The following is a 57,245-nucleotide window of genomic DNA, read 5'->3' as shown; positions in this document are numbered from 1 at the left end:
GCTGGTGGATGAATGTCAGTTTTTAACCCGGCAGCAGGTTTATGAATTATCGGAAGTTGTTGATCAACTGGATATTCCGGTGTTGTGCTACGGATTACGCACTGATTTTCGCGGTGAACTGTTTGTGGGTAGCCAATACCTGTTGGCGTGGTCAGATAAGCTGGTGGAATTAAAAACGATCTGCTTCTGCGGGCGTAAAGCAAGTATGGTGTTGCGTCTTGATCAGGCGGGCAGACCCTACAATGAAGGCGAGCAGGTAGTTATTGGCGGCAACGAGCGGTATGTCTCGGTCTGTCGTAAGCATTATAAGGAAGCGCTGGAGGAGGGCTCTCTGACGGCGATACAGGAACGCCATAGCCACGACTAATTTTACCTACTGATAAACGCTTAGCGACGTGCTGAACCGTTTACAGACCCGACCGTGGGGCGACAACAGAGACGGATTTCGGAGATAAAAAAGCGGCCTCATCAGAGGCCGCTTTTACGTTGTAACAGTTCAGCGAGAATTACGCAGATTTCTTTGCTTTTTTCTCTGCTTTCGGAGCAGCGGCTACTTCTTTCGCCGCTGGGGTGCCTTCAGAGAACTCACGACCGTAGAAGGTATCCAGCAGGATCTGTTTCAGTTCGGAGATCAGCGGGTAGCGCGGGTTAGCGCCGGTGCACTGGTCATCGAATGCATCTTCAGACAGCTTGTCAACGTGAGCCAGGAAGTCAGCTTCCTGAACGCCTGCTTCACGGATTGACTTCGGAATACCCAGTTCAGCTTTCAGGCTTTCCAGCCATGCCAGCAGTTTCTCAATCTTCGCAGCAGTACGGTCGCCCGGTGCGCTCAGACCCAGATGGTCTGCGATCTCAGCATAACGACGGCGTGCCTGCGGACGGTCATACTGGCTGAAGGCAGTCTGTTTAGTCGGGTTGTCGTTCGCGTTGTAGCGAATAACGTTGCTGATCAACAGGGCGTTCGCCAGACCATGCGGAATGTGGAACTGTGAGCCCAGTTTGTGCGCCATGGAGTGACACACGCCGAGGAAGGCGTTCGCAAACGCGATACCGGCGATAGTGGCTGCACTGTGAACACGTTCACGGGCGACCGGGTTTTTAGACCCTTCGTTGTAAGACGCCGGCAGGTTTTCTTTCAGCAGTTTTAGCGCTTGCAGTGCCTGACCATCAGAGAACTCAGAAGCCAGTACGGAAACGTAAGCTTCCAGGGCGTGAGTGACGGCATCCAGACCACCGAAGGCACACAGGGACTTCGGCATGTCCATGACCAGGTTAGCATCGACAATTGCCATATCCGGGGTCAGGGCGTAGTCAGCCAGCGGGTATTTCTGACCGGTCGCATCGTCAGTAACAACCGCAAACGGAGTTACTTCAGAACCGGTACCAGAAGTGGTGGTGACCGCAATCATTTTCGCTTTGACACCCATTTTCGGGAACTTGTAGATACGTTTACGGATGTCCATAAAGCGCAACGCCAGTTCTTCGAAGTGAGTTTCCGGATGTTCGTACATCACCCACATGATTTTCGCGGCGTCCATCGGGGAACCGCCACCCAGCGCAATGATCACGTCAGGTTTGAAGGAGTTTGCCAGCTCTGCACCTTTACGGACAACAGAGAGCGTCGGGTCCGCTTCCACTTCAAAGAACACTTCAGTTTCAACGCCAGCCGCTTTCAGCACAGAGGTGATCTGGTCTGCATAACCGTTGTTGAACAGGAAGCGGTCAGTCACGATGAGCGCACGTTTGTGGCCATCAGTAATCACTTCATCCAGCGCGATTGGCAGTGAGCCACGGCGGAAGTAGATAGATTTCGGAAGTTTGTGCCACAACATGTTTTCAGCTCGCTTAGCAACGGTTTTCTTGTTGATCAGGTGTTTCGGACCAACGTTTTCAGAGATGGAGTTACCACCCCAGGAACCACAACCCAGAGTCAGGGAAGGTGCGAGTTTGAAGTTATACAGGTCACCGATACCACCCTGAGATGCCGGGGTGTTGATCAGGATACGTGCGGTTTTCATCATCTGACCGAAGTAAGCCACGCGCTCCGGCTGGTTGTCCTGGTCGGTGTACAGGCAAGAGGTATGACCGATACCGCCCATCGCCACCAGTTTCTCCGCTTTAATGACCGCGTCTTCAAAATCTTTCGCACGGTACATCGCCAGCGTCGGGGACAGTTTTTCGTGAGCGAACGGTTCGCTCTCATCAACCACTTTCACTTCACCGATCAGGATTTTAGTGGTTTCTGGCACAGTGAAACCTGCCAGTTCAGCGATTTTGTACGCAGGCTGACCTACGATAGCGGCGTTCAGCGCGCCATTTTTCAGGATCACGTCCTGAACCGCTTTCAGTTCTTTGCCTTGCAGCATGTAGCCGCCATGGCTGGCGAAACGTTCGCGAACGGCATCGTAAACGGAATCAACCACAACAACAGACTGTTCAGAAGCACAGATAACACCGTTGTCGAAGGTTTTGGACATCAGTACAGAGGCGACTGCACGTTTGATATCAGCGGTTTCATCAATTACCACTGGCGTGTTACCTGCGCCCACACCGATAGCGGGTTTACCGGAGCTGTATGCGGCTTTAACCATGCCCGGACCACCGGTCGCCAGAATCAGGTTGATATCCGGGTGGTGCATCAGTGCGTTAGACAGTTCAACGGAAGGTTGATCGATCCAGCCAATCAGATCTTTCGGCGCACCGGCAGCGATAGCAGCCTGCAGTACGATATCGGCCGCTTTGTTGGTAGCATCTTTTGCACGCGGATGCGGAGAAAAGATGATCGCGTTACGGGTTTTCAGGCTAATCAGAGACTTAAAGATTGCCGTAGAGGTTGGGTTAGTGGTTGGTACGATACCGCAGATGATACCAATTGGTTCAGCAATGGTGATGGTCCCGAAGGTGTCGTCTTCAGACAGCACGCCGCAGGTTTTTTCATCTTTGTAAGCGTTATAGATGTATTCAGAAGCAAAGTGGTTTTTAATCACTTTATCTTCGACGATACCCATACCGGATTCGGCAACGGCCATCTTCGCGAGAGGAATTCGAGCATCTGCAGCAGCCAGAGCGGCGGCGCGGAAGATTTTATCAACTTGTTCTTGAGTGAAACTGGCATATTCACGCTGGGCTTTTTTGACGCGCTCGACGAGTGCGTTAAGTTCAGCGACATTAGTAACAGCCATAATGCTCTCCTGATAATGTTAAACTTTTTTAGTAAATCATCTGCTCGATACGTGAGTATAGACAGCGGGCGTTAGTTTGTATAACAGCCAGAAAATCAATTGGTTACTTAACGTTCAGTTTGCTCTGATTTACTAAAAGAGCTTATGCGTCAGCGTCATCTAACTCTAACGCGTTACTTCCAGGTGGCGTAAGCAAGGTTACTCACTTCTGAGTAGCGATTACGTGATCTGGATCAAGATTTAGCAAAGCTGACACCTTTCAGCAGGCTGTTTTAGCCCTAAACATTAAGTGTTGTGTAATTGTAGTGGTGAATAGGTTTCAAATTATCATAATTAAAACATATTAGTAACACTCAGGAATGGTAGCAATTTTACGTTTGCCCTGGTGAAATGTGCTGTGAAAAGGCGTATCTTCAGCACGGTTTTTACCCGGTTATTTTAACTTACTTTATACGGCTAACGCTTCGGAGCTAACCGTGATCCAAACGCTGTTTGATTTTCCTGTTTATTTTAAATTTTTCATCGGGTTGTTCGCGTTAGTGAACCCGGTTGGGATTATTCCTGTCTTCATCAGTATGACCAGCTACCAGACAGCGGCGGCGCGCAACAAAACGAACCTCACTGCTAACCTGTCCGTTGCGATCATTCTGTGGACCTCGCTATTCCTCGGCGACGGCATTCTGCAACTGTTCGGTATCTCAATTGATTCGTTTCGTATCGCCGGCGGGATCCTTGTGGTCACCATTGCGATGTCGATGATTAGCGGCAAACTGGGTGAGGATAAGCAGAACAAGCAGGAAAAATCAGAAACGGCGATCCGTGAAAGTGTAGGTGTGGTTCCCCTGGCGCTGCCGCTGATGGCAGGCCCCGGCGCGATCAGTTCAACCATTGTGTGGGGAACGCGTTATCACAGTGTGATGTACCTGCTTGGCTTCTTTGTGGCGATTGCGCTTTTTGCCCTGTGCTGTTGGGGACTCTTCCGCATGGCACCGTGGTTGGTGCGTGTTCTGGGCCAAACGGGTATTAACGTGATTACCCGAATTATGGGGCTACTCTTAATGGCGCTGGGCATCGAGTTTATTGTCACCGGTATTAAGGCCATATTTCCAGGACTTTTAAGCTAATTCGCTTTCAGATGAAATATCCCACGGAGCTGTTCACGGCTCCGTCTTTTTTATCATCCCGTCTCGTCACCTTTCTTACTTTCAGTCCCGCCTACCGGGAATCACTGATGCCTCTGTCGGTATTAAGTCCCTTGATTTAACAGTCTTTTTAATCCCTTTGCGAGGCTCTGCATTGTTATTTTGCTCACATCACAATCCGGGGCTTGCTGAAGGATAATTGAGATGATATTAGTTAATTCAATGAACTCGCAGATGAATGTGCTAAAAAATAACCAATTGTTAAATTTTTGTATATTTATACGCCTTTTGCAGAGATCAAGGGTCTCAGACGAATGGGGTATCAATAATTGATTGATTGCTAAGCGATTGTTGTTATTTTGCTTGTTTCGGAACGTTCCGCCGGAACGCAATTTTTTCTCTAAAAGAGAATTGCTTAACAAATCTGTAAATTGTATTGGCGGTTAATAAATGCTTTTGTTACTTTCCGACAGTTCATATTGCAGCGGATTGCTTGTTGATGAGAATAAATATCAACTAAGCAGTCTGGCCACTATTCATGCGCCCCCTGACAGGGGAGGTGCATAACGAATCGACGTAAGGTGATCAAACGAATCGCCAGAATAAATAAAGTCGGTGATAGCAGGCAGTAAACGACCTGGCAGCTGAAAGTCTCCGAAGCTGATCAGAGATCCCTGACGGGATTAACAGGCTGGTGATAAAACCAGTAATTATAATGAGGGAGTACAAACACAATGACCAACACGAAGAAAAGTTTAGTGGCGGCAGGAATTTTAACTGCGCTCATCGCCGGAAATGTCGCGACAGCTGCCGTCGTCCCCGCAGGTGTGCAACTGGCGGAAAAGCAGACGCTGGTGCGAAATAATGGTTCGGAAGTTCAGTCTCTCGATCCGCATAAAATCGAAGGGGTGCCGGAATCCAATATCAGCCGCGATCTGTTTGAAGGTTTAATCATCAGTGACGTCGACGGTAAACCGTCTCCGGGCGTGGCTGAGAAATGGGAAAATAAAGATTTTAAAGTCTGGACATTCCATCTGCGCAAAGACGCAAAATGGTCTGATGGCTCACCGGTGACGGCTCACGATTTTGTTTACAGCTGGCAGCGTCTGGCGAATCCGAATACCGCATCCCCGTACGCCAGTTATCTGCAGTATGGTCATATCGTCAATATTGATGACATCGTTGCCGGCAAGAAACCGCCAACCGATCTTGGCGTTAAAGCCATTGATGATAATACCTTTGAAGTGACCCTCAGCGAGCCTGTACCTTATTTCTACAAACTGCTGGTGCACTCATCCGTTTCCCCGGTTCCTAAAGCCGCCGTTGAAAAATACGGTGAGAAGTGGACTCAGCCAGCCAATATCATCACCAACGGTGCGTATAAGCTGAAAGACTGGGTGGTTAACGAGCATATCGTGCTCGAGCGCAATCCTAATTACTGGGACAACGCCAAAACGGTCATTAATCAGGTGACGTACCTGCCGATCGCATCAGAGGTGACAGACGTTAACCGTTACCGCAGCGGTGAAATCGACATGACCTATAACAACATGCCGATTGAACTGTTCCAGAAACTGAAAAAAGAGATCCCGAACGAAGTTCACGTTGACCCGTATCTGTGCACCTACTATTACGAAATCAATAACCAGAAAGCACCGTTTACGGATGTCCGCGTGCGTACCGCGCTTAAGCTGGCGCTGGACCGCGATATTATCGTTAATAAAGTGAAAAACCAGGGCGACCTGCCGGCATACAGCTTCACGCCTCCGTATACTGACGGCGCAAAACTGGCTGAACCAGAATGGTTTGGCTGGACGCAGGAAAAACGTAACGAAGAAGCGAAAAAATTACTGGCCGAAGCCGGATATACCGCTGATAAACCGTTGACCTTCAACCTGCTGTATAACACGTCCGATCTGCACAAGAAACTGGCTATCGCCGCGGCGTCCATCTGGAAGAAAAACTTAGGTGTGAACGTCAAGCTGGAAAACCAGGAATGGAAAACCTTCCTCGATACGCGTCATCAGGGCAACTATGATGTTTCTCGTGCGGCCTGGTGTGCGGATTACAACGAACCGACCTCCTTCCTGAACATGGTGTTGTCTGACAGCTCAAACAACACGACGCATTATAAGAGCCCGGCGTTTGACAAGATCCTTGCCGATGCGCTGAAAGCAACGAATGAAGAGCAGCGTACTGAGCTTTACGGCAAAGCCGAGCAGCAGCTTGATAAAGATTCTGCGATTGTGCCGGTGTTCTACTACGTCAACGCCCGTCTGGTGAAACCGTGGGTGGGCGGTTATACCGGTAAAGACCCGATGGATAATATCCACGTCAAAGATTTGTATATTATCAAGCATTAATGGCAAAGGGTGGGGCAGCAAACGTTGCCCCACAGTGTCTTTTTTCGTCGACTCTCAACACCTCTCATTAGCGGTTCTGCGTGAAGGGGTGTAAAGGCACACGCCAGAAGGTACGGGCAATGTTGAAATTTATTCTACGCCGCTGTCTGGAAGCAATTCCGACGCTGTTTATTCTTATTACCATTTCGTTCTTTATGATGCGTCTTGCGCCGGGAAGTCCCTTCACCGGTGAACGCGCGCTGCCGGCAGAAGTTCTGGCAAACATTGAAGCGAAATACCATCTTAACGACCCTATCATGACCCAGTATTTCAGCTATCTGAAGCAACTGGCGCACGGTGATTTCGGTCCTTCCTTTAAATACAAAGATTATACGGTTAACGACCTGGTCGCTTCGAGTTTTCCGGTATCGGCGAAACTGGGTCTTGCCGCCTTTTTTCTGGCCGTGATCCTCGGGGTGAGCGCTGGCGTAATTGCCGCGTTGAAGCAAAACACGCGATGGGACTATGCGGTCATGGGGGTGGCGATGACCGGGGTGGTCATACCGAGCTTTGTGGTCGCGCCTCTGCTGGTCATGATATTTGCGATCACCCTCAAATGGCTGCCGGGTGGCGGCTGGAATGGCGGGGCGCTGAAATTTATGATCCTGCCGATGGTGGCGTTATCACTGGCCTATATTGCCAGTATTGCGCGTATCACCCGTGGCTCAATGATTGAAGTGCTGCACTCAAACTTCATTCGCACCGCGCGAGCGAAAGGGCTGCCGATGCGCCGTATTATTTTCCGCCATGCGTTGAAACCGGCGTTACTCCCGGTGCTCTCCTATATGGGACCGGCATTTGTCGGGATTATCACAGGTTCAATGGTCATTGAGACAATCTATGGTTTGCCGGGGATTGGTCAGCTGTTTGTTAACGGCGCGCTGAACCGCGATTACTCGCTGGTTCTCAGCCTGACGATCCTCGTGGGGACATTGACCATTGTCTTTAATGCGATTGTTGACGTGCTCTATGCCGTCATCGACCCGAAAATTCGTTACTGATACTGGAGCTCGCGATGATGTTAGGTAAGAAAAACAGCGAAGCGCTGGAGAATTTCAGTGAGAAGCTGGAGGTCGAGGGGCGCAGCCTGTGGCAGGATGCTCGCCGTCGTTTTATGCATAACCGCGCTGCGGTTGCCAGTCTGATCGTGTTGGTGATGATTGCGCTGTTCGTGACGCTGGCACCGATGCTGTCGCAGTTCACCTACTTCGATACCGACTGGGGCATGATGTCCAGCGCGCCGGATAGCGAGTCTGGTCACTATTTTGGTACCGACTCCTCTGGACGCGACCTGCTGGTGCGCGTGGCGATTGGCGGGCGGATCTCGCTGATGGTCGGCATCGCGGCCGCGCTCGTTGCGGTGGTCGTGGGGACGCTGTACGGCTCGCTTTCAGGCTATCTGGGCGGCAAAATCGACTCGGTGATGATGCGCCTGCTGGAAATCCTCAACTCCTTCCCGTTTATGTTCTTCGTTATCCTGCTGGTCACCTTCTTCGGGCAAAATATTCTGCTGATTTTTGTGGCGATCGGGATGGTTTCCTGGCTGGATATGGCGCGTATTGTGCGCGGGCAAACCCTGAGCCTGAAGCGGAAAGAATTTATTGAAGCCGCGCAGGTGGGCGGCGTGTCGACCGGTAACATCGTCCTGCGTCATATTGTGCCTAACGTGCTGGGCGTGGTGGTGGTGTACGCATCCTTGCTGGTGCCAAGCATGATCCTGTTCGAATCGTTCCTCAGCTTCCTGGGGCTGGGGACGCAGGAGCCGCTGAGCAGTTGGGGCGCGTTGCTGAGCGATGGCGCCAACTCGATGGAAGTGTCGCCGTGGCTACTGCTGTTCCCGGCCGCTTTTCTGGTGGTGACGTTGTTCTGTTTTAACTTTATTGGCGATGGCTTGCGTGATGCCCTCGACCCGAAAGACCGTTAAGGAGTGCAGCCATGAGCGTAATTGAAACTGCAGGCGTGCCGTTCGCGCAGCAAAGGGCTAACGCACTGCTGGACGTAAAAAATCTTCGTGTGACGTTCAGTACCCCGGACGGTGATGTCACCGCGGTGAATGATTTGAACTTTACGCTGCGCGCCGGAGAAACCCTCGGCATCGTCGGTGAGTCTGGTTCAGGTAAATCACAGACCGCGTTTGCGTTGATGGGGCTGCTGGCCGCGAATGGTCGGATAGGCGGTTCGGCGACGTTTAACGGCCGCGAGATCCTCAATCTGCCGGAGCACGAACTGAATAAGCTGCGCGCCGAGCAAATCTCGATGATTTTTCAGGACCCGATGACCTCGCTGAATCCCTACATGCGTGTCGGGGAGCAACTGATGGAAGTGCTGATGCTGCATAAAAGCATGAGCAAAGCGGAGGCGTTTGAAGAGTCGGTCAGAATGCTGGATGCGGTCAAAATGCCGGAAGCGCGTAAGCGGATGAAAATGTTCCCGCATGAATTTTCCGGCGGTATGCGTCAGCGCGTGATGATCGCAATGGCGCTGCTGTGCCGGCCGAAGTTACTGATTGCCGACGAACCGACGACCGCCCTGGATGTTACCGTGCAGGCGCAAATCATGACGCTTCTCAATGAACTGAAGCGTGAATTCAACACCGCCATCATCATGATTACCCACGATCTTGGGGTGGTGGCCGGGATTTGCGACAAAGTGCTGGTGATGTATGCCGGTCGGACGATGGAATACGGTAATGCCCGCGATGTCTTTTATCAGCCCGTTCATCCTTATTCGATTGGTCTTCTCAATGCGGTGCCGCGCCTGGATGGCGAAGGTGACGAGATGCTGACGATTCCGGGGAACCCGCCCAACTTACTGCGTCTGCCGAAAGGCTGTCCGTTCCAGCCGCGCTGTCCGCATGCGATGGAGATTTGTAGCACCACTCCGCCGCTGGAGGAGTTCAGTCCAGGTCGCCTGCGCGCCTGCTTTAAACCGGTGGAGGATCTGGCATGAACGCTGTAGATGAAAAACGTAAAGTCCTCCTGGAAATCGCCGATCTGAAGGTGCATTTCGATATTAAAGATGGCAAGCAGTGGTTCTGGCAGCCCTCAAAAACGCTGAAGGCGGTCGATGGCGTGACGCTGCGGCTGTATGAAGGAGAGACGCTGGGGGTCGTTGGCGAATCCGGCTGCGGGAAGTCGACCTTTGCCCGGGCCATTATCGGGCTGGTAAAAGCGACCGATGGTCGGGTGGCATGGTTGGGTAAAGACCTGCTGGGGATGAACCCCGATGAATGGCGGGACGTTCGCAGTGATATTCAGATGATTTTCCAGGATCCGCTGGCGTCGCTGAACCCTCGCATGACCATTGGTGAAATCATCGCTGAACCGCTGCGAACCTATCATCCGAAATTACCGCGTCAGGAAGTGCGCGATCGGGTGAAAGCGATGATGATGAAGGTGGGCTTACTGCCAAACCTGATTAACCGCTATCCGCATGAGTTTTCGGGCGGTCAGTGCCAGCGTATCGGGATTGCCCGGGCGTTGATTCTGGAGCCGAAGCTGATCATCTGCGATGAGCCGGTCTCCGCGTTGGACGTGTCAATTCAGGCGCAGGTCGTCAACCTCTTGCAGCAGCTTCAGCGGGAAATGGGGCTGTCGCTGATCTTCATCGCCCATGACCTGGCGGTCGTAAAACATATCTCTGATCGCGTGCTGGTGATGTATCTGGGTCATGCCGTGGAACTGGGGACCTATGACGAGGTCTATCACAACCCACTGCATCCCTACACTAAAGCGCTGATGTCGGCGGTACCGATTCCCGATCCCGATCTGGAAAAGAACAAGACGATTCAGCTACTGGAAGGGGAATTGCCGTCACCGATTAACCCGCCGTCAGGCTGTGTATTCCGTACCCGTTGTCCGATAGCCGGCCCGGAGTGTGCGAAAACGCGTCCGGTACTGGAAGGCAGTTTCCGGCATGCGGTTTCCTGCCTTAAAGTAGACCCGCTATAATCGCAAGGGCTGACAAACTGTCAGCCCTTCTTTTCGCAGAGGTTATCGTGTCGTTTTCCTTGTCATCGCTTCGCAGGCAGATTTATCACCGCTTGTTCGATCTGAACACCCGCTCAGGGCGACGGGGCGAGGGGTTATGTGCTCTGTTCGCGCTGTTGAGCGTGCTGGTTATTTTTATTGAATCGGGCCTTGGCACGCAATATCACCTGACGCTTGATGAGTGGCATATTTTTGTCTGGCTTGAACTCATCATCACGCTGGTCTTTACGCTGGAATATTTGCTGCGTTTAGTGAGCTGGCCGAATCCGGCGAAATATGTCTTCAGCTTCTGGGGCTTAATTGATTTAGCGACTATTCTGCCGTTGTATGTGATGTGGCTGTGGCCGGAAATCAGCCTCAATTACGTTTTTGCCTGGCGGGCTATGCGGGCCATTCGTATCCTGCGGATCCTTAAGCTGTTGCGTTTTATGCCTTCATTACGGGTATTCTGGCGGGCGATTATGAGTGCCCGGCATCAACTGATTCTGTTTTATTCGTTTATCGGCATTTTGATGATTATTTTCGGCACGCTGATGTATCTCATCGAAGGACCGGAATATGGATTCACCACGCTGAATGCGTCGGTCTACTGGGCGATTGTGACCGTCACGACGGTTGGGTATGGCGATATTTCGCCACATACGCCATTGGGGCGGATTGTAGCATCAGTCCTGATTTTGATTGGCTATTCAGTGATTGCCATTCCTACTGGGTTGATCACCACGCATATGAGCATGGCGTTTCAAAAGCGGAATCAACAGCGCCAATGCCCACAGTGCCAGCAGAGCCAGCATGAACATAGCGCGAAATTTTGTAACCACTGCGGCAGTAAATTGCCGGACTAAATAAAAAGAGCCGCGATTGCGGCTCTTGTCTTTGATTATTCGCGCCAGAGAATATGGCAGAGCTTGTGATTTTTTTCGCGACACAGCAACACGCGGGCAAAAATATCGTTGATCTCGCCGTCTTCACTGTCTGCCAGACCAATCACCACTTCGGCAAAGAAGTCCGGGTTCAGGTCATAATCCACGTGATCCTGCCAGTCTTCTGACGGATCAAATAACTCTGCGCCGCCGCGCTCCTCAAACTGCAGGTTGAACAGAATAATGTCCGCCGGGTCGAGGTTATCGGCCGCCAGTTCGAGAAAAATATCGTAAGCCTGCTCAAGCGTTTCGTCTTCAGTCAGGCGATTGTTCAGATCCATATCCATAGTGACTACCTGTTTACCGTCTCTTGGGCACGTTTTACAGCAACGGACTGAAGAAGTAAAACAGTCGCTCGGTGATCCGCTGCCAGAGCGGGCGTTTTAGCCACAAATTCGCGTCCAGCAGGCGAGAACGGGAAATATAATCGTCCTGTACGGCAGCCAGATCGCCGCCGAATCCGACGTCATCAATCACCAGCGTGATCTCAAAATTCAGCCACAGACTGCGCATATCCAGATTCACGGTCCCGACCAGACTGAGTTCACCATCGACCAGTACGCTCTTGGTATGCAACAGACCGCCTTCGAACTGATAAATTTTCACCCCGGCCGCCAACAGCTCGGTAAAGAAGGCGCGGCTGGCCCAGCCAACCAGGAGTGAATCGTTCTTGCGTGGCAGAATAATACTGACGTCCACACCGCGCTGCGCCGCTGTACAGATGGCATGCAGCAAATCGTCGCTCGGCACGAAGTAGGGGGTGGTCATAATTAAATACTCACGCGCCGAGTAAGCCGCCGTCAGCAGCGCCTGGTGTATCAGATCTTCCGGAAAGCCTGGGCCGGAAGCGATGGTATGAATTGTGTGTCCGCTGGCCTCTTCGAACGGCATTATGTTGACGTCCGGCGGCGGAGGCAGAATGCGTTTGCCGGTTTCAATCTCCCAGTCGCAGGAATAGACGATGCCCATTGCGGTTGCGACCGGACCTTCCATCCGCGCCATCAGATCCACCCACTGACCGACGCCCGCATCCTGTTTGAAAAAGCGCGGATCCACCATATTCATACTACCGGTATAAGCAATATAGTTATCAATCATCACCATTTTGCGGTGCTGACGCAGGTCCATGCGGCGCAGGAACACACGGAACAGGTTAACCTTCAGCGCTTCGACCACTTCGATACCAGCGTTGCGCATCATCGCCGCCCAGGGGCTGCGGAAGAAAGCGACGCTACCGGCAGAGTCCAGCATGAGTCGGCAATGGATCCCGCGTCGTGCGGCAGCCATCAGGGATTCCGCCACCTGATCCGCCATACCGCCAGGTTGCCAGATATAGAACACCATTTCGATGTTATGTCGTGCCAACTGAATATCGCGGATCAGCGCCTGCATCACATCGTCAGAATCGGTGAGCAGCTGGAGTTGGTTGCCTTTAACTCCCGCGATGCCCTGGCGACGCTCACAGAGTTTGAACAGCGAAGCGGCGACGCTGCTGTTCTCTTCGGCAAAGATATGTTTGCAGGCTTTGAGATCGTTCAGCCACTTTGCGGTGGATGGCCACATTGCGCGAGCGCGTTCTGCCCGACGCTTGCCCAGATGCAGTTCCCCGAAGGATAAATAAGCAATAATTCCGACCAACGGCAGAATATAAATGATTAGCAGCCAGGCCATCGCAGAAGGAACCGCGCGACGTTTCATTAAAATACGTAATGTTACACCGGCAATGAGCACCCAGTAGCCCAGAATGACCAGCCAACTCACCACCGTGTAGAAGGTTGTCATAGATTAAAAATCCTTTTGAAAGCGTATTGTTATGAGTTTACGCGTCATGATAAATCTGGCAAATAAAAACACGGCAAAAGCGCTAGCCTGCCTGTCTGTGGGGGGTATAATGCCCATTCTTGCACTGTAAGAGTAGGTATCATGAAGCGGAGTAGAACGGAAGTGGGACGCTGGCGGATGCTGCGTCAGGCCAGTCGCCGTAAAGCGCGTTGGCTTGAAGGACAGTCGCGTCGGAATATGCGGATCCACTCAATCAGAAAATGTGTCCTGAATCAGCAACGTAATTCGCTGCTGTTTGCGATCCATAGCCTCTGAGTGAACAGGGCACCGCATGCGGTGCCCAATGAACACGTCTTTCAGAACGTCTTCTTAAAGGGTTTCACTGAAACCTGCGCGTAAACCCCGGCGGCAACATACGGGTCAGCCTCGGCCCAGGATTGCGCCTCTTCCAGTGAGTCAAATTCAGCAATCACCGTGGAGCCGGTAAAACCTGCCGCACCGGGATCGTTACTATCTACCGCTGGCATGGGGCCTGCAGTCAGGAGACGTCCTTCGTCGTGAAGCAACTGTAGTCGTGCCAGATGCGCGGGGCGGACGGAAAGACGCTTTTCAAGTGAATTCGGGTTATCTTGCGCGTAGATGACATAAAGCACGGATAGGGCTCCTTGTTCGGTAAAAGTGCTAAATACGTTATTTGAAAGGCCTCTTTACTGCAACGCAAAGATGACAGCCTTGTTAAGGCCGTACAATTGTCAGGGAATTTTTAGGAGAAAAATGGCGCTTATGGCGATGGCTTATTGAATATGATTGCTATTTGCATTTAAAATTGGGGCCTGGTTTTTCAACTGAAACGATTATGACTTCAATGACCCTTGATTTACCTCGTCGCTTTCCCTGGCCGACGCTACTTTCTGTCGGCATTCATGGCGCTTTAGTGGCGGGACTCTTGTATACCTCGGTACATCAGGTTATTGAATTGCCTGCCCCTGCGCAGCCCATCTCCGTAACGATGGTTTCGCCAGCCGACCTGGAACCGCCGCAGGCTGTCCAGCCGCCGCCGGAAGCGGTTGTCGAGCCTGAACCTGAGCCGGAACCGATTCCCGAACCGCCCAAAGAGGTGCCGGTTGTTATCGAGAAACCGAAGCTTAAACCTAAGCCCAAACCGAAACCGGTGAAAAAGGTACAGGAGCAGCCGAAGCGTGATGTCAAACCTGCCGAGCCGCGTCCGGCGTCGCCGTTTGAGAATACCGCGCCTTCGCGTCCGGCCACCAGCACTGCGCCGGCAACCAGCAAGCCGACAGTGAGCGTTCCGGCAGGTCCACGTGCGTTAACGCGTAACCAGCCGCAGTATCCTGCGCGCGCTCAGGCATTACGCATTGAGGGGCGGGTAAAAGTGAAGTTTGATGTTACGTCCGATGGCCGGGTGGACAACGTACAAATCGTGTCAGCGCAACCGGCTAACATGTTTGAACGTGAAGTGAAGAATGCGATGCGCAGATGGCGCTATGAAGCCGGTAAACCGGGTTCAGGGCTGGTCGTGAATATCGTCTTCCGTCTGAACGGCACCACGCAAATCGAATAATCATCTCGTGATAACGTAAAAGCCTCCGTAATGGAGGCTTTTTTGTGTTTATTCTACCGGTAGCGGGCGGGGTTTACCGTCTGGATCCACCGCGACGTAGATAAACAGTGCCTCTGTCGCTTTGTAGCGCTGGCCAATTGGCTCTGATGCCACTTTCTTGACCCAGACTTCAATATTGATGCTGACGGAAGTGGTTCCGCGCTTCACGCAACGGGCGTAGCAACATACCACATCGCCGACGGCAACCGGACGCAGAAAGCTCATTCCTTCCACGCGGACGGTCACCACGCGACCATGGGCAATCTCTTTGGCCTGAATAGCACCGCCAATATCCATCTGCGACATCAGCCAGCCGCCAAAAATATCACCGTTGGCATTGGTATCGGCAGGCATAGCCAGTGTGCGTAAAACCAGTTCGCCCTGCGGGGCGTGAGTTGTTGTTGTCATTGTAAAACCGACTGTAGAAAAAAATTTCAGGCGCGATGCTACTATGATTTTAGCATGGAGAACAGAGGGGAAACGCCCGCGAGACGGGCGTTTGGGTGATTAGAATGACATCGTTACGCCCGCATAGTAAGCGCGTCCGGGTTCGTTGTAGGTTGAGGCACCATCGTTTTCACGATAGATCCGCTTGTCGAAGAGGTTACTGATCCCGGCATTCAGGCGCAAGTTTTTCGTCATCTGGTAATTAGCGCCGAGTCCGACAACCGCGTAGGCACCTATCTCCTTATCCGACATGGCACCCGTTTCGTTGCGCGTTTCAGCATACTCGCGCGGTTTTTGTCGACCGTACTGCGTCCACTGTAGCTGCGTGGAAAGCTTGTCGTTCACCTGCCAGTCGAGCAGGGTATTAATGGTGTATTTCGGGATCACGGAGAGCGGGTTACCGGTGTCCTTGTTCTCTGATTTGATCATATACGTCGCGTTTGTGCGCCAGCTTAACGTTTCCGGCACCAGCGGAATCACCACGTTACCTTCCAGACCTTCGACAATCGCTTTGCCACCATTTTCCCATTGCAGGATGTTATTTCCGTTGGAGGCGTAACCGATAATATCGGTCCCGGCGACGATTTTATTCTTATAGTCATTACGGAACCAGGTGATTCCCGCATCCCACCCAGCGTAATTAAATTCCAGGCCGATCTCTTTGTTAATACTGATTTCCGGGTCCAGATCCGGATTACCCAGCAGATAACAACTGCCGGTGGCGATAGTATTCGGACACCCGTTGCCGCGCGTGGAGAGCAAATATCCCTCGCTGGACTGATACAGGTTTGGCGCTTTAAAGACGCGCGCAATCCCGGCTTTCAGCTTAAACAGATCGCCCAGTTTCTGCGACATATTCAGACTGGGGCTCCAGTTGCTGCCAAATTCGTCGTGATAGTCAAAACGGATCCCCGGAATAATATCCGTGCCAGGCCGCGCTTCGATATTATCTTCCAGATATATACCGGTGAGCGTGGCGCTATTTTTGGAACTGCGACTGGAGGCGTCACCGGAGACATTGCCAATCTGCACGCCGGATGCGCTGGTGGCCTGCATAGACGCCGGATCGTTGAGTTCGTCACGGTTCCACTCCGCACCCACCGTCAGGGTTTGATCAACCAGCCAGAAGACAGGGATGTTGAGTTCTCCGGAAGAACGATAAGATTCCAGGCGGCTGGTGGCGTATTCGGTGTTATTGATCATCCCTTCCACTTTACCGGTCGAGCCTTCCTGCATTCGGGTGTTATTAGTTTTTTCGTAGTAGACGCCGAATGTAGACTGCCCCCAGTCCCAGATGCCGTTATGCGTCAGCCCCCACGACTGACGATACATCCGGTTGGTTTCATCGCCGTAAAGGGTACTGACCAGCCCGTCAGGACTGACGTTAGCGTTGCTATACTGGGTATCCCCGGCATAGATATTGCCCTGACGACTGTAGCTGTAGTCAAAATCGACAATTTGCTGTGGCGTCAGTTTCCAGGAGAGCAGGGCGTTGATGTCTTTATTGCGCACCCCTTCGCGCCCTGCGGCATAGGATCCATTTTGCCGGGTATTGATATCCGCCGCATCGGCGTCAGTTTTGTTGATGTTGCCATACAAACGCATGGTGAGAACATCGTCAATGAGCGGGCCGCTCAGATTGACGTTCGCTCGCCTGGTGGCACCTTCTTTGCTGTTCTCGGGCTGGTTGGTATAAAGAGACAGCGAGCCATGCCAGTCGTTCGTTGGCCGTTTAGTGATGATATTTACGACGCCACCCGCCGCGCCGGAACCGTAACGTGCCGCTGCCGGGCCACGCAGCACCTCAATACGCTCGACCATCTCTGCCGGTACCCAGTTTGTGTCACCACGGGTATCACGCTCCCCGCGCCAGCTATAGCGCACCGAGTTTCGCGAGGTGACCGGTACGCCGTCAATCAGGATCAGCGTGTTTTCCGGACCCATGCCGCGAATATCAATCTGACGGTTATTTCCCCGACTGCCGCTGGCGCTGTTGCCCGTCAGGTTCACACCGGGCATGGTGCGAATAATATCGGAGAGGTCGTTGACCGGTGGGGATTTTTCAATGTCTTTGGCGGTGATAATAGAAACACCGGGCTGCTGTTTGAGGGCTTCTTCGGCGGTTGCCTGGACGACCATCGTTTCGCCGTCGTTCATGACCTCGTCTGTGGCGAAAGCATTTCCGCTTAATGCTGTGGCAATCAAAAGCGCCAGAGGGCGCGGAAACATTGTTGTTATCAAATTCATCAACTGACATCCCTATTGTTAAAAATGCGATACGGAATATCAATGATAATTATTCTCATTACAATATTGTGAAGGCAATCTCCACAATATCTTCATGATTCATGCAATTTATGACAGGAATGGCAGGGATTGTGCAGAAAGCAAAACCAGGCCGGTTGGCCTGGTTTGATGGATGTTTATGATTTATCTTCTTGCGGGAGATGACGATAGATATAGACGCCACTCAGCAGGGTAAAGATCAGCGTCAACGCGGTGAGGCCGAATACCTTAAAATTCACCCAGATGTTTTGCGGCAGCCAGAAGGCGATGTAGATATTGGCAAGCCCACACAGAATAAAGAAGATGGCCCACGCGAGGTTGAGCTTAGACCAGACCGGCTGTGGTAGCGTCAGTTCTTTACCCAGCATGCGCTGGATCAGCGGCTTTTTCATGATCCACTGGCTAACCAGAAGCGCACCGGCAAACAGGCCGTAAATCACCGTCACTTTCCATTTAATAAACTCATCATTATGGAAGAAGAGGGTTAACCCGCCGAACACGGCCACCAGAACAAAAGTGATCAGCGCCATTTTTTCAACTTTGCGATAGCGAACCCAGCTGTAGATGAGCACGATTGCCGTTGCGACAATGAGCGCCGAGGTGGCCGCATAGATGTCGTACACTTTGTAAAAAACAAAGAAGACAACCAGCGGTAAAAAATCAAGAAACTGCTTCATTCTTCGATTCCGTAATCAAACGCGTCGGGCATTACTGCCGGCGACGCAGACAGGGTTATTGGCGAATCAACATATACAGACGGAACAGGTAGATGAGCAATATGGCGGAGATCAGATTGCTCAACGTATTCGCGATAACGGCGCCAACGTTAGGGTCAAACGCAGCAAAGCTGGAGGCAAACAGCAACAGTAGCGTTTTTGCCAGCAGCCAGCCCATCACCGCCGGGGCGACCAGTCGCATATTAGACCACGCCAGACGCATACTGTTGCGCATTGCGGCGAATACACCCATTTTATCCTGAACCAGCATAATCGGCGCAAGCGCCAGCAGGATTGCCAACAGGATGCCTGGTACCACGACCAGCATAATCCCGAGCTGTACCAGCAGGGTCGTCAGTAAAATCAGGATGAACAGACGCGGCAGGATCGGCGCACTGGCACCGATCGCGCGCAGGGCGCTGACGCGATGACCGGCTGAAATTAACTGAATCATCAGCAGAACGCCACCGGCCAGGACGGCATTACCAATCAGTCCTGAAAAGGTAGACGCTGCCGAGGCGCGCAACAGGATCTGCTGCTGCTCCGGCGTCATGTTTTGCACCAGTTCGAACAAGCCTACGCTTCCTTCAAGATGATCCCCTTCACTCAGTTGCGCAATCTGCGCATCGCTGGGTGAGAAGGCATGCCCTAATACCACCGTGATGAACGCGCACAGCAGCGAGATCAGCAGGATGGTTAAAAATTGATTACGGAAAAAATTCCCGGTGTCACGGTATACAGATTTCGCCGTGATAGACATGCACTCTCCTTGAGTTCTGCAGGTGTTGTTAAGCATGCAATTGTACCCTGGATAACTGCGCAGTGGCAGCATCAAGGGGTGTATGGAAAAGCATATCTTTGTAAAGCCAGAGTAATTTGCTCAACAAATCTACGGGGAGTCAGTTTTAACAAACGCAAAAAACGCAAGAAATGCATTCATCATGGAAATATTAAAAATTGATCTGATTCCAATAATTGTATTTTCAATACCACTTCTACTTTAATCTGGATCAACAAACATTGAATTTGATAGTCGAATGTGACCCTGGAGAGATCACTTATTACTCCAATGTAGGTATATTTGTAACGTATTTATAACCATAACGATGGAGCGGATATGAAAAAATTAACAGTGGCGGCGTTGGCAGTATGTACACTTCTCTCTGGCAGCGTTTACGCGCATGAAGCTGGCGAGTTCTTTATTCGTGCCGGTTCGGCGACGGTAAGACCGACGGAAGGTGCGGATGGAACGTTAGGCCATTTAGGCGGCTTTAATGTCAGTAACAACACGCAGTTAGGTTTGACATTCACTTATATGGCGACCGATAACATCGGTGTTGAACTGCTGGCGGCAACGCCATTCCGCCATAAAGTAGGCACGCAGGCGACCGGTGATATCGCCACCGTTCATCACCTGCCGCCAACCCTGATGGCGCAGTGGTATTTCGGTGATTCCAGCAGCAAACTGCGTCCTTATGTTGGCGCAGGCGTTAACTACACCACCTTTTTCGACACGAAATTCAATGATGATGGTCAGAATGCAGGGCTGTCCGATCTTAGTCTGAAAGACTCGTGGGGTGTGGCAGGGCAAGTCGGTCTGGATTATCTCATCAACCGCGACTGGCTGATCAACATGTCAGTGTGGTACATGGATATTGATACCGAAGCCAAATATAAATCTAACGGCGCCGTACTGCCGGAAGGTCGTTACAACGACAACATCCGCCTCGATCCGTGGGTATTTATGTTCTCTGCCGGTTACCGTTTCTGATTGGCCTAAAAAAGACCCCGTATTTACGGGGTCAACAGGGACATGACACACACGGTTTTATCGCTATATCTGCTTATGCTTTGTCCTTTGGTTCGCCATCACCCAGCTCAGCGCCGGTTAATGGGTTTGCGTTCGGATCGGACTGGGTCCTTTTCGCCATGGCTTTGACCATCGCCTGTTGCTCTTTGGTCAGTTTGACGGTCGCCAGGCCATCTCCGCCATCCACGGCAGGCTGCGGATCGGCAACATAATCGAAATAGTCATCGCTGTTCCAGCTTCCACGCGGATCGTCGCCTTGCGACATGTTGTAATACACATTCGTGTATTGCTCGACCGGCGGCAATTTGCCCGGCGGAAAATTATTACGAATAGAGTAGAGCGCCTTTTCAAAGGAGAGCTGGTGTGCCGCTTCGCGCGTCATCAAAAATGCCAGTGCATCCTTAACACCGGGATCGTCCGTTACGTTGATCAGGCGTTCGTAGATGATTTTAGCGCGTGCTTCAGCTGCGATATTGGAGCGTAAATCGGCTGTCACTTCGCCAATCGTATCGATATACGCCGCAGTCCAGGGCACACCGGCGGAGTTAGTGAGGGCCGGACCGCCGCCATACAGCAGCGAGGTGATATGGCTGTCATTCCCATTTGCCGTTAAGGATCGGTACAGTTCGGCTTCATTTTCCGTCCCCTCAGCCAATGCGCCTTTGGCCCCTTTATTCAGCATCCCGACAAGGGAGCCGATGATTTCAAGGTGACTCAGTTCTTCGGTCGCAATGTCCATCAGCATCTCTTTGCGTCCAGCATCATCATCACCCAGGCCCTGAGTGAAGTAACGACATGCCGCAGCCAGTTCGCCCTGTGGGCCGCCAAATTGCTCAAGCAAAAGATTCGCTAAACCAGGGTTAGGCTCGCTGACTCGCACCGTATATTGAAGTTGCTTAACGTGTCGAAACATTATGCCTCCTGATGTATTTGTTATTTTTTGGCTTCTACGCCGTCAGTTTCCGAGCGCAGTAAAAATTGTTCCGTCGTTTGCGGAATATGCTTAATCAGCCAGTCAGCCATTTGTTTCTCTTCATTGAGAATAGATTCAATAGCCGGAATTGAGGCGGTATCGCCTGCTTTTTGCGCCGCAGCAAGCAGGGAGGTATAGCAGGCAATTTCGAATTGTTCAAAAACATAACCGCTGATCGAACCTTTTACGATTTCATCAGATGGAAAAATACCACCAATGGATTGTCCCAACGCCGCCATTTTACTCATGGAATCTTTAATGACAGAACGTGAGATATTATTGCGGTCGAGGATCTCTTCCAGAATCGTAATTTGATGTTTGGTTTCGCTAATATGTTGCTCAATTCTCGAGCGTAGATCAGGATAGTTATCGATACGACCCGCCATGGATTCCAGCATCGATTCGGCTTGTTTTTCCATAGCATGGGCGTCACGAAGCCAGTCATGATAATGTTCGATAGCATTCATTTGTAATGTCCTCTGGGAATGATTTAATTAAAAGCGGATATTTAATAACCAGGATAAAAATAATTCAGGATTTATTTTGCGCTTTCTGATTCACGTTGCCGATGGCTAAATCGGTCAGTTTAATATCGGTTGCTTTCTCTTCTTCCAGGGTTTCATTCAGCAGTTTCACTGCTTTACGATAGCCCAGTTGTTCTGCGAGAGTGGCAAGGGTGCCGTAGCTGGCAATCTCATAGTGCTCAACTTTCTGTGCGGCGGCAATAAGCGCAGCGTCACGCACTTCGTTTTTCTCGGTGCTCTCAATGACCTCGTTGGCCTCTTCGATCAGACCTTCCATCGCCACACACTTCATGCGTTTTACTTTAATACCCGCTTCGGATTCAACGATCTGATCAATACGTTCAATTTGCCCTTGGGTCTCTTCAAGGTGGGACTGAAATGCCTGACTTAATTTTTCACTGGAGGCAGCTCTGGCTAATTTCGATAGCGCCCGAGTCAATTGTTTTTCTGCGCTGTAGGTGTCTGAAAGCAGGTGGATAAAAACATCTTCAACAGTTTTAATATTCATCTCTATTCTCCTGGGATGATACTGCGAGTCGAAAGACTCGCAGCGTTCGTAAACGATAAATCTTAAAAATTATAAAAAAAAAGGATGTCTACGATTTGTCGGATTTATTTCCGCCACGGCTGTTTTGGCCGCCTTTTTTACCTGCTTCAGAAGCACGTTGCGGATCGTTTTTAAAATTTCCGCCGCTATGTTGGCCACCTTTACGGCCCGCTTCTGATGCTTTTTCACGATTCTCGGCGAAATTTCCAGAACCACCACGATGTTCGGCCATGTTATTTCTCCTGTTTCGTTGGTAAACATAAATGTTAATTTGTGACCGGTGTCGGTACCTTTCTAAAATTAGTCGCTATCCCGGGATAGTCAAATTGTTACGGATTTGTCACGAGGGGGAAATATAATGTGGTGCAGCCATCAGAAAATAATAATGTAGCCCTTTAGAAATGAGCGACTTAACGCCTTATAATTCACTATTCTATTAATAACTCATGGTATCATAATGTGTGGTTATATTAATACTGTTAATGTAATTGACGTAAATTTACATTTATGTGGATGGGTTGACATTGTAAATAATCATAAGACTGTCTCTTTAAGAATATTCCTGGTCGCAGATCTGTGCTACAACCCAGAGGACGCAGGCATCAAAACCGCTCTTTCAGCCTGATGACAGGCTAACGCTGAGTGTTTGCGCACCACGTAAAGCGGCGCAGGTAGACTAAAATTATTTGTAGCGGGGCGGTTCTACTCACAAGTCGTCTGACAGAAGGGCGAGATTCTCCCGTGAGACCTGTACTGCCTTCTTAAAATCGAATAACGTAGTGTTAACAGCGTGTTGATGCTCAGGGTGCCTTAGTGAAAATCGTGCAGGACAGTTTAAGAAACAGACAGGCACTTATTATTTCAGCGCTAACCACGCTGCTATTTACATCACTTTTCTTGTTTATTATTTATGAGCAGCGACTGGCAGCAGTCAATGAAGGAATGAACCGCCTGCAAACGCGGATGCTTGATATCTTCAATGATAATGAAATGATCGCGGATGCGACCGGCGTGCGCTACCGGCAGATCAAAGCCGCCGATCAGTGTGGTGCCATGTCACTATTTCTCCCTCGTGGAAGGGTCTGGGGAATTAACGCCGACAGGAAACGCATTCACTCCGCATCGGGCGCGATGGTGGCGCGTGAACCGACGTTGAACGCACTGTGCATGTATACCGCCGCTGAGTTTATTCGCGGTAGGGTGAATGCGCTTAACCCCGGAAATTTCGATGCTCATCGCTACGTTATTGCCGAGGATGCGAGCTATTTTTACTGGTTTACGCCGACTGACACCAAAGCGTTTAATTATCGTACGTCGCAAATGGCGCAGAATATCTCCGACTTCTTTTTACCTCCCGTCGATTTTTATACCCGCCTGTTGGAAAAGAGTGTCAAAACGAAGGCCTTAAGCTCCACGGATTTTTATAACGATAAAATCACGGATGAGAAAGCCTTTAGCGTCGTGAGTTATATTTATGACCTCTCGCGTACTGAGATTTCCGACCATATCCTTGGCTATCTGGTTTACGATCATGCGAAGCCGGAACTTCAGGAGGCATTACGCGACGCCTTTGATGGACAGGTGCCGCATGGGCTGAACGTTTCGCTGGTGAATACTTTGAATCAGCAGTCGCTTTGTCTGTGGGGGGAATGTAAAAAGCGTCCGGAAATTGCCTTCAAAGTGCTCTCTGAGAAATATGTCATTCACTACGCTATCTCGCTCAGTGGGTTTGCGATGCATGACACCCAGGCGGGGTTGCTGATCCTGATGGCACCGTTCTTCTTTGTACTGATCATGATGGGGTTAAAATCCTGGCTAAATGAGAGCGATCTGAAAGTCTACATCGACTCGTTGACGGGCTGTTTCAACCGTAAAATTCTCGACATCATCAAGCGGCGGGATCTCTCTGACAGTTCGGTGGTGTTGGTTGATTGCAATAAATTCAAAGCAATTAACGACACCTGGGGACACGTTGCCGGGGACAGAGCGCTACAGATTATTGCCAACCGGATGTTGTCCAATACCCGCACCAGTGACGATCTGGTGATTCGCACCGGGGGAGATGAGTTCGTGATTGTGCTGTATAAGGCGAAAACGAGCGATGCGGTCGCCATCGCGGAACGTATCACCCAGCAAATCAATGAGTATCAGTTTCTCGTGAAGGAGACGCAGGTGCCGCTTTCCATCTCATGGGGCGTAGCCGAAGTGACTGAGGGCATTGATGATGCCATTCAGTATGCAGATGGCGAGATGTACAAAATGAAGCAGGCTAAATAATGAGACCGCCAGCGCGAGACTGGCGGTCTTTGGGTATTACTGACGGGTAGCGGCTTTTAATCTGCTGACGAATGATTTGAGTTCTGCGAGCATCTGATCAGGCTGCTCGACATTTTTCTCAACGATTTTGACGATCGCGGAACCGGAGATCGCGCCAGCGGCGCCTGCGTCAATGGCGGCAGACACCTGCTCCGGTGCGGAAATACCAAAGCCCTGTAAAGCAGGCGCGGCGTTGTACTCTTTCAGTTTCTCTACCAGATGATGCAAAGGCAGCGCAGCGCGGTTTTCTGCGCCTGTCACCCCTGCGCGAGACAGCAGATAAGTATAACCCCGGCCATAAGAGGCGATCTGGCGCAGCAGGTCATCATCGGCATTGGGCGGGCAGATGAAAATCGGCGCAATGTTGTGGCGCAGCGCCGCCTGACGGAATGGCGCAGACTCTTCCACCGGCACGTCGGCGACCAGAACCGAATCCACGCCGACCTCGGCACATTTGGCATAAAACGCGTCAATACCTTTGCTGAATACCAGATTCGCGTACATCAACAGACCAATGGGAATGGTCGGATGTTTTTCACGGATGGCGGCCAGCATCTCAAAACAACGGGTCGGCGTGACGCCAGCGGCAAACGCGCGCAGCGTGGCGCTCTGAATGGTCGGGCCATCAGCGAGCGGATCGGAGAAAGGGATCCCTAACTCCAGCGCATCTGCACCTGCCTCAATCAGGGAATCGATAATCTTCAGCGACTGTTCAACGCCAGGGTCGCCGAGGGTCACGAAGGGAACAAAGGCACCTTCCTTGCGATCGTTTAGTTGTGCAAACAAACTTTCATAGCGTTCCATCAGATTTCCCCTCGCGCTTTCAGAATATCGTGTACGGTGAAAATGTCTTTGTCCCCACGACCGGAAAGGTTAACCACCAGCAGTTGCGCTTTCTCCGGATTCTCACGCATCATTTTCAGCGCGTGGGCCAGGGCGTGTGACGACTCGAGCGCCGGGATAATGCCCTCGTGCAGACAGAGCGTTTTAAAGGCGTCCAGCGCTTCATCATCGGTGATCGACACGTAGTCGGCACGACCAATGCTGTTCAGGTACGCATGCTGTGGGCCGACGGACGGGAAATCCAGACCTGCAGAGACGGAGTAGGACTCCTCGATCTGTCCCTCATCGGTCTGCATCATTGGCGCTTTCATACCAAAATAGATCCCGACGCGACCGTGCTTCAACGGCGCACCGTGTTCACCGGTTTCAATCCCGTGACCACCCGGTTCTACACCAATCAGCCCAACGTTTGGCTCATTAATAAAATCGGCAAACATCCCGATGGCGTTGGAACCGCCGCCCACGCAGGCGATCACCGCGTCCGGCAGGCGCCCCTCTTTTTCGAGGATCTGCGCTTTGGTTTCTTCGCCGATCATGCGCTGGAATTCACGCACGATGGTCGGGAACGGGTGCGGGCCAGCAGCGGTGCCGAGCATGTAGTGCGCGGTGTCGTAGCTACCAGACCAGTCACGCAGCGCCTCGTTACAGGCGTCTTTCAGCGTGGCTGAACCGCTGTGAACCGGAATCACTTCCGCACCCATCAGACGCATACGGAAGACGTTTGGTGACTGGCGCTCAACGTCTTTCGCCCCCATGTAGATACGGCATTTCAGGCCGAGCAGGGCGCTGGCGAGCGCCGAAGCTACCCCGTGCTGGCCCGCGCCCGTTTCCGCAATAATCTCGGTTTTACCCATGCGTTTTGCCAGCAATGCCTGACCTAACACCTGGTTGGTTTTATGCGCGCCGCCGTGCAGCAGATCTTCACGTTTCAGGTACAGCGTGGTATTGGTCCCGGCGGTGATGTTCTGACATTTGGTCAACGCGGTGGGACGCCCTGCGTAGTTTTTCAACAGGTCGGTAAACTGGGCCTGAAACTCGGGATCTTTTTGCGCACTGACAAACGCGTCTTCCAGTTGACGCAGAGCAGGCATCAGAATCTGCGGCACATACATGCCACCGAATTCACCAAAATAGGGATTGAGTAATGTTGTCATGTCCTTTTCCTTAATATGCGCGCAGTGTCTGAAATACCGAGGCCAGAAGGCGTGCATCTTTGATGCCCGGCTGTGACTCTACACCTGAATTAAAATCGAGACCGGCACAGCCAGTCTTAGCAGCCTCAACGCAGTTATCCGCGCCAAGACCGCCTGCCAGCAATACGTTATCCAGCGATTGTCCTTGCAGTAACGACCAGTCAAAACGCTGACCGCTGCCGCCCTGGCCGTTATCCAGCACGTATTTGTCGACATGCTGATAATCGCGGGCCGGGAGAGTGTCACCGACGCTCAGCGCTTTCCAGATCTGTACGTTTTCAGGCAGCGCGGCGCGTAGCGCATCAACATACGCCTGATCTTCGCGGCCATGCAGCTGTACGGCTGTCAGTGAAAGCTGTACAGCTTTTTCACAGACGTCGGCGATGTCGTGATTGCGGAATACGCCAACATACTGTAGCGGGGCGGCGGACTGCACTTCGCGGGCCTGTTCAATATTGACAAAACGAGGTGATGAAGGAACAAAAATCAGTCCACCATAGATCGCGCCAGACTCGCAGGCGGCTTTGGCATCTTCTGGACGCGTCAGGCCACAGACCTTATTCTCGCCCAGCAGAACACGGCGTACGGCGGCGTTAAGATCGTCATGCGCCATGAGTGCGGAACCAATCAGGAAACCATTAGCAAAATGGCACAACTCGCGAACCTGAGCGTAGGTGTTGATCCCCGATTCGCTAATCACCGTCACACCCTGGCCCAGTTTCGGTGCCAGTTGGCGCGTCCGATTTAAGTCAATCGACAGGTCGCGCAGGTCGCGGTTGTTAATCCCGACCACTTTCGCGCCAAGCGCAATGGCGCGCTCCAGTTCGTCTTCATTACTGACTTCCGTCAGCACGCCCATTTTGAGACTGTGTGCCACGGCAGAAAGCTGGCGATACTGCTCGTCGTCGAGGACCGAAAGCATCAGCAGACAGGCGTCGGCCTGATAGTGGCGCGCAAGGTAAATCTGGTAAGGGTCGATAATAAAGTCCTTACACAAAATCGGCTGCGGCGCGATGCGGCTCACGATCGGCAGGAAATCAAAACTGCCCTGGAAGTACTTCTCATCCGTCAGAACGGAAATGGCGGAGGCGTAATGTTTATACACCCCGGCAATCCGCGCCGGATCGAAATCATCGCGGATCACGCCTTTAGACGGGGAGGCTTTCTTACACTCCAGAATAAAAGCCGTACGCGCGCCCTGTAAGGCGTCATAAAAGTGACGCGTGCTGGGCTGGACATCGTTTTGAAAACTGGCCAACGGTTGTTGCTGTTTGCGGGCTTCCACCCAAATCGCCTTGTCTGCGACGATTTTCGCTAAAACGGTTTGCATCATTTACCCTCTTGCCGCCAGAGCGGTGACTCGGTCATAAGCGGAACCACTGTGCAAGACCTCGAGAACGGTTTGCGCATTAGCCTTGAGATCTTCTTCACCATGCAGTCGCATTAACATTGCGACGTTTGCGGCAACGGCTGCCTCATGGGCGGCGTCACCTTTACCTTGTAGTAAGCGTGTCAGAATGTCACGGTTTTCTTCCGGCGTACCGCCTGCCAGTTGTTCCTGGTGGTAAGGGGTCAGGCCAAAGTCATCTGCCGTCAGCTGATAGCTTTTGATCTCGCCGTCATGTAGCTCCGCCACAATGGTCGGCGCATGCAGAGAGACTTCATCCATTCCGCCGCTGTGTACGACCGCGGCACGCTGGTAACCCAGCACGCGCAGGGTTTCGGCAATCGGCAAAACCAGTTCAGGGCTATAAACTCCAATCAGCGCCAGCGGCGGATGCGCCGGGTTAATCAGCGGCCCCAGTACGTTGAACAGCGTACGGGTCTTTAACTGCTGGCGTACCGGCATCGCATGACGGAATCCGGTGTGATATTTCGGGGCAAACAGGAAGCAAACGCCCAGTTCGTCCAGCGCCTGACGCGATCGGTCGGCATTCATATCGAGATTGATACCGAAGGCGGCCAGCAGGTCTGATGAGCCGGATTTACTGGAAACGCTGCGGTTGCCGTGTTTTGCCACCTTCAGGCCGCATGCCGCCGCGACAAATGCACTGGCGGTAGAAATATTAATGCTGTTACTGCCGTCGCCGCCGGTGCCAACGATATCGGCGAACAGATAATCAGGGCGGGGGAACGGCGCAGCGTTTTCCAGTAAGGCGGTTGCCGCACCGGCAATCTCATTCGGATGCTCGCCGCGAATCTTCATGCTGACCAGCGCGGCAGCCAGCTGTTCCGGTTTCAGTTCACCGCGTACCACGGCGGAGAACAACTGGTGGCTTTCCTGCTGGCTCAGGGTCTGTGCCTGATACAGTCTTTCGAGGATCGGCTGCAAGGTATTGGTCGGCTCCAGCTTCTGCTGCGCCCAGGCCAGCGTCTGCTCAAGCAGACGTGCACCCTGGGTGGTCAGAATGGATTCCGGGTGGAACTGTAAGCCGCACACGCGATCGGCATCATGACGAACCGCCATCACCATGCCGTTAAAATGGGCGTTGATGGTCAGGCCGGCGGGGATATTGCTACCGATCAGAGAGTGATAGCGGGCAACCGGCAGCGGATTCGTCAGACCGGCAAACATAGCCTGTCCATCGTGTTCAATGCTGGATGCCTTACCGTGCAGGATCTCGCCGGCCTGTCCGACGTAGCCGCCGTAGGCTTCGACAATCGCCTGATGGCCCAGGCAGATGCCGATAATTGGCAGCTTGCCGCGCAGACGGGTCAGCAGTTCCGGCATGCAACCTGCTTCACTGGGTACGCCAGGGCCTGGAGACAGCACCAGTACCGGGTTCTTCATGGTGGCCAGACGCTCAATCAGAGTCTGAGCCGGAATATGGTTACGGTAAATCACCACGTTATGACCGTTGGTACGCAGCTGATCTGCCAGGTTATAGGTGAATGAGTCGATGTTGTCGAGCAGCAGAATGTCAGCCATCAGAAAGTCTCCTGTGCGTGGTGCGCGGTGGCAATGGCACGCAGGACCGCGCGCGCTTTGTTACGGGTTTCGTCGGCTTCTGACTGGGGAACAGAATCGAGCACAATACCGGCACCCGCCTGGACGGTGGCGATACCGTCTTCCACCAGCGCGGAGCGAATCACAATGCAGGTATCCAGATCGCCGTGCGCGGTGAAGTAACCGACTGCACCGCCGTAGCTGCCGCGTCGACGGCCCTCGGCTTCGGCAATCAACTGCATTGCCCGCACTTTCGGTGCGCCGCTCAGCGTGCCCATGTTCATGCAGGCGCGGTAGGCGTGCAGGACATCGAGATCGTGGCGTAATTCGCCGACGACGCGAGAGACCAGGTGCATAACGTGAGAATAACGGTCAACCTTCGTCAGGTCTGCCACGTACCGACTGCCTGGCGTACAGATTCGGGCGAGATCGTTACGCGCCAGGTCAACCAGCATCAGATGCTCGGAAAGCTCTTTATGGTCGGTGCGCATCTCCAGTTCAATGCGGCTGTCGAGGTCGCGATCTAACGTTCCATCGGCGTGACGACCGCGAGGACGCGTACCGGCAATCGGGTAAATTTCAATCTGGCGGCTGGCGGCATCGTATTTCAGTGAACTTTCCGGCGACGCACCAAACAAGGTGAAATCGTTGTCCTGCATAAAGAACATGTACGGGCTGGGGTTGCTCTTCTTCAGCACGTAATAGGCCGCCAGCGGCGACGGGCAGGGCAGTGAGAAGCGGCGGGACGGGACCACCTGAAAAATTTCCCCGGCGCGGATCGCTTTCTGCATTGAGCGAACCACCGCGCCAAATTCTTCATCGCTCTGATTACATTCACAGCGCATTTGTGGCACGGAAACGACCGGCAACGGCGGCGCAGGTTCGGTCAACTGCTGGCTCAGACGTGCCAGACGTGCGGTGAGACGCTGTTTTTCCGCCTCATTCTCGCTGAACAGGCTGGCCTGAATGCGGGAGCTTTGTTTCTGGTGGTCGATTACCACAAGCGTTTCCGCCAGATAGAAACAGTAATCCGGGCAGCGGTTGCCAGCCTTAAGCTGCGGTAAATCTTCAAAACCGGCAACCAGATCGTACGCAAACAGACCGCCAAAGAACATCGCTTCGCGCTCTTGCGCCGGGACGTTCACCAGTACCTGCAGCAGGCGGAAGGCGTCAAAGACCGAGAGTGCGCACAGGCGTGCATCTTCGTCTAATAATGGGCTGACTGGCGGGAAACGCAGCACGCGACCTGCGTCCTGGCGTTCATTTTCAACGCCTGCGGGCAGGGCGGCATCGAGCAATGTCAACAGTGCGGCGCCATTGTCAGTTAAGGCCTGAATAGTGACAGTGTCACCGGTAGCGGTGATGCGTAGCGCGCTATCCACCAGTAACAGGCTTTTAAGGTCGTCTTTGCTGTCGATATCCGCAGATTCCAGCAGCAGCGTTGCCGGACGATTGCCGCAAACCTGGTGGAACAATTCCGTCGGGTTTTTGCGATAGGCGGCATCGCAGGTAATGAGTTCAAGTGTCGGTTTTGATGTCTGCATGGTTATTCTCATTAATTTTGTTCAAAAAAAAGCCCGCGCTGTTGGCGGGCCGGGTATCTGGTGGCGATCTACACGCGAAATACACTGCCCGAAATCAGGAAGTGCGCCACCCACCGTGCAGAACAAACGTTGCTTTCATTTCGATACCCTTTTGCTTGTGAACTTTCGTACTAGTTAACTAGTTCGATGGGTTATTGTCAACACCTGATTTCAGTAAATTTGCCGGAACCGTTATGATGCGCAGGAAAGACTATTTTTGAGAGACGGGAGTTCGCCTTGAGCGACACGAATTATGCAGTGATTTATGACCTGCACAGTCACACCACGGCATCCGATGGCCGGCTGACGCCAGAAGCGCTAGTCCACCGCGCCGTCGAGATGCGTGTAGGCACGCTGGCGATTACCGACCATGACACCACAGCCGCGATCCCCGCGGCAAGCGAAGAAATTTCACGTTCTGGCCTTGAGCTGACTTTGATCCCTGGCGTTGAGATCTCCACGGTCTGGGAAAACCACGAAATCCATATTGTGGGTCTGAACATTGATATTGAAAATCCGGCGATGTGCGCGTTTCTGGCGCAACAGACGGAACGCCGACAGCAGCGGGCGCGGCTCATCGCTGACCGCCTGGAAAAAGCGCACATCACCGGCGCATGGGAAGGGGCATTGCGCCTGGCCGATGGCGGCGCGGTGACCCGTGGCCATTTCGCCCGTTATCTGGTGGAGTGTGGTAAAGCGACCACCATGGCGGATGTGTTTAAAAAGTATCTCGCGCGCGGGAAAACAGGATACGTTCCGCCACAGTGGTGTACAATAGAACAAGCTATTGATGTCATTCATCATTCTGGCGGTAAGGCGGTACTGGCCCATCCTGGGCGGTATGATCTTAGCGCTAAGTGGCTGAAAAGGCTGGTGGCGTATTTTGCGCAACATCGTGGTGATGCGATGGAAGTCGCGCAGTGCCAACAGTCCCCGAATGAGCGCACGCAACTGGCTACGCTCGCCCGCCAGCATCAGCTATGGGCATCGCAAGGATCTGATTTTCATCAACCTTGCCCGTGGATCGAGTTGGGTCGCAAGCTCTGGCTGCCGGCAGGCGTTGAAGGCGTCTGGCAGACGTGGGAGCAGCCACAGAACACCACAGTGAGGGAAGTATGAGCCAGTTTTTTTATATTCATCCTGATAACCCACAGCAGCGTCTGATCAACCAAGCGGTTGAGATTGTGCGTAAGGGCGGGGTGATTGTGTATCCAACCGACTCCGGCTACGCGCTCGGTTGTAAAATTGAAGACAAAGGCGCGATGGAACGGATTTGCCGTATTCGCCAGTTGCCGGATGGACATAACTTCACCCTGATGTGTCGCGATCTGTCCGAACTGTCGACCTATTCGTTTGTCGACAACGTGGCTTTTCGCCTGATCAAGAACAACACGCCGGGCAACTACACCTTCATCCTGAAAGGGACGAAAGAGGTACCGCGTCGGTTGTTGCAGGAAAAACGTAAGACCATTGGTCTGCGCGTGCCGTCGAACCCGATCGCGCTCGAACTATTGCAGACGCTGGGCGAGCCGATGCTCTCTACCTCGCTGATGCTGCCAGGCAGTGATTTTACCGAGTCCGATCCGGAAGAAATTAAAGATCGACTGGAAAAGCAGGTGGACCTGATTATTCATGGCGGTTATCTGGGCCAGCAACCCACAACGGTGATTGATTTAACCGATGATTCTCCGGTTGTCTTGCGTGAAGGCGTCGGAGACGTTAAACCTTTCTTATAAGGACGCAACTCTGTATACTACGCGGCCTTAAAATGGCGCTGAAAAGCGCCGTTGATTCTCCTGTTCGACGCCTGTGAAGGCGACAGCTAAAGGAAGCTCTATGAGCGAAAAGTTACAGAAAGTGCTGGCGCGCGCTGGCCACGGCTCCCGCCGTGAAATTGAATCCATCATTGCAGCAGGTCGCGTCAGTGTAGACGGCAAAATTGCCACGCTGGGCGATCGCGTTGAAGTGACTCCCGGCCTGAAAATTCGTATCGACGGTCACCTGATTTCGGTGAAAGAGTCGGCGGAACAAATTTGTCGCGTTCTGGCCTATTACAAGCCGGAAGGTGAACTGTGCACGCGTAACGACCCGGAAGGTCGTCCTACGGTGTTTGATCGCTTACCGAAACTGCGCGGTGCTCGCTGGATTGCGGTAGGGCGTCTGGACGTCAATACCTGCGGTCTGCTGCTGTTCACTACCGATGGTGAACTGGCAAACCGCCTGATGCATCCGAGCCGTGAAGTTGAACGTGAATACGCGGTGCGCGTCTTTGGCCAGGTTGACGATGCTAAACTGCGCGATCTGAGCCGTGGCGTGCAGCTGGAAGACGGTCCGGCGGCGTTCAAGACCATCAAGTTCAGCGGTGGTGAAGGGATAAACCAGTGGTACAACGTCACCCTGACCGAAGGGCGCAACCGTGAAGTGCGTCGCCTGTGGGAAGCCGTTGGCGTGCAGGTAAGCCGTCTGATTCGCGTACGCTACGGTGATATTCCGTTGCCGAAAGGTCTGCCGCGCGGCGGCTGGACGGAACTGGATCTCGCCCAGACCAACTATCTGCGTGAGCTGGTGGAACTGGAGCCGGAAACCACCTCGAAAGTGGCGGTAGAGAAAGATCGTCGCCGCATGAAGGCAAATCAGATTCGCCGTGCCGTGAAGCGTCACAGCCAGGTGAGCGGCGGTCGCCGTGCAGGCGGTCGTAATAACAACGGTTAATCCGCTATCCCGTAATTGCTAAAAGGCCCCAAGGGGCCTTTTTTAATAGTCAATCCCCATCTGGGCTTTGACCCCGGCCTCAAAGGCATGTTTAACCGGACGCAATTCACTGACGGTATCGGCCAGTTCGAGAATATCCCGATGGCAGCCGCGACCGGTGATGATCACCGTCTGGTGAGACGGGCGCGCATTCAGCGCGTTAATCACCTCTTCAAGCGGCAGATAGTCGTATGCCACCATATAAGTCAGTTCGTCCAGCACCACCATATCCAGTTGCGGATCGGCAAGCATGCGTTTGCCGTGATCCCATACAGCCAGACAGGCTGCGGTGTCAGCTTCGCGGTTTTGCGTCTCCCAGGTAAACCCGGTCGCCATCACCTGAAATTCAACGCCGTGCGGCTCCAGCAGGTTACGCTCGCCGTTGGGCCAGGTCCCCTTGATAAACTGCACCACGCCGACCTTTTTACCGTGTCCCACTGCGCGAGTGGCGGTGCCGAAGGCGGCGGTGGTTTTTCCTTTCCCGTTGCCGGTGAAGACAATCACGATGCCGCGTTCGTCCTGGGCCTGGGCTACCCGGGCGTCAACCCGGTCCTTCACGCGCTGCTGGCGCTGTTGATAGCGTTCTTCACTCATTGGGCGATTCCTGGTTTGCGGCCCGGTTGGGCGTCGAAGGTCATGCCGGTCTTGCGGCGGCTGTCGTCGCCCATTAGCCACAGGTACAACGGCATAATATCGGCGGGTGTTTTGAGTTTTTGCGGATCTTCCGTTGGAAAGGCGTTGGCGCGCATCCCGGTACGGGTGCCGCCCGGATTGATGCAATTCACGCGTAGCGGACGGTTTTGGTACTCATCTGCCAGCACCTGCATCATGCCTTCGGTAGCAAATTTAGAGGCCGCGTAGGCGCCCCAGTTAGCACGACCCTGCTGGCCCACGCTGGAGGAGGTGAAGACTAACGATCCGGAATCTGACTTAAGTAATAAAGGAAGCAATGCCTGGGTCAGCATAAACGTTGCATTGACATTGACCTGCATAACCTGTTGCCAGACCTGCGGGTCCTGCTCGATCATCGGACAGACGTCACCCAGTAAACCGGCATTGTGTAAGACGCCGTCCAGTCGCGGATACTGTCCGCCGATGCGCTGCGCCAGTTGATGACAGTCATCAGCGGTGCAGGTTAACAGATCGAGTGTAAACCACTGCGGCTGGCGGTCCGTTTGCTGGGTAATGCTGTCGGCGACGTGGCGCAATTTCTCATCATTACGGCCGAGCAAAATGACGTTGGCGCCGTAGCGAGCGTAGGTCAGGGCCGCTTCACGGCCAATGCCGTCGCTGGCGCCGGTCACCAGAATAATGCGATCCTGCAGAAGGTCTTGTTTCGGTTGATAATGCATGGGGACTCCTCGGCGACATGCCTGGTCGCTCTGCTTCTCGTTGGTGTGTCGGGTTTATGCCTGAAACAGGACTCAATTTCAATCAGCCAACGGCGATAACGCCCTAAAATGAACACTTTGTCATACTTTTATCCATCCGCATATCCCGCGAGACGACGCATTACACCTGATGTACACTGAGCCGACGCTAAGTTGTTTAACCAAGGTGGGACGTGTGGAATTGTTGTCTGAATATGGCTTGTTTTTAGCAAAAATCGTGACCGTTGTGCTGGCTATCGCGGCGATTGCCACCATTATCGTGAATGTTGCCCAACGTAAGCGCCAGCGTGGCGAACTGCGGGTTACCAACCTCAGCGAACAATATAAAGAAATGAAGGATGAACTGGCGATGGCGCTGCTCGATAGCCATCAACAGAAACTCTGGCATAAAGCGCAAAAGAAAAAGCATAAGCAGGAAGTGAAAGCCGCCAAAGTAAAAGCCAAACGGGGCGACAGCGACACGTCGGATAAACCGCGCGTCTGGGTGCTGGATTTCAAAGGCAGTATGGATGCCCACGAGGTCAGTTCACTGCGTGAAGAGGTGACGGCCGTACTGGCGGTGGTGAAACCGCAGGACCAGATGGTGGTGCGTCTGGAAAGCCCTGGTGGCGTTGTGCACGGCTACGGCCTTGCCGCATCACAACTGCAACGCTTACGCGATAAAAAGATCCCGTTGACCGTGACCGTGGATAAAGTCGCGGCGAGTGGCGGTTACATGATGGCCTGTGTGGCGGACAAAATTGTCTCCGCACCCTTCGCGATTGTCGGTTCGATTGGCGTGGTTGCGCAGATCCCCAACTTCAACCGTTTCCTGAAAGGCAAGGATATTGATATCGAGTTGCATACCGCCGGACAGTACAAACGGACGCTGACGCTGCTGGGTGAGAACACCGAAGAAGGGCGGCAGAAGTTTCGTGAGGATTTAAACGAAACCCATCACCTGTTTAAAGATTTTGTCCATCGTATGCGTCCGACTCTGGACATTGAACAGGTTGCGACGGGTGAACACTGGTACGGACAGCAGGCGCTGGAGAAAGGGCTCATTGATGAGATAAATACCAGCGACGAGGTGATCCTTGGGCTGATGGAAGGACGAGAGGTGCTGAACGTTCGCTATCTGCAACGGAAGAAACTGGTCGATCGAGTGACAGGCAGCGCCGCGGAAAGTGCCGATCGGCTGCTCCTGCGCTGGTGGCAGCGCGGACAAAAACCGTTGATGTAAGAGACGGTATTAATGAAAAACGCGAGGCTCCAAGGCCTCGCGTTTTTGCTTTAATCAATCAGGTGATACTTTTCAGAAAGTACATGCGCCAGATGTTTAAACATATTGAACACGGCAGTGCTCTTTGGCGTGGGTAAACCTTGCTCGTCTAAAAAGTAATCCCCACTGAAGACCAACACCCCATTTCGCTGGGTCACACCGGTGGCAACAATGCCCGCCAGCGTATCTTCATGCTCACGAATGATTTTGTTGGCTTCAATCAACAGCGTTTCGCGATCGATAGGTTGTGTCTCTTTGCGCATTTTTTACTCCTTAAACAAGGGCATTAGTCTACGCCGACCAACTCTTTTGGGCAAATATTCCCTCAGTGTGTACAAGGGGTTGTCAACCTTTGCTGACTGGCAGGATTTAGTTTTGCATGCTAATAAAGTTGCGTAACGAATTTTATCAGGTACAGTGTGACGCTTTCGTCAACCAGGCAACAGATTTGCTTGACATTCGACCGAAATTCCGTCGTGCTATAGCGCCTCTGTGCGAAAAAACCTGTCAACTCAGTCACCTGGCTATTTAGTGTACAGAGTCAGTACAAGGGGTTGATATCCGCAGACGCAGGGACCATATCCGTGGCTCGTCGCCAGTGGATGGTGTATCAACGTGCGACGCATTCCTGGAAGAATCAATTTAGGTAAAGGTGAATATGGGTAAAGCTCTTGTCATCGTTGAGTCCCCGGCAAAAGCCAAAACGATCAACAAGTATCTGGGTAATGACTACGTGGTTAAGTCCAGCGTCGGTCATATCCGTGACTTGCCGACCAGTGGCTCAGCAGCTAAAAAGAGCGCCGACTCTACCTCCACCAAAACGGCTAAAAAGCCCAAAAAGGATGAACGTGGCGCGCTCGTCAACCGTATGGGCGTTGACCCGTGGCACAACTGGGATGCGCACTATGAAGTGCTGCCCGGTAAAGAGAAGGTCGTCTCTGAACTGAAACAACTGGCTGAAAAGGCCGACCACATCTATCTCGCAACCGACCTTGACCGCGAAGGGGAAGCCATTGCATGGCACCTGCGGGAAGTGATCGGGGGTGATGACACGCGTTACAGTCGCGTGGTGTTTAACGAAATTACCAAGAATGCGATTCGTCAGGCGTTTGAAAAGCCGGGCGAACTGAACATTGACCGGGTTAACGCTCAGCAGGCACGTCGCTTTATGGATCGCGTGGTGGGCTATATGGTCTCGCCGCTGTTATGGAAAAAAATTGCTCGCGGTCTGTCAGCCGGTCGCGTTCAGTCCGTGGCGGTGCGTCTGGTCGTTGAGCGTGAGCGCGAGATTAAAGCGTTTGTACCGGAAGAGTTCTGGGAAATTGATGCCAATACCACCACGCCTTCCGGCGATGCGCTGCCTTTGCAGGTGACCCATCAGAACGACAAGCCGTTTCGTCCGGAAAACCGTGAGCAGACGCTTGCGGCGGTAAGCCTGCTGGAGAAAGCGCGCTACAGCGTTCTGGAACGTGAAGACAAGCCGACCAGCAGCAAGCCGGGCGCGCCGTTTATCACCTCCACGCTGCAACAGGCGGCCAGCACGCGTCTCGGTTTTGGCGTGAAAAAGACCATGATGATGGCGCAGCGTTTGTACGAAGCGGGCTACATCACCTATATGCGTACCGACTCGACCAACCTGAGTCAGGATGCCGTGAATATGGTGCGCGGTTACATCGGCGACAATTTCGGCAAGAAATATCTGCCGGAAAGTCCGAATCAGTACGCCAGCAAAGAAAATTCGCAGGAAGCCCACGAAGCGATTCGTCCTTCCGACGTCTCCGTACTGGCGGAAACGCTGAAGGATATGGAAGCCGACGCGCAAAAACTGTATCAGCTGATCTGGCGTCAGTTTGTCGCCTGTCAGATGACCCCGGCGCAGTACGATTCCACCACCCTAACCGTGGGTGCGGGTGATTTTCGTCTGAAGGCGCGCGGTCGTATTCTGCGCTTCGACGGCTGGACGAAAGTGATGCCCGCGTTGCGTAAAGGTGATGAAGACCGGACGCTGCCGGCGGTGAATAAAGGTGATGCGCTGTCTCTGGTTGAACTGATCCCGGCTCAACACTTCACCAAGCCACCGGCGCGCTTCAGCGAAGCCTCGCTGGTGAAAGAGCTGGAAAAACGCGGAATTGGCCGTCCGTCGACCTATGCGTCGATCATTTCGACCATTCAGGATCGTGGCTACGTGCGGGTGGAAAACCGTCGCTTCTATGCGGAAAAAATGGGTGAGATTGTCACCGATCGTCTGGAAGAGAATTTCCGCGAGCTGATGAACTACGATTTCACCGCGCAGATGGAAAACAGCCTCGACCAGGTCGCGAATCACGAAATCGAATGGAAAGGCGTGCTCGACAACTTCTTCAGTGATTTTACTCAGCAACTCGACAAAGCGGAGAAAGATCCGAAAGAGGGCGGGATGCGTCCGAACCAGATGGTGTTGACCAGCATCGACTGCCCCACCTGCGGACGCAAAATGGGAATTCGCACCGCCAGTACTGGCGTGTTCCTTGGCTGCTCGGGTTATGCGTTGTCGCCGAAAGAGCGCTGCAAAACCACCATTAACCTGGTGCCGGAAAACGAAGTCCTGAACGTGCTGGAAGGTGATGACGCGGAAACCAACGCCCTGCGCGCCAAACGTCGTTGTCAGAAGTGCGGTACGGCGATGGACAGCTACCTGATCGATCCGAAGCGCAAGCTGCATGTTTGTGGTAATAACCCGACCTGCGACGGCTACGAGATCGAAGAAGGCGAATTCCGTATCAAAGGATATGACGGTCCGATCGTCGAGTGCGAAAAATGTGGCTCTGAGATGCACCTGAAGATGGGGCGTTTCGGTAAGTACATGGCATGCACTAACGACGAGTGTAAAAACACCCGTAAGATCCTGCGTAACGGTGAAGTTGCACCGCCGAAAGAAGATCCGGTTCCGCTGCCCGAGTTGCCGTGTGAAAAATCGGATGCGTATTTCGTGCTGCGTGATGGCGCTGCCGGGGTCTTCCTGGCTGCCAATACTTTCCCGAAATCCCGTGAGACGCGCGCGCCGTTGGTGGAAGAGTTATACCGCTTCCGCGATCGTCTGCCAGAAAAACTGCGTTATCTGGCCGATGCGCCGCAACAGGATCCGGAAGGCAATAAAACGCTGGTGCGTTTTAGCCGTAAGACCAAACAGCAGTATGTTGCCGCTGAAAAAGACGGGAAAGCGACCGGCTGGTCTGCCTTCTTTGTTGATGGCAAATGGGTCGAAGGCAAGAAGTAACCGCCCACGGTGCAGTTGTGCTGAAGAGGGTCGCGTAAGCGGCCCTTTTTTTTGTTTTTATAGCGGACTTATTATTTTTTACTCACCGCTATACAGCCTGTTTATTAATGATATAGTGGTTATAGTTAACGGCTTTTTTATTATTAAATCGTATTAGCAGCGCATCACTGCCTGCTCTGAAACGATGACCTGATGGCGCTAATCTGGATGGTTTAACATGAAATTACAGCAGCTTCGCTACATTGTTGAGGTGGTGAATCACAACCTTAACGTCTCCTCCACCGCGGAAGGCCTTTATACCTCGCAACCGGGTATCAGTAAGCAGGTTCGCATGCTGGAAGACGAACTTGGCATCCAGATCTTTGCCCGTAGCGGTAAGCATCTGACTCAGGTGACGCCGGCTGGTCAGGAGATTATCCGCATTGCGCGCGAAGTGCTCTCCAAAGTGGATGCGATAAAGTCCGTTGCCGGTGAGCATACCTGGCCGGATAAAGGCTCTCTCTATATTGCGACGACGCATACCCAGGCGCGTTATGCGCTACCGAATGTGATTAAAGGTTTTATTGAGCGCTATCCGCGTGTGTCGCTGCATATGCACCAGGGGTCACCCACACAGATTGCCGAAGCGGTTTCAAAAGGAAATGCCGACTTTGCCATTGCCACGGAAGCGCTGCATCTGTATGACGATCTGGTGATGCTGCCGTGCTATCACTGGAATCGTTCGATTGTGGTCACGCCTGAGCATCCGCTGGCCAATAAAGGGTCGGTGACCATTGAAGAACTGGCACAGTATCCACTGGTGACGTACACCTTTGGCTTTACGGGGCGCTCTGAACTGGATACCGCGTTTAACCGCGCAGGTTTGACGCCACGTATCGTCTTTACGGCGACTGACGCCGATGTGATCAAAACTTACGTGCGTTTAGGCTTAGGAGTGGGGGTGATTGCCAGCATGGCCGTCGATCCGCTGTCCGACCCGGATCTGGTTCGCGTGGACGCCCACGACGTCTTCAGCCACAGCACGACAAAGATCGGTTTTCGTCGCAGCACGTTCCTGCGCAGTTACATGTATGATTTCATTCAACGTTTCGCCCCGCATTTGACGCGTGACGTGGTGGATACCGCCGTGGCGTTGCGCTCGAACGAAGAAATAGAAGAGATGTTTAAAGATATCAAATTACCTGAAAAGTAATCGTCACAGAAAACGGTCGGTATCTTTTGTTCGCAGGAGATACCGAAAGTTTTAATTAAATCGCCATTGGTTTTATTAAGACTGGCGTAATAATAATGTCCACATGATGATTATGGATAATCGACCGTAAAGTAGTGTCTTATTCCCCGCCTCGCAAATTTCCCTTTTCAAATATTTATTTTCGATCAAAAGATTGATTTATTCACTGGAAACGATTCGTAAATTCACTGGATTTTTGACTAAAGTTTCATTAGGATTTGTCTCATCTGATGATTAATTGTACCGATTGTTGGTGCTTAAATGATAAGTGATGCCGATTGTATGAGGTTAGCAATGCCGTCTGAAAACCAGGAGCCACGTCGGGACCCTGAGATGAAACGCAAAGCCTGGCTTGCGGTTTTCCTGGGCTCAGCGCTGTTTTGGGTCGTGATCGCACTGTTGATCTGGAATGCCTGGGGGTAAAAATGGAGGTTCACGACCCACAACAGACGTCGTTACCTACATGTCACTCTGGTGACACTGTACGAGAAACGAAAAAAGGCGCGTGCGTGAAAACTGTTCCCAAATCCTGGAAGCTGACTCAGCAACAGCAAAAGTTTATTGAGTTATTCGACGAAGACGATCAACAGAAACAATAATCGTCACCATTCTTATTACCGTTTCTTTTGTACCGATAAATTATCACGGTGCGCTTTTACCTATACACCGCAGCAATAAAGCGTTGAGAAAGTCTCAACACAATGTATTAAACAAAACGGGTATAGCCGATGATGTCTGCAAATATGAAATACTGGTCCTGGATGGGCGCATTTTCCGTCTCGCTGCTCTTTTGGGCTGAACTGCTCTGGATCGTGATGAATTAATCTCAACCCTTCCGCCTGATGGCGCTACGCTTAGCAGGCTCATATGTGGCCTGAGCAACACATTGATATCGAAAAGTCTGTAGAACAGGTAAGCCTTAGCCGCCACCCGGCATAAACACAAATCTACAGGTTGCCAGCAATCTGAAACCTCGCTACGGCGAGGTTTTCTTCCCCCTCATACACGCGCTCGTCCTCACTTGTATCTTCGCCGTTCGGTTTTTCCTCTTTTATCAATTTGGGTTGTTATCAAAACGTTACATTCTGTTTGTGTTATCTTTAATATTCACCCTGAGGAGAATCAGGGCATCGCAACCCTGTCATTAAGGAGGAGCTATGTCGTCAACCCTACGAGAAGCCAGTAAGGACACACTGCAGGCCAAAGACAAAACCTACCACTATTACAGTCTGCCGCTGGCTGCGAAATCTTTGGGCGATCTCACCCGTCTGCCCAAATCACTGAAAGTCTTACTGGAAAACCTGCTGCGCTGGCAGGACGGCGATTCGGTTACCCAGGACGATATCCAGGCGCTGGCAGGGTGGCTAAAAAATGCCCATGCCGATCGCGAAATTGCCTACCGTCCAGCACGCGTACTGATGCAGGACTTTACCGGCGTCCCGGCGGTGGTGGACCTCGCCGCAATGCGCGAAGCGGTAAAACGCCTGGGCGGCGATACGGCGAAAGTGAATCCTCTCTCGCCAGTGGATCTGGTGATCGACCACTCCGTCACCGTTGACCATTTTGGCGATGACGATGCATTCGAAGAGAACGTGCGCCTTGAAATGGAACGTAACCATGAGCGCTATGTGTTTCTGAAATGGGGCCAACAGGCCTTCAGTCGCTTCAGCGTCGTGCCGCCGGGAACCGGTATTTGCCACCAGGTTAACCTGGAATATCTTGGCAAAGCGGTGTGGAGCGAATTGCAGGACGGTGAATGGGTGGCTTATCCGGACACGCTGGTCGGCACAGATTCACACACCACCATGATTAACGGTCTGGGTGTTCTGGGCTGGGGCGTGGGTGGTATCGAGGCTGAAGCGGCAATGTTGGGGCAACCTGTCTCAATGTTGATCCCGGATGTGGTGGGTTTCAAACTGACCGGAAACCTGCGTGAGGGGATCACTGCAACGGATCTCGTGTTAACCGTCACCCAGATGCTGCGTAAGCACGGTGTAGTCGGTAAATTTGTCGAATTTTATGGCGACGGGCTGGATTCCTTACCGCTGGCTGACCGGGCCACCATTGCCAATATGTCGCCGGAATATGGTGCGACCTGTGGTTTCTTTCCGATCGACGGCGTGACGCTGGACTATATGCGGTTGAGCGGACGCAGTGAAGACCAAATCGAACTGGTGGAGAAATACGCGAAGGCGCAGGGGATGTGGCGCAACACCGGTGATGAACCGATCTTCACCAGTACCCTGGCACTGGATATGAATGATGTCGAGGCAAGCCTCGCCGGACCGAAACGTCCGCAGGATCGCGTTGCACTCGGCGATGTGCCGAAAGCCTTTGCTGCCAGCAGCGAACTGGAACTGAACACTGCGCAGAAAGACCGTCGGCCAGTAGAGTATGTGCTAAACGGACAGTCATATCAGCTTCCTGACGGTGCGGTGGTCATCTCGGCCATTACCTCCTGTACCAACACCTCTAACCCCAGCGTGCTAATGGCGGCGGGTTTGCTGGCGAAAAAAGCCGTTACGCTGGGACTGAAGCGTCAGCCGTGGGTGAAAGCGTCGCTGGCGCCAGGGTCGAAAGTGGTGTCAGATTATCTGGCAAAGGCGAAACTGACACCGTATCTCGATGAACTGGGCTTTAACCTGGTGGGATATGGCTGTACGACCTGTATTGGTAACTCTGGACCGCTGCCGGAGCCTATCGAAACCGCGATTAAGAAGGGCGATCTGACCGTAGGCGCGGTGCTGTCAGGCAACCGTAACTTTGAAGGTCGTATTCACCCGCTGGTGAAAACCAACTGGCTGGCGTCACCGCCGCTTGTCGTTGCCTACGCGCTCGCGGGCAATATGAACATCAACCTGGAGAAAGATCCGCTTGGCCACGATCGCAAAGGCGATCCGGTCTATCTGAAAGATATCTGGCCGTCGGCGCAGGAAATTGCCCGCGCCGTCGATCTGGTCTCTTCAGAAATGTTCCGCAAAGAATATGCGGAAGTGTTCGAAGGGACGCCTGAGTGGAAAGCAATCAATGTTGACCGCTCAGACACTTACGGCTGGCAAAATGACTCGACCTACATTCGCCTGTCGCCGTTCTTTGACGAGATGCTGGCGCAGCCAGCACCGGTGACCGATATTCACGGCGCGCGCATTCTGGCGATGTTGGGGGATTCGGTGACCACTGACCACATTTCTCCGGCCGGGAGTATTAAAGCTGATAGTCCTGCAGGGCGGTATCTGCAAAACCACGGCGTGGAGCGCAAAGACTTCAACTCCTACGGTTCGCGACGCGGTAACCACGAAGTGATGATGCGCGGGACCTTCGCTAACATCCGTATTCGCAACGAAATGGTGCCGGGTGTGGAAGGCGGAATGACGCGACATCTGCCTGGCACCGAGGTGTTGTCTATCTATGATGCGGCTATGCAGTATCAGCAGGAGAACATCCCGCTGGCGGTGATTGCTGGTAAAGAGTATGGGTCGGGTTCCAGTCGTGACTGGGCGGCGAAAGGGCCGCGATTGCTGGGAATTCGCGTCGTCATTGCAGAGTCGTTCGAACGTATCCACCGCTCCAACCTGATTGGGATGGGGATCCTGCCTCTGGAGTTCCCACAGGGTGTTACGCGCAAAACGCTGGGGCTAACCGGGGAAGAGACTATCGATATTGCCGATCTGCAACAACTGAAACCTGGCGCGACGGTGCCGGTGACGTTAACCCGGACCGACGGGAACAAAGAGGTGGTGCAGTGCCGTTGCCGCATCGATACCGCGACCGAGTTAACTTACTACCAGAACGATGGCATTTTACATTACGTGATTCGTAACATGCTGAAGTAAGTCGTAAAAAAGCCTGCATGACACGATGCAGGCTTTTTTTAACGCATGGCTTACTTACTCAACAAGTGACCCATCTTGGCCGCTTTGGTATCCAGATAATGTTCATTATTGGGATTACGGCCCACAATCAGCGGGACCCGCTCCACGATATTGATCCCTGCTTCAGTGAGAATCTCAACTTTCTTCGGGTTATTGGTGAGCAGACGTACTTCGTCAACGCCCAGCAGCTTGAACATATCCGCGCAGAGGGTGAAATCGCGCTCATCCGCGGCAAACCCTAACTGGTGATTGGCCTCTACGGTGTCGTAGCCCTGGTCCTGCAACGCGTAGGCGCGAATCTTATTGAGCAGGCCGATGTTACGTCCTTCCTGACGATGATAAAGCAGAATACCGCGTCCTTCTTCCGCAATATGCGTCAGGGCGGCTTCCAGTTGAAAACCACAGTCGCAGCGCAGGCTGAACAAGGCATCGCCCGTCAGACATTCTGAATGGACACGGGCCAGAACCGGCGTCTGACCTGAAATATCACCATATACTAACGCGACGTGATCGTGTCCGGTTGCCAGTTCTTCAAATCCCACCATCAGGAAATCGCCCCATGGGGTTGGCAGTTTGGCTTCTGCCACTCGTTTAAGCTGCATGTGTTTCTCCAGATAATGCCGGCACGCGATGTTGTGCCGTTGCCTGTTGGCTTATCTTCTTATTTTGCCATAAGGCGACGGACTTCACCTAATCGCCGCCGCGCAATCATCCTGCGAATGGCACAAATCTGTCAATTTCCCCGAACAGGGGATTTTTCGGTTATGATTGTGACACTTATCCGTTAAAGAGGTGTTCATGCTGTCGATTGCAAAGCGTACTGCGGCTGGCGCGGGATTGTTGTTGATTATGCCCGTTACCGTGTGGGTGTCCGGCTGGAGCTGGCAACCGGGGCAGGATACCGGATGGCTAAAAGCGATGTACTGGATAACCGAAACGGTCACTCAGCCGTGGGGTATCATCACACATGTTATTCTCTGTGGCTGGTTCTTCTGGTGTTTGCGCTTTCGTCTTAAAGCGGCGGTAATGCTTTTTACTATTCTGGCGGGGGCGATCCTGCTAGGTCAGGGCGTCAAGTCGTGGGTGAAAGAGCGGGTACAGGAACCGCGTCCTTTCGTGATATGGCTGGAAAAAACGCATCATATTCCGGTTGATGAGTTCTACACTTTAAAACGTAAGGATCGCAGCGACCTGGTGAAGGAGCAACTTACCACCCAGCAGGCTATTCCACACTTTTTACGCCAACACTGGCAAAAAGAGACCGGGTTTGCGTTTCCGTCAGGTCACACGATGTTTGCGGCAAGCTGGGCGCTGCTCGCTGTCGGCTTATTGTGGCCGCGACGCCGGACGGTGACGATTGCCATTTTACTGGTGTGGGCGACGGGCGTAATGGGCAGTCGTTTGCTGCTCGGCATGCACTGGCCGCGTGATCTGGTGGTCGCGACGCTGATTTCATGGGCGCTGGTGACGCTGGCGACCTGGCTTGCACAGCGGTTCTGCGGGCCTTTGACGCCGCCGCCAGAAGAAAGGCAGGAGATTGCTGAACGTGAGCAAAACCGCTGACCAGGGTTGATTTTGACTGGTTTACCCTTAAATCATCCAATAGCTGACTGCTTTCCCATTTCGCACACGCCGTGAAAATGGTAATTTAAAAGGCTAAATGCGGTAAGTTGAACACGATTTATTCGCTTAAACCACATAACGGGAAGTAATGTGAAATATTTACTCATTTTCTTACTGGTGTTGGCGATATTTGTTATCTCGGTAACATTGGGTGCGCAGAACGATCAACAGGTGACCTTTAATTACCTGTTGGCTCAGGGCGAGTATCGTATCTCAACCTTGTTGGCCGTTTTGTTCGCTGCGGGTTTCGCCATTGGTTGGTTGATCTGCGGTCTTTTCTGGCTGCGGGTTCGTGTTTCTCTGGTGCGTGCTGAACGTAAAATTAAACGACTGGAAAACCAACTCTCGCCTGCGACAGACGTTGTGGTGACGTCTGGTACGTCGGTCGCGAAGGAATAATCGTTTATGCTGGAGTTGTTGTTTCTGCTTTTACCTGTTGCTGCCGCCTATGGCTGGTATATGGGTCGCAGAAGTGCGCAACAAACAAAACAGGATGAAGCTAACCGCCTGTCCCGCGATTACGTCGCGGGGGTTAACTTCCTCCTGAGCAACCAACAAGATAAAGCGGTGGATCTGTTCCTCGATATGTTGAAAGAGGATACCGGCACCGTTGAGGCTCATCTCACCCTCGGAAACCTGTTCCGCTCTCGCGGCGAAGTCGACCGCGCCATCCGTATTCACCAGACTCTCATGGAAAGCGCCTCGCTGACCTATGAACAGCGGCTGCTGGCGGTTCAGCAGTTAGGCCGTGATTACATGGCCGCCGGGCTGTATGACCGGGCGGAGGATATGTTTAATCAGCTTACTGATGAAACGGAATTTCGCGTAGGTGCGTTGCAGCAACTGTTGCAGATCTATCAGGCGACCAGTGACTGGCAGAAGGCCATTGAGGTTGCCGAGCGACTGGTCAAACTGGGTAAAGATAAACAGCGTATCGAAATCGCCCATTTTTACTGCGAACTGGCGTTGCAACAGATGGGCAGCGACGATATGGATCGCGCCATGGCGCTGCTGAAAAAAGGGGCAGCGGCGGATAAAAATAGCGCCAGGGTTTCTATCATGATGGGCCGCGTCTGGATGGCGAAGGGCGATTACGCGAAGGCCGTTGAATGTCTCCAGCGGGTGATTTCCCAGGATAAAGAACTGGTCAGCGAAACGCTGGAAATGCTCCAGACCTGCTATCAACAGCTAGGTAAAAATGATGAATGGGCGGAATTCCTGCGCCGTGCGGTAGAAGAAAATACCGGCGCGGCCGCAGAACTGATGCTGGCCGATATTCTCGAAGCGCGCGAAGGGACGGAGACCGCGCAGGTGTATATTACCCGTCAGCTCCAGCGTCATCCGACGATGCGCGTATTCCATAAGCTGATGGATTATCACCTTAACGAAGCCGAAGAGGGTCGTGCAAAAGAGAGCCTGATGGTGCTGCGTGATATGGTGGGTGAGCAGGTGCGTAGCAAGCCGCGCTACCGCTGCTCTAAATGCGGTTTTACCGCGTATACCCTGTACTGGCACTGTCCATCCTGCCGCGCCTGGTCAACGATTAAGCCAATTCGTGGACTTGATGGATTGTAATTTTTAAAAAAAATTCCGCTTTAGTTACAACATACTCATAGTTTAGTCCACTTCCTCACGTTGGCATCGGCGCCACATCGCCTGGCAGTGGTGTAATCGCGTCTGTTAATTTTTGCGCCTGACAGGTAGAATGCACGCCGTTTACCCATTTGCCCCCTTAGCAAGAAGGCCTGGTTATGACGTTAACTGCTTCATCTTCTCCCCGCGCTGCTACCGATTCTCCCGTCGTCGTTGCTCTCGATTATAATAACCGTGATAGCGCCCTGGCGTTTGTCGATCGAATCGACCCGCGCGACTGTCGTCTGAAAGTTGGCAAAGAGATGTTCACGCTGTTCGGACCTCAACTGGTACGCGATCTCCAGCAGCGTGGCTTTGATATCTTTCTGGATCTGAAATTCCATGATATCCCGAACACCGCCGCACATGCGGTGGCTGCCGCAGCGGATCTTGGCGTCTGGATGGTCAACGTCCATGCGTCGGGTGGGGCGAGAATGATGACCGCCGCCCGTGAAGCGCTGGTGCCGTTTGGTAAAGATGCGCCGCTGTTAATTGCGGTCACCGTGTTGACCAGTATGGAAGCCAGCGATCTGGCGGATATCGGCGTGACACTGTCACCGGCTGAGCACGCCGAGCGCCTGGCGGCATTGACGCAAAAATGTGGTCTGGATGGCGTGGTCTGTTCAGCTCAGGAAGCGGTGCGCTTTAAGCAGGCATTTGGCCGCGATTTCAAACTGGTTACCCCGGGTATCCGACCGCAGGGGAGCGCCGCTGGCGATCAGCGGCGGATAATGACCCCTGAACAGGCACTGGCGGCGGGTGTTGATTATATGGTTATTGGTCGTCCGGTGACGCAGTCTGACGATCCGGCGCAGACGCTGAAGGCCATCAATGCGTCATTGAAGCGGGAGGCGTAATGAGCGATTCCAACAGCCGTCTGGTTTATTCGACGGAGAGTGGGCGGATTGATGAACCTAAAGCCGCGCCCGAACGTCCGAAGGGCGACGGGATTGTCCGTATCCAGCGCCAGACCAGCGGGCGCAAGGGGAAAGGCGTGTGCCTGATTACTGGTATTGATCTGGATGACGGCGAACTCAGCAAACTGGCTGCGGAACTGAAGAAAAAATGTGGCTGCGGTGGAGCAGTCAAAGATGGCGTAATTGAAATCCAGGGTGATAAGCGCGATTTAATTAAGTCGCTACTGGAAGCTCGCGGCCTGAAAGTGAAACTGGCAGGCGGTTAACGAAAAAGCCACGATATAAATATCGTGGCTTTTATTGTTACTGCTAAATAAACTGTGTAGTGCAGACCAGAAAAAATAATCGTATTATTATATCGAGCCGGACAACCGTAGATTATTTACGATTATTTACCTACCTGGTGGCCGATAATACCACCGACAGCGGCACCACCCAGCGTACCCAGTGTGCTACCATCCGTTAAGACAGCGCCACCTAATGCACCCGCACCCGCACCAATAGCGGTGTTACGATCACGTTTAGACCAGTTAGAACAGGCGCTCAGGGACATTGCCAGGGCAATCGCCAGCACGGCGGCGGTCATTTTTTTGCTCGTTACAAACATAATACTTTCTCCTGAATTAACGATTCACGGAAGTAAGCTCTCTTTAACTATAGTTAAAATATCGGTCATTAAAGAGGGCATCCGTGAAACCTTAGTGCGCAGGGTAATATCACGCAGGTGATAGTCACTTCCTGTTATATCGCTAATAGTAATTTTACGACTTTCGCCTGTGAACAACAGGTAAATAGTCTTAATTCGGGAGTCAGAATAGTCTCAGAGCGCAAATGATCTGCGATGAGCAAATCATTTGCGGATATTTTACTCGGCGTCGACGATATTAACGGTCAGACCACGCTGTTCCATCAGCGCCCGGTCACTGGCGCTAATTCTGGCATCGGTGATCACACGGCTAAACCGCTCGATAGGGCCAAGGGTGTAGGGATGGACCGCACCGAATTTTGAACTGTCGGTCAGGACAATGGCTTCCGATCCTTTCTCCAGCACGGCATTGACCACATCAGCACGCATCATGTCGCGCCCCGTGAATCCCGTTTCGGTCTGCCAGCCATCAATGCCGATAAACGCCTTACTGAAATGGACCTGCTGAATAAACTGGCGAGTCAGCGGTCCCACCATGCTTTCGCTTTTTTTCTGATAAATACCGCCAAGCAGGATCACTTCGCAGGGCGTCTCTTTTAGCAGGTGCGCAATGTAACTGCTGACCGTGATGATGGTGACGTCCTTTTGTTCCGCCAGCGTTCTTGCCAGCAGGGCATTGCTACTGCCATTTTCAATGAATACCGACTCGCCAGGGCTGACCAGCGACGCCGCAAACTCGGCAAGCTGACGCTTCAGGGTGTAGTTGGTCATCATCCTGGTTTCCACATCTTCGCTATCCAGCGAAACGGCGAAACCGTGCGCGCGGCGCAGAAAGCTCTGCTTCTCGAGGGTATTTAGATCCTGTCGAATGGTAACTTCAGAAACGCCAGTGATTTTGGCCAGTTCAGAGACGCTCATCTGGCCTTTATCAATGACCATTTGCAAAATTTTTTGTTGTCGGGAGTTCATAGCGTTAGTTTTTATAGCGGTAATGATACCGCGAGATTAAACACATGCGGCGGTGTGGCATCCAGGCGACACAAGCCGCGCGCGAAAAATTTAGATCTCCCACGGTGCCCGGGGCTTGTTCGCCGCTGATATGGCGTCATCCTGCACCTTACTCAACAATTCCGCCTTCAGAATTTCGAGATTATGGATGGCGGAGTGGACATCACCGGCCACCAGGATATCAAGCACGGTATCAATACGCTCGGCAACCCGTTTAGCATCGATATCAGACATGGGGGGATCCTTGGTCAAAGTATGAAAGGATTTAATGATGCAAAAAATGGCGGCAAAAGAGAAGGGAAAATTCAGCCAGACCTGAACCTTTGGGGAATATTATATATTCCGCGATTACAGACAGATATGAATAGGGCGAAAAGCGAAACTTCCCGTTTCGCCCGGATGATCATATTGCTGGCTTAGCGCTTTTTCTTGTTGAGGTAACGTTTGTACCAGCGCTCAAACGCAACGGCAGGCATCGGTTTGGCAAATAAAAAACCTTGTCGCTCATTGACGCCGTTTTTCGTCAGAAAAGCATCCTCTTTGGCGCTCTCCACACCTTCGGCAATCACCTGGAGATTCAAAGCCTGTGCCACGGCGACGATCGCGCGCACCATCGATTGTGACACCGACTTTTTGTGAATGTCGCGGACAAAAATCTGATCCAGCTTAATGGCATCAATTGGGAAACGCGTCAGTTGCGAAAGCGAGGAATAACCGGTACCAAAGTCATCCAGGTGCACCTGAGCGCCAAGCTGGCTAAACTGCTGAATGACGGATAGCGCAAGTTCTTCGTTCTCAATCAGGCAACGCTCCGTCAGTTCGACATCAATAGGGCAATATTCGAAATTGAGCTCGCGCAATACGCGCTTCAGATCGGTGAAAATCGTTTGATCAGCCAGTTGCCGGGCAGAGATGTTAACCGCCACGCGCAGGTTAATGCCTTTATCCCGCCATTTCGCGACCTGGCGTATAACATCGAGGATCACCCAGCGGCCGAGCGGCACAATCAGCCCGGACTCTTCAGCGTATGAGATGAACTCCAGCGGAGGGATAAGCCCACGTTCAGGGGACTGCCAACGCACCAGCGCCTCAAGGCCGCGGACTTCACCTCGCCAGGTCACTTTCGGCTGATAGTGAATCAGTAACTGATCGTTTTCCAGCGCTTTGCGCAGGTTGGTGTCCAGCCACAGGTATTCGAATACCCGCTCGTTCATTTCTGGCGAGAAAACGCAGAACTGGCCACGTCCGCCTTCTTTGGCGGTGTACATTGCGGTATCCGCATTGCGGATCAGGTTGCTGCTGTCCTCGCCGTGCTGAGGCGCCATCGCGATACCGACAGAACAGCCGGTATAGACTTCTATGAGGCCGATACGAAAGGGCTGGCGCAATCGGGTGAGGATCCGCGAGGCGACCGCCTCAAGCGAGCTCTGAGACGTCTGGCTGGCCAGCACAATAAACTCGTCACCGCCGAGACGTGCCAGCAGTTGATTCTCTTCCAGACAGCTCAGGAGGGCTAACGATACCGCCTGCAAAAGCTGATCGCCAAACATATGACCATAGGCATCGTTCACCTTCTTGAAGTTATCCAGGTCGAGATAAACAATACCCACCTGACTGTCGCCAGCCTGTTCGATGGCCTCGTTGATCAGTTCATGGATAGCGTTGCGGTTTGGCAACCCGGTAATCGTGTCGGTATTCGCCAGCACGCGCAACCGTTCCTGCGTACGTCGTTCTTCCGTGATGTCCGTACCGGAACAGATCAAGTAGATTTCGTTTTTACCGCTGCCGCTGTGGACAAATTTATTGCGGAACAGGAACAGACGCTGTCCCTTGCGGGTCTTTACCCAGCGTTCCACTTCATACGAGTTGCCGTTGCGAAAGAAGCCGCTGATGTTGCGACGCGAAGCGGCGGCTTCCCGGCGGCTCATGAAGAGTTTAAAGACGCTCTGTCCAATCACTTCCTGCTCTTTCAACCCGGTGTACTCTTCACACAGGCGATTGAAGCGCTGAATGTTACCCCGACTGTCGAGGATCACAATCGCCGAGTTGGCTTCTGTCACTACTTGTTCAGCAAACGAGAGCCCCTTGACCAGGTCACGCGCAACAGAAGGGGTGTCGTGCCAGGCCGACGCACTGCCAGCCCATTCATGTTTGTTAATTTTGCGGCCCACCAGGTGCACCGGGACATCGTTGTCTTCAAAGGGGAGTGTCATCATGAGACCGGAGGTGATGACGGTCATTTCACGGATCCGTTCGGCTTGCTCGGGCGCAAGCTCAACGCTCTCCACTCGGTCGGTCGCTTCGGTGACGGACAAATGCAGGGTGTTGGAATCTTCTGACAAACGCCAGTATGGCGCGTGAGTACCCAAAAAGCTATACAACGTTGTGGACTCCAGACTGTCTTTCATCATGAACACCCTCCCGCTTAAAGCACAAACAACCCTGAATGGAAGGGATTAGCCAGCGTTAATTAAAAATTACGGTAGCTGAACATCTTGTTTTGTTTATGTATTTATTTGTAATTCAGAACCGGGAAAAAGCATAGGCGCTGTAGAAAATATATCCGGCTGACAGTCAGAGTGTAGTGAGAGAATGGCGATTTGGGGGAAAGAAAACGGCCTTTCCTGAAAAGAAAGGCCGTTACTGGGCAGGTCGTCAGGCGGCAGGACGGGCGATGATGCTGCGGGTTTCCATCCGCACTTCGGCGATGGTGACATCAATCACATCCGTCACTTTATAGACGGTTTCACCTTTGATCTGGATGGTGCCGCTCTCCTGGCTGCAAACCAGTTCATCGCGCACCGCATGCAGGAATGGCGCAGGGATAAAAGCTACCGCGCCGTTATCCACCAGACGTACACGCATCCCGCCACGGCTGACATCAATGATTTCCGCCGAGAAGCGGGTATCCGTGCCCGCTTTATCACTCAGGAAGCGGGCATATAACCAGTCGCCAACATCGCGTTCCGCCATGCGGTTCAGGCGACGACGCTCAGCCATCTGTACGGTGATCTCTTCCTGCGGACGGTTAATGGTTTCACCTTTGATGACGGCTTTCAGCAGGCGATGGTTGATCATATCGCCATACTTACGAATCGGTGACGTCCAGGTGGCGTAAGCCTCCAGACCCAGCCCATAGTGCGGACCCGGCTCAATGCTGATTTCCGCAAAAGACTGGAAGCGACGAATACGGCTGTCGAGGAAACCCGACGGTTGCGCATCCAGTTCACGACGCAGCTTGCAGAAGCCTTCCAGAGTTAATACTTCTTCGGCGTTCACATGCATTCCGTGAGATTGCAGCAGCGCGGCCAGCGCATCGGCATTGGCCGGGTCAAAGCCCAGGTGAACGTTGTAAATGCCAAAGCCGAGTTTGTCGCGCAGCACGCGTGCGGCACAGATGTTGGCCGCAATCATGGATTCCTCGACAATCCGGTTCGCGATGCGACGCGGTTCTGCGACGATATCGAGCACTTCACCTTTTTCGCCGAGAATGAAGCGGTAGTCTGGGCGATCTTTAAACACCAGCGCATGCTGATGACGCCACTCACCACGGCTCAGGCAAATACGCTGCAGCAGACGAATCTGCTGGGCGATGTCTTCACTTTCAGGCTGCCAGCGACCGCGGTTTTCCAGCCAGTCAGAGACGTTGTCATAAGCCAGTTTTGCTTTTGACTCAATGGTGGCAGCGAAGAACGTGATGTCATCTTCAATGGTGCCATCAGCGGCAATGGTCATGCGACAGGCGAGCACCGGGCGCACTTCATTGGCGCGCAGTGAGCAGAGGTCGTCAGACAGTTCGCGTGGCAACATTGGAATGTTGAAGCCCGGCAGATAGTTAGTGAACGCCCGGATTTTCGCGGCGTTATCCAGTTTGCTGCCTTCGGCGATCCAGGCGGTAGGGTCGGCAATCGCCACGGTCAGTTGCAATTTGCCGTCAGCCAGTTCTTCGGCATACAGCGCATCGTCCATATCTTCCGTGCTGGCGCTATCGATAGTAACGAAATTCAGCGCTGTCAGATCCTGACGTTCCAGCCCTTCATCCAGCATTTCCGTCGCTACGCCATCCGGCGCTTCTTTTTCAAGATTATGCCGCGCCAGGGTGACCCACCAGGGGACGAAGTGGTCGTCGGCAAACGTGATGAACTGGGTTAATTCGGCGAAGAAGGTGCGATCGCCTTTGAGCGGATGACGGCGCATTTCAGCAACGGCCCAGTCACCCTCTTTAAATTCATGCTCCACACCGCGAGCGGCGCGGCAGGGAATGGCGTCTTTCAACAGCGGGTGATCCGGCACGATGGACAGGCGATCGTTCTTACCCTGTACTTTACCGACAAAGCGGGTCAGGAACGGCTCAACCAGCTCTTCCGGCTCCGCAGATTCGCGATCTTTTTCAGTGTGGATGACGGCGATGATACGGTCGCCATGCATCACTTTTTTCATCTGCGGCGGTGGAATGAAATAACTTTTTTGCGCATCGACTTCCAGGAAGCCAAAGCCTTTTTCCGTGGCTTTTACCACCCCTTCAGCACGTGGCGTCTGGGAATGCAGTTGCTGTTTAAGCTGCGCTAGCAGCGGGTTGTCCTGAAACATATTTGTCTATTTTCGTGGCCATAAGAGCGGCTGACAGTTTTACGCGAAAGTACCTGATGCGGCAAGCGCTCTTTATGGCAATGAAAGGGTTAATGTGTCTCGCCCAGCGCGATTTTCAGACGATTCAGCCATCCGCATAACCCCGACCAGGCCAGCAGGTTGATTGCCTGTTCAACGGAGGTACAGGACTCGTTGAACGGGTTGAACTGCGCGGCACTGAAACGATCGGGGGCACGCGTCAACAATTGTATCGCCTGGAACAGCGGACGCTCAACCGGCTGCTGTTGTTCCCGGCGTTCTATTTCGTGTTCGCTCTGGCGCAGTAAGTCGGCGATTTCCACTGACGTCGCCAGTTGGTTAAAGCAGCTTGCACTGCCGTTAATTCGCGATGTCAGTAGTGTGGTGAAATTGTGCGCGGGGGACTCAATGGACAATGTGCTTTTAAGCAGGGTACCGAGCAGCGTAAGCAGCGTCGGTTGATGAACCAGATTAGGAGCGATGGGCTGAAGGGCGGCGATTGGCTGATAACACGACAGACACTCCAACTGTTCCGCCGTTGCGAAGCGCAGTTCGACCTGCTCGTGCGCCGAATGCCAGGTGGCATCGGGTTGCTGAAACAGGGATACGTCGGCGAATGATTGTGTGTCCAGACCTGGCACCCAGCGTACCGGTTGCCCCAGCCATGCCTGAAACGTAGCGACGACACGCGCCTGAAAACCGACATAGCCGATGATTTGGTTCATCAATGCGATATCCCACGCAGAAAGGCCAACATCGCATAAATGCTGGCGCGCGCGGTTATCAATCACTGAGGGTGAACTGGCGAGCTGGCGCGCGTACTGAGTAATCTGCGCCAGCCGGTGATTACTTTCACGTGACGAATCCGGGCCGGGAAGCGGCGTCAAACGGGCGGCATAGTGGTTGCAAAGCCGCTGAACACCATACACCTGGGCGACCGTCAACGCGGTACTCATGCGTTCATAGGCGCTGAAGGTATGTAGGCGGTTCAATAAAACGGTGTCAGGGAACAGTTCATGAGCAAGCTGTCGGGCCGGTTGCAGCCAGGACTGAAAGGGTAAAAGCGCATCTTCAGGGATCACCAAATCCAACAGAAAGCGGTCTTCAACGTGTGCGGCTTCGGGCACCAGCGGCAACACGTCCTGCGGACCGGTGCTGGACTGGGTTTCATGATACCAGTGGCTTTTGCCGTTGAATCGGCGTTGTTCCATGGGCGTTCCTTGGTCTGTATGTGGCGACCCGGACACGTCGTCGTCGAATCACGCCGGATCGTTCTCGCTGCTTTATCCTGGCGTAAGCGGGGGAAGGGATGAAAGATTGTTGCGTGATAACAAAGATCAAAAAGCTATATTGCTGGGAAGAGTTAAGAGCATGGGCGGCAGGGCGCCGCCCACGGGGAAACCGGCACGATTATTTCAGTTCCAGTTCGTTCATTGCAGCGATGCTGAATCCGCCGTCAACGTGAACCACTTCGCCAGAGATACCGCCGGACAGATCGGAGCACAGGAAGGCTGCAGAGTTGCCCACATCTTCGATAGTCACGGTACGACGAATCGGGGTTACCGCTTCGCAATGCGCCAGCATTTTACGGAAATCTTTGATGCCGGAGGCGGCCAGAGTCCGGATCGGACCGGCAGAGATGGCGTTAACACGTACACCTTCCGGGCCCATCGCGTTCGCCATATACCGAACGTTCGCTTCCAGAGACGCTTTTGCCAGCCCCATTACGTTGTAGTTCGGGATCGCGCGCTCAGCGCCCAGGTAGGAGAGCGTCAGCAGGGCAGAACCCGGATTCAGCATAGAACGGCAGGCTTTCGCCATTG

55 protein-coding genes, 1 pseudogene and 1 other annotated feature (2 of these 57 cut by a window edge) are annotated in these 57,245 nt (G+C 52.8%); of the genes and pseudogenes, 27 read left to right on the top strand and 29 right to left on the bottom strand.

Features of this window, described 5'->3' with window-relative positions; all coding sequences use genetic code 11:
- A protein-coding gene (tdk, locus tag ACQ0PY_RS12955) for a thymidine kinase (protein WP_044257707.1) crosses the window boundary here: on the top strand, positions 1-367 show its 3' portion. 251 nt of this gene lie to the left of the window's left edge; 367 of the gene's 618 nt are visible here — the last part of the coding sequence; its start codon lies off the left edge, out of view; it ends in the stop codon at positions 365-367.
- A gap of 139 nt (positions 368-506) precedes the next feature.
- Here the strand turns inward: tdk and adhE are convergent, their stop codons facing one another.
- On the bottom strand, positions 507-3,182 hold the full coding sequence (adhE, locus tag ACQ0PY_RS12950; protein WP_043000504.1) for a bifunctional acetaldehyde-CoA/alcohol dehydrogenase: 2,676 nt from the start codon (positions 3,180-3,182) through the stop codon (positions 507-509).
- A gap of 476 nt (positions 3,183-3,658) precedes the next feature.
- Here adhE and ychE point away from each other — a divergent pair, with 476 nt between their 5' ends.
- The 7 genes from ychE to ACQ0PY_RS12915 all read left to right on the top strand — a co-directional run bounded on the left by ychE (position 3,659) and on the right by ACQ0PY_RS12915 (position 11,560).
- Positions 3,659-4,306 carry an NAAT family transporter YchE gene (gene ychE, locus ACQ0PY_RS12945; RefSeq protein WP_043000505.1) on the top strand — a complete coding sequence of 216 codons (648 nt, stop codon included), beginning with the start codon at positions 3,659-3,661 and terminating at the stop codon, positions 4,304-4,306.
- Between the two features lie 752 nt (positions 4,307-5,058).
- A complete protein-coding gene (gene oppA / locus ACQ0PY_RS12940; protein WP_043000506.1) occupies positions 5,059-6,687 on the top strand; it encodes an oligopeptide ABC transporter substrate-binding protein OppA in 1,629 nt (542 codons plus the stop codon).
- A gap of 119 nt (positions 6,688-6,806) precedes the next feature.
- Positions 6,807-7,727 (top strand): oligopeptide ABC transporter permease OppB, encoded by a 921-nt coding sequence (gene oppB, locus ACQ0PY_RS12935; protein WP_043000507.1) that lies wholly within the window; start codon positions 6,807-6,809, stop codon positions 7,725-7,727.
- A 14-nt stretch (positions 7,728-7,741) separates the two neighbouring features.
- Complete coding sequence (gene oppC / locus ACQ0PY_RS12930; RefSeq protein ID WP_044267192.1) at positions 7,742-8,650, top strand: oligopeptide ABC transporter permease OppC; 909 nt, start codon at positions 7,742-7,744, stop codon at positions 8,648-8,650.
- 11 nt (positions 8,651-8,661) lie between these two features.
- Positions 8,662-9,675 (top strand): murein tripeptide/oligopeptide ABC transporter ATP-binding protein OppD, encoded by a 1,014-nt coding sequence (oppD, locus tag ACQ0PY_RS12925; protein ID WP_109740289.1) that lies wholly within the window; start codon positions 8,662-8,664, stop codon positions 9,673-9,675.
- The gene (gene oppF / locus ACQ0PY_RS12920) at positions 9,672-10,676 is read left to right on the top strand and encodes a murein tripeptide/oligopeptide ABC transporter ATP-binding protein OppF (RefSeq protein ID WP_043000510.1); all 1,005 of its coding nucleotides are present in this window, start codon (positions 9,672-9,674) and stop codon (positions 10,674-10,676) included. Before oppD ends, oppF begins: the two co-directional genes overlap by 4 nt.
- A gap of 47 nt (positions 10,677-10,723) precedes the next feature.
- Positions 10,724-11,560 (top strand): ion transporter, encoded by an 837-nt coding sequence (locus tag ACQ0PY_RS12915; RefSeq protein ID WP_043000511.1) that lies wholly within the window; start codon positions 10,724-10,726, stop codon positions 11,558-11,560.
- A gap of 35 nt (positions 11,561-11,595) precedes the next feature.
- Here ACQ0PY_RS12915 and ACQ0PY_RS12910 read toward each other — a convergent pair whose 3' ends face one another.
- Together ACQ0PY_RS12910 and cls are read right to left on the bottom strand one after the other, a co-directional pair.
- Entirely contained in the window at positions 11,596-11,925 is a 330-nt protein-coding gene (locus ACQ0PY_RS12910; protein ID WP_043000512.1) for an HI1450 family dsDNA-mimic protein, read from the bottom strand.
- A gap of 34 nt (positions 11,926-11,959) precedes the next feature.
- Complete coding sequence (gene cls, locus ACQ0PY_RS12905) at positions 11,960-13,420, bottom strand: cardiolipin synthase (protein ID WP_043000513.1); 1,461 nt, start codon at positions 13,418-13,420, stop codon at positions 11,960-11,962.
- Positions 13,421-13,561: 141 nt separating this feature from the next.
- Between cls and ACQ0PY_RS12900 the strand changes: the two genes are divergently transcribed.
- Complete coding sequence (locus ACQ0PY_RS12900; protein WP_086512586.1) at positions 13,562-13,735, top strand: YciY family protein; 174 nt, start codon at positions 13,562-13,564, stop codon at positions 13,733-13,735.
- 41 nt (positions 13,736-13,776) lie between these two features.
- On the opposite strand, the gene ACQ0PY_RS12895 is transcribed toward ACQ0PY_RS12900, so the two are convergent.
- On the bottom strand, positions 13,777-14,073 hold the full coding sequence (locus ACQ0PY_RS12895) for a YciI family protein (RefSeq protein WP_043000514.1): 297 nt from the start codon (positions 14,071-14,073) through the stop codon (positions 13,777-13,779).
- Between the two features lie 212 nt (positions 14,074-14,285).
- Here ACQ0PY_RS12895 and tonB point away from each other — a divergent pair, with 212 nt between their 5' ends.
- The gene (tonB, locus tag ACQ0PY_RS12890; RefSeq protein ID WP_109740632.1) at positions 14,286-15,002 is read left to right on the top strand and encodes a TonB system transport protein TonB; all 717 of its coding nucleotides are present in this window, start codon (positions 14,286-14,288) and stop codon (positions 15,000-15,002) included.
- Between the two features lie 48 nt (positions 15,003-15,050).
- On the opposite strand, the gene yciA is transcribed toward tonB, so the two are convergent.
- From yciA to ACQ0PY_RS12865, 5 genes and pseudogenes are all read right to left on the bottom strand, one after another.
- Complete coding sequence (gene yciA, locus ACQ0PY_RS12885) at positions 15,051-15,449, bottom strand: acyl-CoA thioester hydrolase YciA (protein WP_043000515.1); 399 nt, start codon at positions 15,447-15,449, stop codon at positions 15,051-15,053.
- A 99-nt stretch (positions 15,450-15,548) separates the two neighbouring features.
- Positions 15,549-17,735, bottom strand: coding sequence for a TonB-dependent siderophore receptor (locus ACQ0PY_RS12880; RefSeq protein WP_109740288.1), 2,187 nt, complete (start codon positions 17,733-17,735; stop codon positions 15,549-15,551).
- 176 nt (positions 17,736-17,911) lie between these two features.
- Entirely contained in the window at positions 17,912-18,451 is a 540-nt protein-coding gene (locus ACQ0PY_RS12875) for a septation protein A (RefSeq protein ID WP_043000517.1), read from the bottom strand.
- A gap of 55 nt (positions 18,452-18,506) precedes the next feature.
- A complete protein-coding gene (locus ACQ0PY_RS12870) occupies positions 18,507-19,250 on the bottom strand; it encodes a YciC family protein (RefSeq protein ID WP_109740287.1) in 744 nt (247 codons plus the stop codon).
- 28 nt (positions 19,251-19,278) lie between these two features.
- Positions 19,279-19,356: pseudogene (locus ACQ0PY_RS12865) on the bottom strand (YkgJ family cysteine cluster protein); the annotation flags it as partial.
- Positions 19,357-19,607: 251 nt separating this feature from the next.
- Here ACQ0PY_RS12865 and ompW point away from each other — a divergent pair.
- Positions 19,608-20,261 (top strand): outer membrane protein OmpW, encoded by a 654-nt coding sequence (gene ompW, locus ACQ0PY_RS12860; protein ID WP_043000519.1) that lies wholly within the window; start codon positions 19,608-19,610, stop codon positions 20,259-20,261.
- 73 nt (positions 20,262-20,334) lie between these two features.
- Here ompW and ACQ0PY_RS12855 read toward each other — a convergent pair whose 3' ends face one another.
- The 4 genes from ACQ0PY_RS12855 to ACQ0PY_RS12840 all read right to left on the bottom strand — a co-directional run bounded on the left by ACQ0PY_RS12855 (position 20,335) and on the right by ACQ0PY_RS12840 (position 22,576).
- Complete coding sequence (locus ACQ0PY_RS12855; RefSeq protein ID WP_109740286.1) at positions 20,335-21,213, bottom strand: manganese catalase family protein; 879 nt, start codon at positions 21,211-21,213, stop codon at positions 20,335-20,337.
- Positions 21,214-21,233: 20 nt separating this feature from the next.
- A complete protein-coding gene (locus ACQ0PY_RS12850) occupies positions 21,234-21,740 on the bottom strand; it encodes a ferritin-like domain-containing protein (protein ID WP_043000521.1) in 507 nt (168 codons plus the stop codon).
- 64 nt (positions 21,741-21,804) lie between these two features.
- Positions 21,805-22,305: a YciE/YciF ferroxidase family protein gene (locus tag ACQ0PY_RS12845; RefSeq protein ID WP_109740285.1), complete on the bottom strand. Its 501-nt coding sequence runs from the start codon at positions 22,303-22,305 to the stop codon at positions 21,805-21,807.
- 88 nt (positions 22,306-22,393) lie between these two features.
- Complete coding sequence (locus ACQ0PY_RS12840) at positions 22,394-22,576, bottom strand: con-10 family general stress protein (RefSeq protein WP_044257720.1); 183 nt, start codon at positions 22,574-22,576, stop codon at positions 22,394-22,396.
- Between the two features lie 581 nt (positions 22,577-23,157).
- On the opposite strand from ACQ0PY_RS12840, the gene ACQ0PY_RS12835 reads away from it, so the two are divergent.
- Positions 23,158-24,621, top strand: a complete 1,464-nt coding sequence (locus ACQ0PY_RS12835; protein ID WP_043000524.1) for a GGDEF domain-containing protein — start codon at positions 23,158-23,160, stop codon at positions 24,619-24,621.
- A gap of 36 nt (positions 24,622-24,657) precedes the next feature.
- Here the strand turns inward: ACQ0PY_RS12835 and trpA are convergent, their stop codons facing one another.
- The 5 genes from trpA to ACQ0PY_RS12810 are packed head-to-tail and all read right to left on the bottom strand — an operon-like array spanning position 24,658 to position 31,187.
- Positions 24,658-25,464, bottom strand: a complete 807-nt coding sequence (trpA, locus tag ACQ0PY_RS12830) for a tryptophan synthase subunit alpha (RefSeq protein ID WP_109740284.1) — start codon at positions 25,462-25,464, stop codon at positions 24,658-24,660.
- Entirely contained in the window at positions 25,464-26,657 is a 1,194-nt protein-coding gene (gene trpB / locus ACQ0PY_RS12825) for a tryptophan synthase subunit beta (protein ID WP_044257721.1), read from the bottom strand. Before trpB ends, trpA begins: the two co-directional genes overlap by 1 nt.
- Before the next feature lie 10 nt (positions 26,658-26,667).
- Positions 26,668-28,026, bottom strand: a complete 1,359-nt coding sequence (gene trpCF / locus ACQ0PY_RS12820; RefSeq protein ID WP_109740631.1) for a bifunctional indole-3-glycerol-phosphate synthase TrpC/phosphoribosylanthranilate isomerase TrpF — start codon at positions 28,024-28,026, stop codon at positions 26,668-26,670.
- Between the two features lie 3 nt (positions 28,027-28,029).
- Positions 28,030-29,625 carry a bifunctional anthranilate synthase glutamate amidotransferase component TrpG/anthranilate phosphoribosyltransferase TrpD gene (gene trpD / locus ACQ0PY_RS12815; RefSeq protein WP_044257722.1) on the bottom strand — a complete coding sequence of 532 codons (1,596 nt, stop codon included), beginning with the start codon at positions 29,623-29,625 and terminating at the stop codon, positions 28,030-28,032.
- Positions 29,625-31,187, bottom strand: a complete 1,563-nt coding sequence (locus ACQ0PY_RS12810; RefSeq protein ID WP_109740283.1) for an anthranilate synthase component 1 — start codon at positions 31,185-31,187, stop codon at positions 29,625-29,627. Before ACQ0PY_RS12810 ends, trpD begins: the two co-directional genes overlap by 1 nt.
- 23 nt (positions 31,188-31,210) lie before the next feature.
- Positions 31,211-31,305: a sequence feature (Trp leader region), on the bottom strand.
- Between the two features lie 158 nt (positions 31,306-31,463).
- Between ACQ0PY_RS12810 and rnm the strand changes: the two genes are divergently transcribed.
- The 3 genes from rnm to rluB all read left to right on the top strand — a co-directional run bounded on the left by rnm (position 31,464) and on the right by rluB (position 33,938).
- Positions 31,464-32,345 (top strand): RNase RNM, encoded by an 882-nt coding sequence (gene rnm, locus ACQ0PY_RS12805; RefSeq protein ID WP_043000529.1) that lies wholly within the window; start codon positions 31,464-31,466, stop codon positions 32,343-32,345.
- Complete coding sequence (locus ACQ0PY_RS12800) at positions 32,342-32,962, top strand: L-threonylcarbamoyladenylate synthase (protein WP_043000530.1); 621 nt, start codon at positions 32,342-32,344, stop codon at positions 32,960-32,962. Before rnm ends, ACQ0PY_RS12800 begins: the two co-directional genes overlap by 4 nt.
- A gap of 100 nt (positions 32,963-33,062) precedes the next feature.
- Positions 33,063-33,938, top strand: coding sequence for a 23S rRNA pseudouridine(2605) synthase RluB (rluB, locus tag ACQ0PY_RS12795; RefSeq protein WP_043000531.1), 876 nt, complete (start codon positions 33,063-33,065; stop codon positions 33,936-33,938).
- A 42-nt stretch (positions 33,939-33,980) separates the two neighbouring features.
- Here the strand turns inward: rluB and cobO are convergent, their stop codons facing one another.
- Both cobO and ACQ0PY_RS12785 read right to left on the bottom strand, forming a co-directional pair.
- Entirely contained in the window at positions 33,981-34,571 is a 591-nt protein-coding gene (gene cobO, locus ACQ0PY_RS12790) for a cob(I)yrinic acid a,c-diamide adenosyltransferase (RefSeq protein ID WP_044257724.1), read from the bottom strand.
- The gene (locus ACQ0PY_RS12785; RefSeq protein ID WP_044267179.1) at positions 34,568-35,329 is read right to left on the bottom strand and encodes a YciK family oxidoreductase; all 762 of its coding nucleotides are present in this window, start codon (positions 35,327-35,329) and stop codon (positions 34,568-34,570) included. The genes cobO and ACQ0PY_RS12785 overlap by 4 nt, the downstream gene beginning before the upstream one ends.
- A 214-nt stretch (positions 35,330-35,543) precedes the next feature.
- Here ACQ0PY_RS12785 and sohB point away from each other — a divergent pair, with 214 nt between their 5' ends.
- Entirely contained in the window at positions 35,544-36,590 is a 1,047-nt protein-coding gene (sohB, locus tag ACQ0PY_RS12780) for a protease SohB (RefSeq protein ID WP_150547015.1), read from the top strand.
- A 50-nt stretch (positions 36,591-36,640) separates the two neighbouring features.
- Here the strand turns inward: sohB and ACQ0PY_RS12775 are convergent, their stop codons facing one another.
- The gene (locus tag ACQ0PY_RS12775) at positions 36,641-36,892 is read right to left on the bottom strand and encodes a YciN family protein (RefSeq protein ID WP_042318668.1); all 252 of its coding nucleotides are present in this window, start codon (positions 36,890-36,892) and stop codon (positions 36,641-36,643) included.
- A 395-nt stretch (positions 36,893-37,287) separates the two neighbouring features.
- Between ACQ0PY_RS12775 and topA the strand changes: the two genes are divergently transcribed.
- The 6 genes from topA to acnA all read left to right on the top strand — a co-directional run bounded on the left by topA (position 37,288) and on the right by acnA (position 44,949).
- Entirely contained in the window at positions 37,288-39,885 is a 2,598-nt protein-coding gene (gene topA / locus ACQ0PY_RS12770) for a type I DNA topoisomerase (protein ID WP_109740282.1), read from the top strand.
- Positions 39,886-40,102: 217 nt separating this feature from the next.
- Positions 40,103-41,077, top strand: a complete 975-nt coding sequence (cysB, locus tag ACQ0PY_RS12765) for an HTH-type transcriptional regulator CysB (protein ID WP_043000536.1) — start codon at positions 40,103-40,105, stop codon at positions 41,075-41,077.
- 321 nt (positions 41,078-41,398) lie between these two features.
- Complete coding sequence (locus ACQ0PY_RS12760; RefSeq protein ID WP_212807457.1) at positions 41,399-41,539, top strand: YmiA family putative membrane protein; 141 nt, start codon at positions 41,399-41,401, stop codon at positions 41,537-41,539.
- A gap of 2 nt (positions 41,540-41,541) precedes the next feature.
- On the top strand, positions 41,542-41,715 hold the full coding sequence (locus ACQ0PY_RS12755; protein WP_224267581.1) for a hypothetical protein: 174 nt from the start codon (positions 41,542-41,544) through the stop codon (positions 41,713-41,715).
- A 129-nt stretch (positions 41,716-41,844) separates the two neighbouring features.
- Positions 41,845-41,940 (top strand): small membrane protein YmiC, encoded by a 96-nt coding sequence (ymiC, locus tag ACQ0PY_RS12750; RefSeq protein WP_224267580.1) that lies wholly within the window; start codon positions 41,845-41,847, stop codon positions 41,938-41,940.
- Positions 41,941-42,273: 333 nt separating this feature from the next.
- Positions 42,274-44,949: an aconitate hydratase AcnA gene (acnA, locus tag ACQ0PY_RS12745; protein WP_109740281.1), complete on the top strand. Its 2,676-nt coding sequence runs from the start codon at positions 42,274-42,276 to the stop codon at positions 44,947-44,949.
- A 50-nt stretch (positions 44,950-44,999) separates the two neighbouring features.
- Here the strand turns inward: acnA and ribA are convergent, their stop codons facing one another.
- Positions 45,000-45,590: a GTP cyclohydrolase II gene (gene ribA, locus ACQ0PY_RS12740; RefSeq protein ID WP_044257729.1), complete on the bottom strand. Its 591-nt coding sequence runs from the start codon at positions 45,588-45,590 to the stop codon at positions 45,000-45,002.
- A 196-nt stretch (positions 45,591-45,786) separates the two neighbouring features.
- On the opposite strand from ribA, the gene pgpB reads away from it, so the two are divergent.
- From pgpB to yciH, 5 genes are all read left to right on the top strand, one after another.
- Entirely contained in the window at positions 45,787-46,551 is a 765-nt protein-coding gene (gene pgpB, locus ACQ0PY_RS12735; protein WP_044257730.1) for a phosphatidylglycerophosphatase B, read from the top strand.
- 150 nt (positions 46,552-46,701) lie between these two features.
- Positions 46,702-47,010 (top strand): LapA family protein, encoded by a 309-nt coding sequence (locus ACQ0PY_RS12730; RefSeq protein ID WP_042318731.1) that lies wholly within the window; start codon positions 46,702-46,704, stop codon positions 47,008-47,010.
- Between the two features lie 6 nt (positions 47,011-47,016).
- Positions 47,017-48,186, top strand: a complete 1,170-nt coding sequence (gene lapB, locus ACQ0PY_RS12725) for a lipopolysaccharide assembly protein LapB (protein WP_043000540.1) — start codon at positions 47,017-47,019, stop codon at positions 48,184-48,186.
- Positions 48,187-48,362: 176 nt separating this feature from the next.
- Positions 48,363-49,100, top strand: a complete 738-nt coding sequence (pyrF, locus tag ACQ0PY_RS12720) for an orotidine-5'-phosphate decarboxylase (protein ID WP_043000541.1) — start codon at positions 48,363-48,365, stop codon at positions 49,098-49,100.
- Positions 49,100-49,426: a stress response translation initiation inhibitor YciH gene (gene yciH / locus ACQ0PY_RS12715; protein WP_043000542.1), complete on the top strand. Its 327-nt coding sequence runs from the start codon at positions 49,100-49,102 to the stop codon at positions 49,424-49,426. Before pyrF ends, yciH begins: the two co-directional genes overlap by 1 nt.
- 122 nt (positions 49,427-49,548) lie before the next feature.
- On the opposite strand, the gene osmB is transcribed toward yciH, so the two are convergent.
- The 7 genes from osmB to fabI all read right to left on the bottom strand — a co-directional run.
- Positions 49,549-49,767: an osmotically-inducible lipoprotein OsmB gene (osmB, locus tag ACQ0PY_RS12710; RefSeq protein ID WP_042318738.1), complete on the bottom strand. Its 219-nt coding sequence runs from the start codon at positions 49,765-49,767 to the stop codon at positions 49,549-49,551.
- Positions 49,768-50,025: 258 nt separating this feature from the next.
- Complete coding sequence (gene yciT, locus ACQ0PY_RS12705) at positions 50,026-50,775, bottom strand: DNA-binding transcriptional regulator YciT (RefSeq protein WP_043000543.1); 750 nt, start codon at positions 50,773-50,775, stop codon at positions 50,026-50,028.
- 90 nt (positions 50,776-50,865) lie between these two features.
- Positions 50,866-51,048, bottom strand: a complete 183-nt coding sequence (locus tag ACQ0PY_RS12700; RefSeq protein ID WP_044257733.1) for a YciZ family protein — start codon at positions 51,046-51,048, stop codon at positions 50,866-50,868.
- A gap of 182 nt (positions 51,049-51,230) precedes the next feature.
- Positions 51,231-53,222, bottom strand: coding sequence for a cyclic di-GMP phosphodiesterase (gene pdeR, locus ACQ0PY_RS12695; RefSeq protein ID WP_044257827.1), 1,992 nt, complete (start codon positions 53,220-53,222; stop codon positions 51,231-51,233).
- Between the two features lie 247 nt (positions 53,223-53,469).
- On the bottom strand, positions 53,470-55,404 hold the full coding sequence (locus ACQ0PY_RS12690) for an exoribonuclease II (RefSeq protein WP_054176241.1): 1,935 nt from the start codon (positions 55,402-55,404) through the stop codon (positions 53,470-53,472).
- Positions 55,405-55,493: 89 nt separating this feature from the next.
- The gene (locus ACQ0PY_RS12685) at positions 55,494-56,633 is read right to left on the bottom strand and encodes a CMD domain-containing protein (protein ID WP_043000546.1); all 1,140 of its coding nucleotides are present in this window, start codon (positions 56,631-56,633) and stop codon (positions 55,494-55,496) included.
- Positions 56,634-56,832: 199 nt separating this feature from the next.
- Positions 56,833-57,245, bottom strand: partial view of an enoyl-ACP reductase FabI gene (gene fabI, locus ACQ0PY_RS12680; RefSeq protein ID WP_043000547.1) — the 3' portion only. 376 nt of this gene lie beyond the right edge of the window; only the last 413 of its 789 coding nucleotides appear in the window; its start codon lies beyond the right edge, outside the window — the gene reads right to left on this strand; the stop codon is at positions 56,833-56,835.

The sequence above is a fragment of the Citrobacter sp. LST-B2 genome, assembly GCF_057983045.1.
This window is presented reverse-complemented; position numbering and strand designations above follow the sequence as displayed.

Coding starts and splice junctions, on each gene's coding strand:
- ACQ0PY_RS12785 (WP_044267179.1), bottom strand. CDS start 35,329: ATGCATTATCAACCGAAACAAGACCTTCTGCAGGATCGCATTATTCTG.
- trpB (WP_044257721.1), bottom strand. CDS start 26,657: ATGACAACATTACTCAATCCCTATTTTGGTGAATTCGGTGGCATGTAT.
- cysB (WP_043000536.1), top strand. CDS start 40,103: ATGAAATTACAGCAGCTTCGCTACATTGTTGAGGTGGTGAATCACAAC.
- ACQ0PY_RS12755 (WP_224267581.1), top strand. CDS start 41,542: ATGGAGGTTCACGACCCACAACAGACGTCGTTACCTACATGTCACTCT.
- cls (WP_043000513.1), bottom strand. CDS start 13,420: ATGACAACCTTCTACACGGTGGTGAGTTGGCTGGTCATTCTGGGCTAC.
- oppC (WP_044267192.1), top strand. CDS start 7,742: ATGATGTTAGGTAAGAAAAACAGCGAAGCGCTGGAGAATTTCAGTGAG.
- pgpB (WP_044257730.1), top strand. CDS start 45,787: ATGCTGTCGATTGCAAAGCGTACTGCGGCTGGCGCGGGATTGTTGTTG.
- yciA (WP_043000515.1), bottom strand. CDS start 15,449: ATGACAACAACAACTCACGCCCCGCAGGGCGAACTGGTTTTACGCACA.
- oppF (WP_043000510.1), top strand. CDS start 9,672: ATGAACGCTGTAGATGAAAAACGTAAAGTCCTCCTGGAAATCGCCGAT.
- oppB (WP_043000507.1), top strand. CDS start 6,807: ATGTTGAAATTTATTCTACGCCGCTGTCTGGAAGCAATTCCGACGCTG.
- ACQ0PY_RS12700 (WP_044257733.1), bottom strand. CDS start 51,048: ATGTCTGATATCGATGCTAAACGGGTTGCCGAGCGTATTGATACCGTG.
- ACQ0PY_RS12900 (WP_086512586.1), top strand. CDS start 13,562: ATGAAGCGGAGTAGAACGGAAGTGGGACGCTGGCGGATGCTGCGTCAG.
- topA (WP_109740282.1), top strand. CDS start 37,288: ATGGGTAAAGCTCTTGTCATCGTTGAGTCCCCGGCAAAAGCCAAAACG.
- ACQ0PY_RS12775 (WP_042318668.1), bottom strand. CDS start 36,892: ATGCGCAAAGAGACACAACCTATCGATCGCGAAACGCTGTTGATTGAA.
- ACQ0PY_RS12880 (WP_109740288.1), bottom strand. CDS start 17,735: ATGAATTTGATAACAACAATGTTTCCGCGCCCTCTGGCGCTTTTGATT.
- trpA (WP_109740284.1), bottom strand. CDS start 25,464: ATGGAACGCTATGAAAGTTTGTTTGCACAACTAAACGATCGCAAGGAA.
- ACQ0PY_RS12850 (WP_043000521.1), bottom strand. CDS start 21,740: ATGAATGCTATCGAACATTATCATGACTGGCTTCGTGACGCCCATGCT.
- ACQ0PY_RS12760 (WP_212807457.1), top strand. CDS start 41,399: ATGAGGTTAGCAATGCCGTCTGAAAACCAGGAGCCACGTCGGGACCCT.
- ACQ0PY_RS12875 (WP_043000517.1), bottom strand. CDS start 18,451: ATGAAGCAGTTTCTTGATTTTTTACCGCTGGTTGTCTTCTTTGTTTTT.
- yciH (WP_043000542.1), top strand. CDS start 49,100: ATGAGCGATTCCAACAGCCGTCTGGTTTATTCGACGGAGAGTGGGCGG.
- lapB (WP_043000540.1), top strand. CDS start 47,017: ATGCTGGAGTTGTTGTTTCTGCTTTTACCTGTTGCTGCCGCCTATGGC.
- ACQ0PY_RS12840 (WP_044257720.1), bottom strand. CDS start 22,576: ATGGCCGAACATCGTGGTGGTTCTGGAAATTTCGCCGAGAATCGTGAA.
- acnA (WP_109740281.1), top strand. CDS start 42,274: ATGTCGTCAACCCTACGAGAAGCCAGTAAGGACACACTGCAGGCCAAA.
- ACQ0PY_RS12810 (WP_109740283.1), bottom strand. CDS start 31,187: ATGCAGACATCAAAACCGACACTTGAACTCATTACCTGCGATGCCGCC.
- trpD (WP_044257722.1), bottom strand. CDS start 29,625: ATGGCTGACATTCTGCTGCTCGACAACATCGACTCATTCACCTATAAC.
- ACQ0PY_RS12870 (WP_109740287.1), bottom strand. CDS start 19,250: ATGTCTATCACGGCGAAATCTGTATACCGTGACACCGGGAATTTTTTC.
- ACQ0PY_RS12800 (WP_043000530.1), top strand. CDS start 32,342: ATGAGCCAGTTTTTTTATATTCATCCTGATAACCCACAGCAGCGTCTG.
- pdeR (WP_044257827.1), bottom strand. CDS start 53,222: ATGAAAGACAGTCTGGAGTCCACAACGTTGTATAGCTTTTTGGGTACT.
- ymiC (WP_224267580.1), top strand. CDS start 41,845: ATGATGTCTGCAAATATGAAATACTGGTCCTGGATGGGCGCATTTTCC.
- tonB (WP_109740632.1), top strand. CDS start 14,286: ATGACCCTTGATTTACCTCGTCGCTTTCCCTGGCCGACGCTACTTTCT.
- yciT (WP_043000543.1), bottom strand. CDS start 50,775: ATGAACTCCCGACAACAAAAAATTTTGCAAATGGTCATTGATAAAGGC.
- ACQ0PY_RS12855 (WP_109740286.1), bottom strand. CDS start 21,213: ATGTTTCGACACGTTAAGCAACTTCAATATACGGTGCGAGTCAGCGAG.
- ACQ0PY_RS12685 (WP_043000546.1), bottom strand. CDS start 56,633: ATGGAACAACGCCGATTCAACGGCAAAAGCCACTGGTATCATGAAACC.
- ACQ0PY_RS12910 (WP_043000512.1), bottom strand. CDS start 11,925: ATGGATATGGATCTGAACAATCGCCTGACTGAAGACGAAACGCTTGAG.
- oppA (WP_043000506.1), top strand. CDS start 5,059: ATGACCAACACGAAGAAAAGTTTAGTGGCGGCAGGAATTTTAACTGCG.
- cobO (WP_044257724.1), bottom strand. CDS start 34,571: ATGAGTGAAGAACGCTATCAACAGCGCCAGCAGCGCGTGAAGGACCGG.
- pyrF (WP_043000541.1), top strand. CDS start 48,363: ATGACGTTAACTGCTTCATCTTCTCCCCGCGCTGCTACCGATTCTCCC.
- adhE (WP_043000504.1), bottom strand. CDS start 3,182: ATGGCTGTTACTAATGTCGCTGAACTTAACGCACTCGTCGAGCGCGTC.
- rluB (WP_043000531.1), top strand. CDS start 33,063: ATGAGCGAAAAGTTACAGAAAGTGCTGGCGCGCGCTGGCCACGGCTCC.
- ACQ0PY_RS12845 (WP_109740285.1), bottom strand. CDS start 22,305: ATGAATATTAAAACTGTTGAAGATGTTTTTATCCACCTGCTTTCAGAC.
- ompW (WP_043000519.1), top strand. CDS start 19,608: ATGAAAAAATTAACAGTGGCGGCGTTGGCAGTATGTACACTTCTCTCT.
- trpCF (WP_109740631.1), bottom strand. CDS start 28,026: ATGCAAACCGTTTTAGCGAAAATCGTCGCAGACAAGGCGATTTGGGTG.
- oppD (WP_109740289.1), top strand. CDS start 8,662: ATGAGCGTAATTGAAACTGCAGGCGTGCCGTTCGCGCAGCAAAGGGCT.
- osmB (WP_042318738.1), bottom strand. CDS start 49,767: ATGTTTGTAACGAGCAAAAAAATGACCGCCGCCGTGCTGGCGATTGCC.
- ribA (WP_044257729.1), bottom strand. CDS start 45,590: ATGCAGCTTAAACGAGTGGCAGAAGCCAAACTGCCAACCCCATGGGGC.
- ACQ0PY_RS12690 (WP_054176241.1), bottom strand. CDS start 55,404: ATGTTTCAGGACAACCCGCTGCTAGCGCAGCTTAAACAGCAACTGCAT.